Origin of the sequence: Bacteroides rodentium JCM 16496 (assembly GCF_000614125.1) — a bacterium.
Classification (GTDB): Bacteria; Bacteroidota; Bacteroidia; order Bacteroidales; family Bacteroidaceae; genus Bacteroides; species Bacteroides rodentium.
Genome location: NZ_BAKJ01000009.1, coordinates 1 through 57,671, shown reverse-complemented (window position 1 = coordinate 57,671; position 57,671 = coordinate 1). Strand labels below are relative to the sequence as shown.

General features: G+C 47.4%; 30 protein-coding genes, 2 tRNA genes and 10 pseudogenes (1 of these 42 running past the window's edge). 21 read left to right on the top strand and 21 right to left on the bottom strand.

Going from position 1 to position 57,671, the window contains the following annotated elements; genetic code table 11:
• From JCM16496_RS05920 to JCM16496_RS05900, 5 genes and pseudogenes are all read left to right on the top strand, one after another.
• A protein-coding gene (locus JCM16496_RS05920; RefSeq protein WP_128809467.1) for a sensor histidine kinase crosses the window boundary here: on the top strand, nucleotides 1-336 show its end. 732 nt of this gene lie to the left of the window's left edge; 336 of the gene's 1,068 nt are visible here — the last part of the coding sequence; its start codon lies beyond the left edge, outside the window; its stop codon occupies nucleotides 334-336.
• Nucleotides 333-1,034 carry a LytR/AlgR family response regulator transcription factor gene (locus tag JCM16496_RS05915; protein WP_025833006.1) on the top strand — a complete coding sequence of 234 codons (702 nt, stop codon included), beginning with the start codon at nucleotides 333-335 and terminating at the stop codon, nucleotides 1,032-1,034. The genes JCM16496_RS05920 and JCM16496_RS05915 overlap by 4 nt, the downstream gene beginning before the upstream one ends.
• Before the next feature lie 412 nt (nucleotides 1,035-1,446).
• On the top strand, nucleotides 1,447-2,133 hold the full coding sequence (locus JCM16496_RS05910) for an energy transducer TonB (RefSeq protein ID WP_025833004.1): 687 nt from the start codon (nucleotides 1,447-1,449) through the stop codon (nucleotides 2,131-2,133).
• Nucleotides 2,134-2,448: 315 nt separating this feature from the next.
• Nucleotides 2,449-3,092, top strand: a pseudogene (pdxH, locus tag JCM16496_RS05905) (pyridoxamine 5'-phosphate oxidase).
• 99 nt (nucleotides 3,093-3,191) lie between these two features.
• A complete protein-coding gene (locus tag JCM16496_RS05900; protein WP_025832983.1) occupies nucleotides 3,192-4,235 on the top strand; it encodes a DUF2776 family protein in 1,044 nt (347 codons plus the stop codon).
• Here the strand turns inward: JCM16496_RS05900 and pgl are convergent.
• The 3 genes and pseudogenes from pgl to gnd all read right to left on the bottom strand — a co-directional run bounded on the left by pgl (nucleotide 4,139) and on the right by gnd (nucleotide 7,929).
• The gene (gene pgl, locus JCM16496_RS05895) at nucleotides 4,139-4,945 is read right to left on the bottom strand and encodes a 6-phosphogluconolactonase (protein ID WP_025832981.1); all 807 of its coding nucleotides are present in this window, start codon (nucleotides 4,943-4,945) and stop codon (nucleotides 4,139-4,141) included. The two genes, JCM16496_RS05900 and pgl, sit on opposite strands and share 97 nt — an antisense overlap.
• The gene (gene zwf, locus JCM16496_RS05890) at nucleotides 4,942-6,438 is read right to left on the bottom strand and encodes a glucose-6-phosphate dehydrogenase (RefSeq protein WP_025832980.1); all 1,497 of its coding nucleotides are present in this window, start codon (nucleotides 6,436-6,438) and stop codon (nucleotides 4,942-4,944) included. Before zwf ends, pgl begins: the two co-directional genes overlap by 4 nt.
• A gap of 16 nt (nucleotides 6,439-6,454) precedes the next feature.
• Nucleotides 6,455-7,929, bottom strand: a pseudogene (gene gnd, locus JCM16496_RS05885) (decarboxylating NADP(+)-dependent phosphogluconate dehydrogenase).
• Between the two features lie 128 nt (nucleotides 7,930-8,057).
• On the opposite strand from gnd, the gene JCM16496_RS05880 reads away from it, so the two are divergent.
• From JCM16496_RS05880 to JCM16496_RS05850, 7 genes and pseudogenes are all read left to right on the top strand, one after another.
• Nucleotides 8,058-9,218, top strand: coding sequence for a dicarboxylate/amino acid:cation symporter (locus JCM16496_RS05880; RefSeq protein ID WP_025832978.1), 1,161 nt, complete (start codon nucleotides 8,058-8,060; stop codon nucleotides 9,216-9,218).
• A gap of 74 nt (nucleotides 9,219-9,292) precedes the next feature.
• Nucleotides 9,293-10,369 carry a GDP-mannose 4,6-dehydratase gene (gene gmd, locus JCM16496_RS05875; RefSeq protein WP_025832976.1) on the top strand — a complete coding sequence of 359 codons (1,077 nt, stop codon included), beginning with the start codon at nucleotides 9,293-9,295 and terminating at the stop codon, nucleotides 10,367-10,369.
• A 26-nt stretch (nucleotides 10,370-10,395) separates the two neighbouring features.
• Nucleotides 10,396-11,472, top strand: coding sequence for a GDP-L-fucose synthase family protein (locus JCM16496_RS05870; RefSeq protein WP_025832975.1), 1,077 nt, complete (start codon nucleotides 10,396-10,398; stop codon nucleotides 11,470-11,472).
• A gap of 20 nt (nucleotides 11,473-11,492) precedes the next feature.
• A pseudogene (locus JCM16496_RS05865) lies at nucleotides 11,493-13,904 on the top strand (TonB-dependent receptor).
• A 96-nt stretch (nucleotides 13,905-14,000) separates the two neighbouring features.
• Nucleotides 14,001-15,659: a long-chain fatty acid--CoA ligase gene (locus tag JCM16496_RS05860; RefSeq protein WP_025832974.1), complete on the top strand. Its 1,659-nt coding sequence runs from the start codon at nucleotides 14,001-14,003 to the stop codon at nucleotides 15,657-15,659.
• A 57-nt stretch (nucleotides 15,660-15,716) separates the two neighbouring features.
• The gene (locus JCM16496_RS05855; protein ID WP_025832973.1) at nucleotides 15,717-17,264 is read left to right on the top strand and encodes a sulfatase; all 1,548 of its coding nucleotides are present in this window, start codon (nucleotides 15,717-15,719) and stop codon (nucleotides 17,262-17,264) included.
• An 8-nt stretch (nucleotides 17,265-17,272) separates the two neighbouring features.
• On the top strand, nucleotides 17,273-18,559 hold the full coding sequence (locus JCM16496_RS05850; protein ID WP_025832972.1) for an LA_2272 family surface repeat-containing protein: 1,287 nt from the start codon (nucleotides 17,273-17,275) through the stop codon (nucleotides 18,557-18,559).
• Nucleotides 18,560-18,675: 116 nt separating this feature from the next.
• On the opposite strand, the gene JCM16496_RS05845 is transcribed toward JCM16496_RS05850, so the two are convergent.
• Nucleotides 18,676-20,664 (bottom strand): fructose-1,6-bisphosphatase, encoded by a 1,989-nt coding sequence (locus JCM16496_RS05845; protein ID WP_025832970.1) that lies wholly within the window; start codon nucleotides 20,662-20,664, stop codon nucleotides 18,676-18,678.
• Nucleotides 20,665-20,763: 99 nt separating this feature from the next.
• On the bottom strand, nucleotides 20,764-22,434 hold the full coding sequence (locus JCM16496_RS05840) for a putative transporter (RefSeq protein WP_025832968.1): 1,671 nt from the start codon (nucleotides 22,432-22,434) through the stop codon (nucleotides 20,764-20,766).
• Between the two features lie 750 nt (nucleotides 22,435-23,184).
• On the opposite strand from JCM16496_RS05840, the pseudogene mltG reads away from it, so the two are divergent.
• From mltG to JCM16496_RS05810, 5 genes and pseudogenes are all read left to right on the top strand, one after another.
• Nucleotides 23,185-24,220, top strand: a pseudogene (mltG, locus tag JCM16496_RS05830) (endolytic transglycosylase MltG).
• Between the two features lie 76 nt (nucleotides 24,221-24,296).
• Nucleotides 24,297-25,886, top strand: a pseudogene (locus JCM16496_RS05825) (thiamine pyrophosphate-dependent enzyme).
• Between the two features lie 4 nt (nucleotides 25,887-25,890).
• Nucleotides 25,891-26,472 carry an indolepyruvate oxidoreductase subunit beta gene (locus tag JCM16496_RS05820; RefSeq protein WP_025832966.1) on the top strand — a complete coding sequence of 194 codons (582 nt, stop codon included), beginning with the start codon at nucleotides 25,891-25,893 and terminating at the stop codon, nucleotides 26,470-26,472.
• Between the two features lie 30 nt (nucleotides 26,473-26,502).
• Complete coding sequence (locus JCM16496_RS05815) at nucleotides 26,503-27,810, top strand: phenylacetate--CoA ligase (protein WP_025832964.1); 1,308 nt, start codon at nucleotides 26,503-26,505, stop codon at nucleotides 27,808-27,810.
• A 204-nt stretch (nucleotides 27,811-28,014) separates the two neighbouring features.
• Nucleotides 28,015-29,183: pseudogene (locus JCM16496_RS05810) on the top strand (DUF418 domain-containing protein).
• A gap of 605 nt (nucleotides 29,184-29,788) precedes the next feature.
• On the opposite strand, the gene rplT reads toward JCM16496_RS05810, so the two are convergent.
• From rplT to JCM16496_RS05765, 9 genes and pseudogenes are all read right to left on the bottom strand, one after another.
• Nucleotides 29,789-30,139, bottom strand: a complete 351-nt coding sequence (gene rplT, locus JCM16496_RS05805; RefSeq protein ID WP_004289896.1) for a 50S ribosomal protein L20 — start codon at nucleotides 30,137-30,139, stop codon at nucleotides 29,789-29,791.
• Nucleotides 30,140-30,239: 100 nt separating this feature from the next.
• Nucleotides 30,240-30,437, bottom strand: a complete 198-nt coding sequence (rpmI, locus tag JCM16496_RS05800) for a 50S ribosomal protein L35 (RefSeq protein WP_005827880.1) — start codon at nucleotides 30,435-30,437, stop codon at nucleotides 30,240-30,242.
• Between the two features lie 67 nt (nucleotides 30,438-30,504).
• Nucleotides 30,505-31,107 carry a translation initiation factor IF-3 gene (gene infC / locus JCM16496_RS05795; RefSeq protein ID WP_025832957.1) on the bottom strand — a complete coding sequence of 201 codons (603 nt, stop codon included), beginning with the start codon at nucleotides 31,105-31,107 and terminating at the stop codon, nucleotides 30,505-30,507.
• Nucleotides 31,108-31,228: 121 nt separating this feature from the next.
• On the bottom strand, nucleotides 31,229-33,169 hold the full coding sequence (thrS, locus tag JCM16496_RS05790) for a threonine--tRNA ligase (protein WP_025832955.1): 1,941 nt from the start codon (nucleotides 33,167-33,169) through the stop codon (nucleotides 31,229-31,231).
• Between the two features lie 80 nt (nucleotides 33,170-33,249).
• Complete coding sequence (locus JCM16496_RS05785) at nucleotides 33,250-35,310, bottom strand: tetratricopeptide repeat protein (protein ID WP_025832953.1); 2,061 nt, start codon at nucleotides 35,308-35,310, stop codon at nucleotides 33,250-33,252.
• 116 nt (nucleotides 35,311-35,426) lie between these two features.
• Nucleotides 35,427-35,984: a peptide deformylase gene (gene def / locus JCM16496_RS05780; RefSeq protein ID WP_025832952.1), complete on the bottom strand. Its 558-nt coding sequence runs from the start codon at nucleotides 35,982-35,984 to the stop codon at nucleotides 35,427-35,429.
• Between the two features lie 43 nt (nucleotides 35,985-36,027).
• Nucleotides 36,028-36,452, bottom strand: a pseudogene (gene ruvX, locus JCM16496_RS05775) (Holliday junction resolvase RuvX).
• 434 nt (nucleotides 36,453-36,886) lie between these two features.
• On the bottom strand, nucleotides 36,887-39,361 hold the full coding sequence (locus JCM16496_RS05770) for a polysaccharide biosynthesis/export family protein (protein ID WP_025832951.1): 2,475 nt from the start codon (nucleotides 39,359-39,361) through the stop codon (nucleotides 36,887-36,889).
• Between the two features lie 121 nt (nucleotides 39,362-39,482).
• Nucleotides 39,483-41,168 (bottom strand): polysaccharide biosynthesis protein, encoded by a 1,686-nt coding sequence (locus JCM16496_RS05765; RefSeq protein WP_025832950.1) that lies wholly within the window; start codon nucleotides 41,166-41,168, stop codon nucleotides 39,483-39,485.
• A 200-nt stretch (nucleotides 41,169-41,368) separates the two neighbouring features.
• Between JCM16496_RS05765 and JCM16496_RS05760 the strand changes: the two genes are divergently transcribed.
• Nucleotides 41,369-41,441, top strand: a tRNA-Thr gene (locus JCM16496_RS05760).
• A gap of 108 nt (nucleotides 41,442-41,549) precedes the next feature.
• Here the strand turns inward: JCM16496_RS05760 and JCM16496_RS05755 are convergent.
• A complete protein-coding gene (locus JCM16496_RS05755; RefSeq protein ID WP_025832948.1) occupies nucleotides 41,550-43,052 on the bottom strand; it encodes a glutamine synthetase family protein in 1,503 nt (500 codons plus the stop codon).
• Nucleotides 43,053-43,333: 281 nt separating this feature from the next.
• Nucleotides 43,334-43,418, bottom strand: a tRNA-Ser gene (locus JCM16496_RS05750).
• 556 nt (nucleotides 43,419-43,974) lie between these two features.
• On the opposite strand from JCM16496_RS05750, the gene pflB reads away from it, so the two are divergent.
• Both pflB and pflA read left to right on the top strand, forming a co-directional pair.
• On the top strand, nucleotides 43,975-46,203 hold the full coding sequence (pflB, locus tag JCM16496_RS05745; RefSeq protein ID WP_025832946.1) for a formate C-acetyltransferase: 2,229 nt from the start codon (nucleotides 43,975-43,977) through the stop codon (nucleotides 46,201-46,203).
• 1 nt (nucleotide 46,204) lies between these two features.
• Complete coding sequence (gene pflA / locus JCM16496_RS05740) at nucleotides 46,205-46,930, top strand: pyruvate formate-lyase-activating protein (protein ID WP_025832944.1); 726 nt, start codon at nucleotides 46,205-46,207, stop codon at nucleotides 46,928-46,930.
• Nucleotides 46,931-47,099: 169 nt separating this feature from the next.
• On the opposite strand, the pseudogene JCM16496_RS05735 reads toward pflA, so the two are convergent.
• From JCM16496_RS05735 to JCM16496_RS05720, 4 genes and pseudogenes are all read right to left on the bottom strand, one after another.
• A pseudogene (locus JCM16496_RS05735) lies at nucleotides 47,100-49,303 on the bottom strand (glycoside hydrolase family 3 N-terminal domain-containing protein).
• Between the two features lie 30 nt (nucleotides 49,304-49,333).
• A pseudogene (locus tag JCM16496_RS05730) lies at nucleotides 49,334-51,795 on the bottom strand (beta-glucosidase).
• 176 nt (nucleotides 51,796-51,971) lie between these two features.
• Nucleotides 51,972-53,300: a porin family protein gene (locus JCM16496_RS05725; protein WP_025832942.1), complete on the bottom strand. Its 1,329-nt coding sequence runs from the start codon at nucleotides 53,298-53,300 to the stop codon at nucleotides 51,972-51,974.
• Nucleotides 53,301-53,849, bottom strand: a complete 549-nt coding sequence (locus JCM16496_RS05720; RefSeq protein WP_005831669.1) for an RNA polymerase sigma factor — start codon at nucleotides 53,847-53,849, stop codon at nucleotides 53,301-53,303.
• Nucleotides 53,850-54,030: 181 nt separating this feature from the next.
• Between JCM16496_RS05720 and JCM16496_RS05715 the strand changes: the two genes are divergently transcribed.
• On the top strand, nucleotides 54,031-54,735 hold the full coding sequence (locus JCM16496_RS05715) for a NigD1/NigD2 family lipoprotein (RefSeq protein ID WP_025832932.1): 705 nt from the start codon (nucleotides 54,031-54,033) through the stop codon (nucleotides 54,733-54,735).
• An 87-nt stretch (nucleotides 54,736-54,822) separates the two neighbouring features.
• On the opposite strand, the pseudogene JCM16496_RS05710 reads toward JCM16496_RS05715, so the two are convergent.
• Nucleotides 54,823-57,358, bottom strand: a pseudogene (locus JCM16496_RS05710) (beta-mannosidase).
• Nucleotides 57,359-57,671 lie beyond the last annotated feature (313 nt).

Below are 57,671 nucleotides of genomic sequence, written 5' to 3'. Positions count from 1 at the left end.
CGTGTGGAAACAAAGATAGACGTCCGACCGGACAGCCGTACTGAAATAGCTCCGCTCATCTTTATTTCCCTCATAGAGAATGCCTTCAAGCATGGCATCTCCCCCACCGAGCCCAGCTTTATCCGTATCCACTTCAGTGAAAGCCCCGGAGAGATACGTTGCGAAATAACCAACAGCTATCATCCCAAAAGCGTGGCAGACAAGAGTGGAAGCGGCATCGGGCTGGAACAAGTGCGCAAGCGTCTGGAGCTGACCTATCCCGGCCATTACGACTGGCAGCAAGGAGTGAGTGAGGACATGAAAGAGTATAAATCTATTTTAATTATAAAGATATGAATCTGAAGTGCGCCATTGTAGACGACGAGCCCCTCGCCCTGGGGTTGCTGGAAAGCTACGTCAACAAGACCCCGTTTCTGGAGTTGGTCGGTAAATACTCCAGTGCCGTGCAAGCCATCAAGGAGTTGCCCGAGAAGCACATCGACCTGCTTTTCCTAGACATCCAGATGCCCGAACTGAACGGACTGGAATTTTCGAAGATGGTCGATTCCAGCACCCGCATTGTCTTTACCACCGCCTTCGACCAGTATGCCATAGACGGCTACAAAGTCAATGCGCTGGACTACCTGCTGAAACCCATCTCCTACGTCGACTTTCTGCAGGCTGCCAACAAGGCTGTGCAATGGTTCGAATTGCTGCAACAGCCCAAGGAAGAGATTCAGAGCATCTTCGTAAAGAGCGAGTATAAGCTGGTGCAAATCGAACTGAGTAAAATTCTGTACATAGAGGGGCTGAAAGACTATCTCAAAATCTACGAGGAGGATTCTCCCAAGCCTATCTTGTCTCTCATGAGCATGAAGGCAATGGAGGAACTTCTGCCTGCTTCGCGTTTCATGCGCGTCCACCGTTCCTACATTGTTCAGAAGGATAAAATACGTATTATAGACCGTGGCCGCATCGTGTTCGGAAAGAATTACATCCCGATAAGTGACAGCTATAAACAAGCTTTTCAAGAATTTTTAGACCAAAGAAGCTAAAAAAATCGACCAATCCGTCGATAAAATCGGAAAAAACGTCGATTTATTATAGAATCCTTTTGCATATTAAAATATGTTTTTTTATCTTTGCACCGAACAGATAGGAGTTGTGAAACTCCCCCAATAGAATAGTTTAGTTAAGTCTAGTTTAGTTTTTGTGTGAAGCACTTCCTCCGTAAGCGAACGTTGGAAGTGCTTTTTACATATCAACACTATTTAATCCACAAGCAGAAAAATTATCAAAGCAAATTTAAAAAATTATATATAACTACATATCAAACACCAACATAACATTCATTTTCTTATCTTTAATACAGAAACAAGTGGGCACGCATGTTTTATGATTTTACTAATCACATCTGTATAATGTTAGTTTCGCGACAACCATTATACGGTAATAATCTTGTAAATTATGGAAATCAAGAAAACATCCAAAGCAAGCCTGGAAAACAAGAAGTCAAGTTGGCTACTTGTAGGTTATGTAATTGTGCTGGTCTTCATGTTCGTTGCATTTGAATGGTCGAAGCGTGATGTTAGGATTGACATGAGCGGTGCTATTACCGAGAACGTATTTGAGCAGGAAATTGAAATTCCTATCACGGAGCAACCCGAATTAGTAGCTCCACCACCCCCTCAAGCTCCTGCAATTGCCGAAGTATTGACAATTGTGGATGATAATGACAATGTGAAAGAAACAACCATTGCCTCTTCCGAAGAAATCGGTGAAGCTGTAATCATCAAACCCATATCTCCAACCGTAGATGAAGAGATTCCGGTAGAGGATGAGATTTTTGAAGTTGTAGAGAAGAATCCCGAGTTTTCTTATAATGGCATGAGTCTGATACAATATCTGGGTAAGAGTATAAAATACCCGACTATTGCACAAGAGACCGGAACCCAGGGGCGCGTAATAGTACAATTTGTTGTCAACAAAGACGGCAGCATCGTAGATGTAAAAGTAGTAAGAGGCGTAGATCCCTATCTGGACAAAGAAGCTATCCGTGTGATTTCCACCATGCCCAAATGGAAACCCGGTGAGCAACGAGGCAAACCGGTCCGTTGTAAATTCACAGTTCCCGTAATGTTTAAATTACAATAGCAGACATGCCAGTGTCCACTTTCCACTTGTCTTCATAAGGTAATCTCCAATATCCGAGGGTGTGTCGAAACTGGTATTCACCACAGATTACACAGATTTGCACAGATAAGCATCTTTGATTATCTGTCGATTAAGCTCATTCTGTGTTAATCCGTGTAATCTGTGGTGAATTTTGACATACCCCCATTTTTTAAGTATCAACACAGCCATTTCCTTCTTCCATATTTTTCTTTCCGCAGAAAAACAAAAACATTCAGCCCTCTCAGACTGTTACATAGAAAAACAATATATCATTCCTGATAAAACCACACGATAATGAAATCAAAACTCTTTGACATCAGAAGAGAATATAAGAAAGGCAGCTGACGCCGGGTAACCTCAACGACAATCCCTTTGAGCAATTCGACCATTGGCTGAACGATGCTATCCATAGTGATGAGTACGAGCCCACCGCCATGACAGTAGCTACAGTCTCGACAGACGGACATCCCTCTACACGCACAGTGTTGCTGAAAGGGGTGGAAAATGGCCGGTTCATTTTCTTCACCAACTACGAAAGCAGAAAAGGCCGGCAGCTGACTGCAAATCCGTATATATCCTTATCTTTCGTATGGCACAAACTGGAAAGGCAAATACACATTGAAGGAAAAGCTGAAAGATGCGCTCCTGCCGATTCTGACGCCTATTTTGCAAGCAGGCCTTACAAAAGTAAAATCGGGGCGAGGATTTCACCCCAAAGTCACGTCATCGGCAGCCGTATGGAAATAATGCGCGCGTTCGTCCGCGAAGCGGCAACATGGGTAGGGCAAAGTATCAAACGTCCCGACAACTGGGGAGGTTTTGCCGTCACCCCTTTCCGTTTTGAATTCTGGCAAGGACGGGAAAGCAGGCTACACGACCGTTTCCTCTATTCCCAACAAGCGGATGGCAGCTGGAAAAAGGAGAGGCTGGCTCCCTAAATACGGACAGACAAGCACTTCTCATCACAAATAAATCTTAAAAGGAGGAACAAAGCCGCAGAAACGCTGTTTGAAGGGGAAACTCTAAAAACAACAGTTATGAATTACGGTATCAGTATTCTTTTCAGGGCCATACCCTTGTTGATGGCCCTTTTCTGTTTCGGCTACGGAGCCTTTGTGCTCCACGAAGGACTGGACTCGGCAAAATTTGTGGCCGGTCCGGTAGTATTTTCCTTAGGGATGATTTGCATTGCCTTGTTCGCCACAGCGGCAACAATCATTAGACAAATTATTCATACCTACAATCCGGTAGCCCGATATGCACTTCCGGTTATCGGTTACCTGGCAGCCGTACTCACAGTAATCTATGGTTGGAATTATATGCACGAAGCTGCCACGGCAAGCAATTTCGTAGCAGGACACGTGATTTGCGGAGTCGGTTTCATCACAGCTTGTGTAGCTACCACAGCCACAGCCTCCACCCGCTTCACCCTCATTCCCGCCAACTCGGAACGTACCGACCAGCTACAACCTGCCGATGCATTCAATTCTTCCCAGGGATATATCCTGATAGCAGTTGCCACCCTTATGGCAGTAATGGCATGGATATGGGCCTTCTGGCTATTGTCAAAAAGCAGCGAGCACAATGCATATTATGTAGCAGGCCATGTCATGGCAGGACTTGCTTGTATCTGTTCCAGCCTGGTGGCGCTGGTTGCAACCATCGTCCGCCAGATACGCAACAACTATACAAAGGCTGAACGGAAACGGTGGCCGGCCCTTGTTTTGATAATGGGCAGCATCAGCATTCTCTGGGGACTTCTGGTCTTGACCAACAGCAATCCGGCACTCTCCTCCACAGGATATATTATGATAGGCCTGGGACTGGTATGCTACAGCATTTCCAGCAAAGTCATCCTGCTTGCCGCCATCTGGCGGAACACTTTCAAGCTGGCCAACCGCATCCCGCTGATTCCGGTCTTCACGGCCCTAACCTGTCTGTTTCTCTCCGCCTTTCTGTTTGAGATGGCAAGCCTGCACAATGCCTATTTTGTACCTGCACGTGTACTGGCTGGTTTGGGAGGCATCTGCTTTACATTATTCTCCATCGTAAGCATTCTGGAGAGCGGCACATCTAAGTAGACATTTTCCCCGCCATTGGCCTGAGCATCGAGGAACAATTCCACACGCTCGGCATGGTGGGCCACATAAGCTGCCGGACCGGTATCCCCGGAATCAAGAATATCGCGGACCACATCCGCCTTATTCTTGCCGGTAACAAAGAAAATAAGATTCTTCGCAGCAAACAAAAGGCAGCCGGTCATGGCTATGCGTCTCTGCCCATTATAGGGATTGACACTCACCTCATAAGGATGAAAGGAAGAAAGCAGATGTTCCTGCCCCGGAAAGATAGAGGAGGTATGCCCGTCGTCTCCGGCACCGAGCAAAACGACATCGAAGGCCGGGAAGCCCCCAAAAAGCGGAACCGTGCGGCAAACCAGCGTCGAATAGTTCTTGGCTTCAACCTCCGGGCGGTTCACTCCATAAATAGGGTAAACGTATTCATCGGGCATGCCCACTTCATCCAACAGCAAACGGCGCATGGTACCATAATTGCTCTCATAATCCTCTGCCGGCACACACCGCTCATCCACCCAATAAATCCGCATCCGCATCCAAGGAGTCACCTCCTTGTACTCGTTGGCCCAAATGTCAAACATCAGCGAAGGAGTACTTCCCCCGCTGAATGCAAAATAAAAGGTCTTTTCCGGCTCACGCTCCATCATCGCAATCAAATGCTCAATCAACGCATGTGCCGTAGCTGTAGCCGAATGATAAACATAACTTTTCATAACTCGCAATATTCATCTGTATTAGTCAAATTCTTACACGGATTGGTCCACTCAGCACCATGTTCGCGCATCATCGCTTCACTTTCCAAAGGTCCCCACGTACCTACGGGATACCCATACAAAGGAGCATCCGGATGCTCTTTCCAATAGCGCAACACGGGATTGAAAAAGCGCCATGAAGCCTCTACCGCGTCGCTGCGGGTAAAGAGTGTAGGGTCACCTTGTATGCAGTCCTCTATCAGACGGGCATAGGCATCGCCGGTAGGCAACCCGCCCAACTGGTCATAACTGAAGTCCATCATCACCTGCTTCACGTCAAATCCCGGTCCGGGAGTCTTCATGCCGAATTTCAGCACAATGCCTTCATTGGGTTGCAAGCGGAGAATCAGCTTATTCGCACGGGGACAATGTCCACCCTCGCAACGGAACATCTGATGGGGCGTCTCACGGAAATGCACAACAATCTCAGTCACCTTGGTCGGCATCTGCTTGCCGGTACGGATATAGAAAGGAACACCCTTCCACCGCCAGTTGTTGATACCGATTTTCATGGCAATATACGTTTCGGTACGCGAATCAGGTGCCACGTTCTTCTCTTCCCTATACCCGGCTTTCGAGCCCGAAGCCGTATATTGTCCGCGAACAATGTGTTCCTCCAAATCCTCCTCTGTCAAGGGAGCCAATGACTCATAGACCTTCACCACCTCGTTGCGGAAATTATCGGCATTGAAAACGGCAGGCGGTTCCAATGCAGTGAGTGCCACAAGCTGTATGAGGTGGTTCTGTACCATATCGCGCAGGGCCCCGGCACCTTCATAGAATCCGCCACGCCCTTCGATACCCAGATTCTCTACGGCTGTAATCTCCACATAGTCTATATAATTACGGTTCCATAGCGGTTCGAAGATTCCGTTGGCAAAACGGAAGGCGAGAATGTTCTGCGCCGTTTCCTTACCCAGAAAATGGTCGATGCGGTAAATCTGATGCTCCTTGAAAACGGAAGCATAAATGCTATTCAGCTTTCTGGCTGACTCCAAATCGTAACCGAACGGCTTTTCAACGATGATACGCGTATCAGGGCGGTTCAGACCGACCGCCTTCAAGTGCAAGGGAATGACACCGTACAAGGAAGGTGGAGTAGCCAGATAGAACAGCAGGTTGTCCGGTTTCTTCTCACCGGTAAACTCTTGCAAACGTCCGTCCAGCAGATGATAGCCTTCAACTTCGGCGGGATCCAATGTCTGGTAATGCAGATGGCTGCAAAAATCCTTCATTTTATCTTCCACCTGCTCTTTGGAAGCTACGAACTTACCCAGTTCACTCATTATATATTCTTGGTAACGGGCATCCGTATACCCGGTGCGTCCTATCCCCAGAATGGAGAATCCTTCCGGCAACCGCCCGCCACTATATAAGGTGTAGAGCGCCGGCATCAGTTTGCGCTTCGTCAAATCGCCCGAAGCGCCGAATATGACAATCACTAATTTCTTCATCATCTTCTCTCCTTTCTCACACATTGTACGTACCCGATTTTGTATCCCCTCCGTGTCCCGTCCAATTTTCATGGAAAAACTGTCCACGCAACTCGTCTGTCCTTTCAAAGGTATGCGCACCAAAGTAGTCACGTTGCGCCTGAATCATATTGGCAGGCAGCTTGGCAGACACCAGCGAATAGAAATAATTCAAGGCGGACGAGAATGCAGGCACCGGAAGTTCCTCTTTCATGGATTGTGCCACCAGATGTTTCCAGCCGGAAAGCAACAGCTGCATTTCATTTTTGAAATAAGGTGCCAACAGCAGATGTTTGGGCTTGTCTTTAGCCTCGAAAGCCGTAGCTATGTCGTTCAGGAAAATACTACGGATGATGCAGCCGCCCCGCCACATGCGGGCGATGGATGCCAAATCGAGGTTCCAGGCAAAGGCATCGGATGCACGCTGCAACACGGCGAATCCCTGAGCATATGACACTAATTTGGAAGCATAGAGTGCGGAATAGATATCCTTCACCAGCTCCGACTTGTTGTACACCGCCTGCGAGCGTCGGCATACAAATTGCTTGGAAGCCGTTTCGCGCAAGCCTTCTGTGCCGACAAACTACGTTCGAACACCGCCGTAGCAATCAGCCCCAGCGGCATGCCCAGCTCCATCGCATTGATGACAGACCACTTGCCCGTACCTTTCTGTCCGGCAGCATCCAATATCCTGTCTATCAGGTAACCTCCCGATTTGTCCTTATGACGCAGTATGTTGGCGGTAATTTCAATGAGATAGCTACGCAACTTGCCCTCATTCCAATCAGCAAAGATTTCCGCCATCTGTTCATTGTCCAGACCCAACAGATTCTTCATTACCCAATAGGCTTCGGCAATGAGCTGCATATCTCCATATTCGATACCGTTATGTATCATCTTGACGAAATGACCGGAACCGGCAGGACCAATCCACTGGCAGCACGGGGTACCGTCAGATGCTTTTGCCGCAATGCTCTGCAGGATAGGCTTCACCTCAGGCCAGGCGCTTTCAGAGCCTCCGGGCATGATAGACGCGCCGTTCAGCGCTCCTTCCTCTCCACCGGAAACTCCGGCTCCCACAAAACGGAAGCCTTTCTTTTCGGCCAATGCCACACGCCGGTTGGTGTCCTCATAATTGGAGTTGCCACCGTCAATCAGGATATCCCCTTCGGACAAATGGGGAAACAGCTGTTCCATCAGCTCATCCACCGCACTGCCGGCACGAACCATCATCATTATTTTGCGAGGTGTGGCAATGGAAGTTACAAATTCGGCTATGTCTGTATAGCCTTCAATTTTTTTCCCTTTGGCGCGGCCGTTCACAAAACGTTCCACCACCCCTTCTTCCACTCCCGGAACCGTACGATTATACACCGATACGTTCCATCCCTTATCTGCCATATTGAGAGCCAAATTCTCGCCCATCACAGCCAGACCGATAAGTCCAATGTCTGTTTTATTTAAATTCTTCATATTCATGTAAATTTTGTCTTTATATGGAAACAAAATGCTAATAGCATTTGTTCGTATGAATTACGAAAATAAAATAGTACTTTTGTCAGCGAAAACCTATTTTTCAACCAGACAGAAAACCAATGCTCATGAAGAACTTCCACATCGGACTATTGCCACGCATCATCATTGCCATAACCTTAGGTATACTTTTCGGAAATTTCCTACCGGCTTCGCTGATACGGCTGTTCGTAACGTTCAATGCCGTTTTCAGTGAATTCCTGAGCTTCTCCATCCCCCTCATCATTGTGGGACTGGTCACGATTGCCATTGCCGACATCGGCAAAGGAGCCGGACGGATGCTGGTCGTCACGGCGCTCATTGCTTACGGGGCTACCCTATTCTCCGGCTTTCTCTCCTACTTCACCGGTATGTCGGTATTTCCTTCCCTCATAGAAACCGGGGTACCGCTGGAAGAAGTCAGTGAGTCTCAAGGTATTCTTCCCTATTTTTCCGTGAGCATCCCACCATTGATGAACGTAATGACCGCACTCGTACTTGCCTTCACACTGGGGCTGGGCCTGGCTCATCTGAAAAGCGAGGTGCTGAAAAACGCGGCACGCGATTTTCAAGAGGTTATTATCCGCATGATCAGTGCAGTGATATTGCCGCTGCTTCCCATCTATATTTTCGGTATTTTCCTCAACATGACGCACAGTGGACAAGTATTCGGCATCCTGATGGTCTTTATCAAGATTATCGGCGTAATCTTCCTGCTGCACGTCTTCCTCCTGGTATTCCAATACAGCATTGCGGCACTGTTTGTCCGCAAGAACCCCCTCAAACTACTGGGACGGATGATGCCTGCCTACTTCACGGCTCTGGGCACGCAATCCAGTGCCGCCACTATCCCCGTAACGTTGGAGCAGACCCGGAAGAACGGTGTCTCTGCCGACATCGCCGGATTCGTCATCCCGCTTTGCGCCACCATCCATCTGTCGGGCAGCACGCTGAAGATTGTGGCATGCGCCCTGGCACTGATGATAATGCAAGGTATGCCCCATGACTTCCCTCTATTTGCAGGCTTCATCTTCATGCTGGGCATCACGATGGTGGCTGCTCCTGGGGTACCGGGAGGCGCCATCATGGCATCACTGGGCATCCTGCAATCCATGCTGGGCTTCGACGAGGCGGCGCAAGCACTGATGATTGCGCTATACATAGCGATGGACAGCTTCGGCACTGCCTGCAATGTTACGGGCGACGGGGCAATCGCGCTGATTATCGACAAAGTGATGGGAAAGAAATAGTTTATATTTTGCCATCTCGTGGAAAATAACGAATATTGCAGTCTGAAAATACATAATAACAAAAAACATACATTATGAAGAAAGCCCTTATCTCCGGCATTACCGGGCAGGACGGCTCGTTCCTTGCCGAATTCCTCCTGCAGAAAGGATATGAAGTACACGGCATCCTGCGTCGCTCTTCCTCCTTCAACACTGGTCGCATTGAACACCTCTACTTCGATGAATGGGTACGCGACATGAAACAGAAACGTACCATTAACCTGCATTATGGAGACATGACGGACTCAAGTTCGCTTATCCGCATCATCCAAACCGTACAGCCGGACGAAATATACAACCTTGCCGCCCAAAGCCATGTGAAGGTATCCTTCGACGTGCCCGAATATACAGCTGAAACCGATGCCGTAGGCACCCTGCGCATGCTCGAAGCCGTACGCATCCTCGGTATGGAAAAGAAGACACGCATCTACCAGGCCTCCACTTCCGAGCTCTTCGGCAAAGTGCAGGAAGTGCCGCAAAGCGAGACCACCCCGTTCTATCCCCGCAGTCCCTATGGCGTAGCCAAACAGTATGGCTTTTGGATTACAAAGAACTACCGCGAGAGCTACGGCATGTTTGCCGTAAACGGCATACTCTTCAACCACGAAAGCGAACGCCGAGGTGAGACTTTCGTAACAAGAAAAATCACACTGGCGGCTGCCCGCATCGTCCAGGGCTTCCAGGACAAGCTCTATCTGGGCAATCTGGATGCACGGCGCGACTGGGGATATGCCAAAGACTACATCGAGTGCATGTGGCTCATCCTGCAGCACGACACCCCCGAAGACTTCGTCATTGCCACCGGAGAAATGCATACCGTACGCGAATTTGCCACACTGGCATTCCGGGAGGTAGGCATCACCCTGCGCTGGGAGGGCCAGGGAGTGGATGAGAAGGGTATCGACACACAGACCGGAAAAGTCCTCGTGGAAGTCGACCCCAAATATTTCCGGCCAGCCGAAGTGGAACAATTGCTGGGCGACCCCACCAAAGCAAAAACACTGCTGGGATGGAATCCAAGGCAGACTAGTTTTGAAGAGTTGGTACGCATCATGGCAGAGCACGACATGAAATTTGTGAAGAAACTGTATTTAAGAAGCAAAGAGCTTTGAATGAACAATTAAACTTTCAGACAACAATGTTAGACAAAAATGCCAAAATATATGTAGCAGGCCACCGAGGACTGGTAGGTTCTGCCATCTGGAAAAACCTTCAGGAGAAAGGATACACCCATCTCATCGGCAAGACCCACGCAGAACTCGACTTGCTCGACGGAGTTGCCGTACGCCGCTTCTTTGACGAGGAGCAGCCTGAATATGTATTCCTTGCCGCCGCCTTTGTGGGTGGCATTATGGCCAACAGTATCTACCGTGCCGATTTCATCTACAAGAACCTGCAGATACAGCAGAACGTCATCGGCGAAAGCTTCCGCCACGGAGTGAAAAAACTTCTCTTCCTGGGCAGTACCTGCATCTATCCCCGTGATGCCGAACAGCCGATGAAGGAAGACGCACTCCTCACTTCTCCGCTGGAATACACCAACGAGCCATACGCCATCGCCAAAATAGCCGGACTGAAAATGTGCGAAAGCTTCAATCTGCAATACGGTACGAACTACATTGCCGTGATGCCCACCAACCTTTACGGTCCCAACGACAACTTCGACCTGGAACGCAGCCACGTGCTCCCCGCCATGATACGCAAGATATACCTTGCCCACTGCCTGAAACAAGGCGACTGGGATGCCGTGCGCCATGACATGAACCTGCGTCCGGTGGAAGGCATCAACGGAGACAGCAACAAGGAGGACATCCTGGACATCCTCCGGAAATACGGTATCAGCGAAGAAGAAGTGAAATTATGGGGTACCGGCACTCCCCTGCGCGAATTCCTCTGGAGCGAGGAGATGGCAGACGCCAGTGTCTTCGTCATGGAACACGTCGACTTCAAAGATACCTTCAAGCCGGGCGACAAGGACATCCGCAACTGCCACATCAATATCGGTACGGGCAAGGAAATCACTATCCGCCGGTTGGCAGAGCTGATTGTCGACACCGTAGGCTATCAAGGCAGGCTGACCTTCGACACTTCCAAACCCGACGGAACCATGCGCAAACTGACCGATCCCGGCAAGCTGCATGCATTGGGGTGGCATCATAAGATTGACATCGAGGAAGGTGTGCAACGCATGTACCGATGGTACTTGGGAAAGTAATTAGTGACGTCTGATTAGCCATGAATGCCATACGGTACAAGGTGGGAGCTGTATTGTTTATATTGCTGATACTTTTATCAGGCATCAGCAACCGTGAATGCCATGATGGCTCCCGTGACCTATTCCGTTCGCGGCAAAGTCATCGACAGACAGTCCAGACAACCCGTGGCCTACGCCAACGTTTTCGTTGCCGGCATCCCCGGGAAAGGGGCTTCCACCGATTCACTCGGCACATTCAAAATAGAACAGGTGCCTCCGGGCATTTATAGCCTTGAGGCATCCTGCATAGGATACCAGACTGTTTCCACCCCCGAATATATCGTTTCAGCCTCAACTCCGTTCATTGAGATAGAGATGGAAGAGGATGCCAATCTGCTGAACACAGTAGTGGTGGTGCCTTCCCCCTTCCGGCGAAGTATCGAAAGCCCGGTCAGCATGCGTATCATCGGCCTGCAGGAAATAGAGAAAAGTCCCGGAGCCAACCGGGATGCCTCGCGCATCGTACGCTCCTATCCCGGTGTATCTTTCTCTCCCATCGGCTATCGAAACGACTTGATTGTCCGGGGCGGTTCTCCTTCCGAAAACCGTTTTTATATGGATGGCATCGAAATTCCCAACATCAACCACTTTGCCACTCAGGGTGCATCCGGAGGACCGGTAAGCATTGTCAACGCCGACCTGATACGCGAGATTACATTTTATACGGGCGCCTTCCCCGCCAACCGCTCCGGAGCCTTGAGTTCCGTCCTCGACTTCCGCCTCAAGGACGGCAATCCGGACAAGCAGGCGTTCAAAGCCACCATCGGCGCATCGGAAGTCTCGCTCAGCGGAGCAGGACACCTGGGACAACGCACCACTTATCTGTTCTCTGCACGCCAGTCCTACCTGCAACTTTTGTTCAAAGCTTTGGGACTGCCCTTCCTGCCCAACTTCATTGACGGACAATTCAAGACAAGAACCCGTTTCAACGAGCACAGCGAGCTGACCCTGCTTGGTCTCGTAGGCATTGACAAGATGAAACTGAATACCGATGAGAAAGGAGAAGATGCCGAATATCTGCTCAGCTATCTCCCCACTATCCATCAGGAAACATTCACTCTCGGAGCCTCTTACAGACACTACAATGGAAGGCACGTGCAGTCCCTTATACTGAGCCATAACTACCTGAACAACAGCAATCTGAAATACCGCAACAACGATGACTCTTCCGAAGACAACCTGACCCTGCGCCTACGCTCCACAGAACAAAAGACCACCCTGCGTTTTGAAAACCAGACGCGCTTGGGAGCATGGACCCTAAAAGAAGGAGCAGAACTGAACAACTCCATCTATACAAACCATAGCCGGCAAAGACTATACGGCAGTCATTCGGGTATGCTTTCCATCTACGAAACCTCACTCAACATCTTCGGCTGGGGGGCTTTCTTCTCTTCCGACTATACCACCGCCGACAAGCGTCTGGCCCTTTCTGCCGGTATCCGTATGGACGGCAACACTTACAACCGAAAGATGCGGCAGCTATGGAAACAGTTCTCCCCACGCCTCTCTGCATCCTACAAACTCTCGGAACAATGGACCTGAGCGGAAGTACCGGTCTCTACCACCAATTGCCTCCCTACACCGCTTTGGGATATAAAGACAATGAAGGGCAATATCTCAACAAAGGCCTGAAGTACATGCAGGTTTTTGAAAGCAGCCTCGGTCTGGACTGGCACCTGCAAGACCGGTTCATGGTTTCTGCAGAAGGTTTCTTCAAGCGTTACAGCCGTATGCCACTTTCCCTCCAAGACAACATTCCGTTGGCATGCAAAGGAAACGATTACGGTGTCACCGGCAACGAAGCACTCGTCCCTACAGCCAGCGGCAGGGCCTACGGACTGGAAACCATGTTCCGCTGGCAGGCATCCGGCAAGTTCAATCTCGTATCCTCCTTCACCTTATACCGCAGCGAATACCGCAACCGTTCAAATGGAGACTTCATTCCATCCGCCTGGGACAACCGTTTCATACTCAACATGAGCGGTACATACAACCTGCCCCGGCGCTGGAGCATAGGAGGCAAGCTAAGCTATATAGGCGGCAGCCCCTACACTCCCTATGATGAAGACAAATCATCACTCGTAGAAGCATGGGATGCCAAAGGACAGCCCTACTACGACTATGCGTACTACAATACCGGGCGGCTTCCCAACTTTGCCCAGTTAGACTTGCGTGTGGACAAATCCTTCTACTTCCATCACTGCATGATAGGAATCTACCTGGACATACAGAATATCACCGGCAACAAACTGAAGCAACCGGATGTGATAATGAGTACGGGCATCATCGAAAATCCGTCTGCTCCCGTTGCCGAACAGCACTATAAAATGAAACACCTCAAGCAGGAAAGCGGCACTATCCTGCCTACTTTAGGTATAACTATCGAGTTTTAACAAATAGCCGCCATAAAAACTATTTTCCCTATAAAAGTTTGCTTTCTATATATAAACCCTTATATTTGCACAATTTTCAACCAAATGTGCAATATCATGGAACAAAGTTTTATCGCCTATATAGAGAATAGCATAAAGGAAAACTGGGATTTAGACGCTCTGACCGACTACAAGGGAGCAACCCTACAATATAAGGACGTAGCCCGCAAAATAGAAAAGCTGCATATCATTTTTGAGGCAAGCGGCATCAAGAAAGGCGATAAGATTGCCGTCTGTGGCCGCAACAGTTCCCATTGGGGCGTAACGTTCCTCGCAACACTGACCTACGGTGCGGTAATCGTCCCCATCCTTCACGAGTTCAAGGCAGACAACGTACACAACATCGTGAACCATTCCGAAGCCAAACTGCTTTTCGTAGGCGACCAGGTGTGGGAAAACCTCAACGAAAGCGCCATGCCGCTGCTGGAGGGCATCATGATGATGGCAGACTTCTACATTCTTGTCTCCCGCAGCGAAAAGCTGGACTATGCCCGCGAACATCTCAACGAAATGTTCGGTAAGAAATTCCCCAAGAACTTCCGCAAGGAACATGTCAGTTATCACAAGGACCAGCCCGACGAACTGGCGGTCATCAACTATACATCCGGCACCACCAGTTACTCCAAAGGAGTGATGCTGCCCTACCGCAGCCTTTGGTCAAACACCACTTTCGCTTTCGAAGTATTGCCGCTGAAAGCCGGTGACAAGATTGTCTCCATGCTGCCAATGGCACACATGTACGGACTTGCATTCGAGTTTCTGTATGAATTCGCCGTAGGTTGCCACATCTTTTTCCTCACCCGCATGCCCAGCCCCAAAGTCATTTTCCAGGCTTTCACCGAAGTGAAGCCTAACCTGATTGTGGCTGTTCCGCTCATTATCGAGAAGATTATAAAGAAGAGTGTACTGCCTAAGCTGGAAACTACTGCCATGAAGCTGTTGCTGAAAGTACCCATCATCAACGACAAAATAAAAGCGACCGTACGCGAACAAATGATTCAAGCCTTTGGCGGTAACTTTGCAGAAATCATTGTAGGAGGAGCTGCCTTCAACCAGGAAGTGGAGCAGTTCTTAAAGATGATAGATTTCCCCTATACGGTAGGCTATGGAATGACGGAATGCGGCCCCATCATCTGTTACGAGGATTGGACCCGCTTCAAACCCGGTTCTTGCGGAAAGGCCGCACCGCGTATGGAGGTGAAAATCCTGTCATCCGATCCCGAAAACATTCCGGGAGAGATTGTCTGCCGTGGTCCCAATGTCATGCTGGGTTACTACAAGAACGAAGAAGCCACCGTGCAGGTACTCGACAAAGACGGCTGGCTGCGCACCGGAGACCTTGCCTTGATGGATGCCGAAGGCAACGTAAGCATCAAGGGACGCAGCAAGAACATGCTCCTTGGTCCGAGCGGTCAGAATATATACCCGGAAGAGATAGAAGACAAACTGAACAATATGCCGTATGTAGCCGAAAGCATCATCGTGCAGCAGAACGAAAAACTGGTAGGTCTGGTTTACCCCGACTTCGATGACGCCTTTGCCCATGGGTTGAACAATGACGACATCGAACGCGTCATGGAGGAAAACCGTGTGGCTCTGAATGCAGAACTGCCCGCATACAGCCAGATATTCAAGATGAAAATCTATCCTGAAGAATTTGAAAAAACGCCGAAGAAATCCATCAAGCGCTTCTTGTATCAGGAGGCCAAAGGATAATGTAAAAAAAAACAATTAAACTACAACCTATCTAACCCTTTCTAAATTATTATCTAAATGAGAAACGAATTATTATTATCCGCCATGCTTCCGATATGCGGAATGGCGGGAGAAGCGTATGGCATGCCGCCTGGGGATGCCGTACCAGCTCCAAAAGAGCAGCCAAACATCATTCTGTTCTTAGTGGATGACATGGGATGGCAAGACACGTCCCTCCCCTTTTGGACACAGCGTACCAAGTACAACGATACGTACCATACTCCCAATATGGAACGGATGGCCACACAAGGCAAAATGTTTACGCAAGCCTATGCATGCAGCATCAGTTCACCTACACGTGTCAGCCTTTTTACGGGAATGAATGCTGCCAGGCATCGAGTCACCAGTTGGACCCTCCGTAAGAACACTACCCATGAACAACCCGACTCGGTCATGATTTATCCGGAATGGAACGTTAACGGCATTTGTCAAGAGCCTGGCGTGGAACGGACCACACAAGTCACCTCCCTGGCCGAAGTGCTCAAAGACCATGGCTATCACACTATTCATTGCGGAAAAGCCCACTTCGGTGCTGAAGGCACTCCCGGAGCCGACCCGTTGAAAATGGGGTTTGAAGTGAACATAGCCGGACATGCCGCCGGTTCACCTGCCAGCTACTATGGCAAGGAGAATTTCGGCAACCAAACAGACGGTAAAAGCCCGCTGGCTGCCGTACCCGGTCTGGAGAAATATCATGGAACCGATACTTTCCTAAGTGAAGCCCTTACCATAGAGGCTATGAAGGCACTGGACGATGCACAGCAGACTGACAAGCCATTCTTTCTGTATATGGCACACTATGCCATCCATACCCCTATACAACCTGACATGCGTTTTTACCAGAAGTACCTGGACAAAGGCCTTCCTCCGGTAGAAGCCGCCTATGCCACTCTCATTGAGGGTATGGACAAAAGTCTGGGAGACATCATGGACTATCTGGACAAGAACAACCTGACGGAAAACACTATCCTCATCTTCATGTCCGACAATGGCGGTTTGGCAGCCCATACCCGCGCCGGGCAATTGCATATCCAGAACTATCCGCTCAACAGTGGTAAAGGCTCCGCCTACGAAGGAGGCATACGTGAACCGATGATTGTCCGCTGGCCGGGCATCGTAGCACCCCAAACCCAATGCGACCATTACCTGATGATAGAGGACTTCTTCCCCACCATCCTTGAGATGGCAGGCGTAGACAACTATACAACCGTACAGCAACGCGACGGCATCAGTTTTATGCCACTACTCACCGGAAAAGGTGAAATGAAAGACCGTGATATCTACTGGCATTATCCCAATAGCTGGGGTCCTTCCGGTCCGGGCATCGGAGCCACTTGCTCCATCCGTTCGGGCGAGTGGAAGCTGGTGTATTATTTCGGTGACGGTAGACGGGAACTTTTCAATATCCCCGCCGACATCAGTGAAAAACATGATATGGCCCGAGAAAAGCCTGAAGTTGTCAAAGAGTTGTCACGGAAATTAAGTAATTACCTCCGGTCTGTGGATGCGCAGCGCCCTCTATTACGTGCCACCCGCCAACCAGCTCCCTGGCCGGACGAAATATAGAAAAAAATATGAAACGAAACCTTTCACTCCTCCTTGTGTCCCTGCTTTTTGCAGGGACAGCTCTTGCCCAAGAACATAATCCAGGCAGCATACAGCCGGACACGATTCAGAAATCTTCCGAAAATACTTTCCGGAAACAACGCTCTCCACGAACAGACCATGGCCCGGTAGGCATCAATATCTCCTTATGGAAAAACATCTCCACACAGCGGACTGATACCGTAGGAAGCACCTGTTTCAATCTGGGGGTGTTCTCCTCCATGAACCGTCTGAATGGCCTCGGCATGAATATTCTTGGTAGTGCAACCGGCAGGGATGTGAACGGTGTACAGATGGCAGGGCTGTCAAATATGGTGGGGGGAAGCATGCGAGGCATGCAGATAGCAGGAATTACCAACATCAATGGCAACAACCTTACCGGAGTATCCGTTTCGGGACTGGTAGGTATCACCGGAAACCATGCGCAAGGCGTCATCATTTCCGGTCTGGCAAACATCAGTGGCGACTATAACCGTGGCGCCTCCATAGGCGGTTTGTTGAATATCAGCGGAGAAGGAGCTTCCGGCATACACTTTGCCGGACTCGCCAATATTTCCGGTGGAAATTTCAAAGGTTTCTCAGGTGCCGGCTTGCTAAGTGTGGTCGGTGAAGACTTGAATGGCATGCAGATGTCTGCCCTTGCCAACATCACTGCCGGAGATATGACCGGTGTCCAGGTTTCCGGCCTTGGCAATGTGGTGGGCGGCACAGCCCGAGGATTACAAATAGGCGCTGCCAATATGGCTGTATGTGCCAAAGGGCTTCAGATAGGCCTGTTCAACTACTACAAAGAAAAATTAGATGGTTTCCAGTTGGGATTAGTCAATGCCAATCCCCAAACAAAAGTCCAACTGATGTTTTTCGGTGGTAATGCCACCAAGCTGAATGTAGGTGCCCGTTTCAAGAACCGGCTCTTCTATACCATCCTCGGTGGCGGTACCCACTATCTGGATTTTGGCGACAAGTTTTCTGCTGCCCTCTTCTACCGTGCCGGCCTTGAACTTCCGCTCTACAAACAGCTGTTCATCAGCGGAGACTTAGGATACCAACATATAGAAACCTTCAAGAACAAGGACTACGGTATTCCGGCACGCCTCTATGCCCTACAGGCACGTGTCAATCTGGAATACCACTTGACCGACCGCTTCGGCGTATTCCTCACCGGCGGTTATGGCGGCAGCCGCTACTACAACCGGGCGGCGACTTTCGACAAAGGAGTGATTGTGGAAGGAGGGGTGACGATACTGAAATTATAAGGAGAAGGGGAAAGGAGAAAGGATTAAGTATTAGGGGTAAACGATGAACAGCAAGCCCTCATTCCTAATCCTTAATCCTTTATCCCTAATCCTTTATCCCTAATCCTTTCCCTAAATTACTGCTTTTCCTTAATCAGCCCCGTCCTATACGCCACCAGCAGTTTCATCAAATCCTGAATCTGCGTAACGAGTTCACTTCCTTTGTCCGTATCCTTCACCATCATGCGCTGCGAATTGAATTCGACAACCAGTGTGGTAGACTTGATGTCCTGCCCCTCTTCAATAGCTTTCTGGCGACTTTGGAAAGGTTCGTGCTGCACCAGTTGCAAGCCGTGGGAATGATATACCAGCGTATATCCCGCAATTCCCGTTTCCGGCTGATAGGCTTTTGAAAAACCGCCGTCAATCACCAGCAGCTTACCATCCGCTTTGATGGGTTTCTCGCCTTTAATGGTCTTCACCGGCACATGCCCGTTGATGATGTGCGAGTGCGGTCCCGGCTTCACGCCGAACTCTTCAAGAATGCGGTCGCACACTTCCGCCTCATTGCGCAAGGTGTAGTAATGCCCTTTCGTCTCTTTGTGCAAATCCTTGTCGGCCACAAAATATCGTTCAAAGGTAGCCATCTTGTCTTTATCGAAGGAAGGGGCATCCGGTCCGCACCACATGTACCATACATAATCCAGTGCAAACTGCTTCTCTTCCGAACCGTCCTCGTCAAAGTAAGCGGTACGTATCAGTTGGTCGGTCTTTTGCAGCAACTTGTGCCCCCAGTATTCCTTTCGACCGATGCGGACATGTTTGAAACTGCCATCCGCATTCAGAGGCACGGAAGCATGATAAAGCAGGTTACTGTTGCACACCAGATACATGCCGCCATACGTAAACAGGCAGCGCATGTGCTTCTTCATCTTCTCGCTGTTCATGAAAGAAGAATGAATCCGGTGCATCAATTCACGCTCTTCGTCCGACAGACGATACGGGTCCGCCGGGTCTATGGTGGGGAAATTCACATCGCGCAACGGATATTCCTTGCCTTCGTATACAAACACGCCACGCTCGAAATCCACCAGATGCAGCAGTTTCCGGTTCTCCATACCGAACTCGGGACGGCGGCTGATGATTTCCGCTTCCAGCTTCAACTGGATAACCGTAATCGCCTTGTGCATCTGGGTAATCAGCCGCAAGGTCTTCTCATTGTATTCTGCATCGGCAAAGTTCATTTTCGGCGCAAAAATGGTGCAAGGATCATCCGCATAGGTATCCATGGCAAACGTGGCAAGCGGCAACAGATTGATGCCATAACCATCCTCCAGCGTTGCCAGGTTGGCATAGCGCATCGACATACGGATTACGTTGGCTATGCAGGCATCATTGCCCGACGCGGCACCCATCCACAGAATATCGTGGTTGCCCCATTGGATGTCGAAATTATGATAATCGCAGAGGGTGTCCATGATGATATGCGCACCCGGCCCGCGGTCGTATATATCGCCCACGATATGCAGCGAGTCGATGGTCAGACGCTGGATAAGGTTGCACATCGCCACAATAAAGTCGTCCGCACGCTTCGTAGAGATGATGGTACTGATAATGACATTGATATAGGCATGCTTGTTGGGTTCGATGCTCGATTCGTGCAACAGTTCCTGGATGATATACGAAAACTCTGCCGGAAGCGCCTTGCGTACTTTCGAACGGGTATATTTGGACGAAACGTTCTGGCATACTTTTACCAACTGGTTCAGTGTTATCAGATACCAGTCGTCCAGGTCCGTTTCCTGCTCTTTGATAAGTTGCAGCTTCTCTTCCGGATAATAAATCAGCGTACAGATTTCCTTCTTCTCACTTTCGCGCAGTGTATGCCCGAAGATTTCGTTCACCTTACGTTTCACTGCCCCCGACGCATTCTTCAGCACATGCTGAAAAGCCTCATACTCGCCATGAATATCCGTCAGAAAATGCTCCGTCCCTTTCGGCAGATTCAGAATGGCTTCCAGATTGATGATTTCCGTACTGGCATCGGCAATGGTAGGAAAACTGCGTGATAATAATTGCAAATAACGCAAGTCATTGACAATACTTTCCGGAGTTATATTTCCCATAATCTTTTATTAATTGACAATTGGCAATTGATAATTGACAATTGGTAGTTGATAATTTCCTTTACTCTTTATTTTTCATTTTCAATTTTCCATTCTCCATTATCCATTAATGAAGAACATGAGCAGCACCTGGGCTATGATTACCCGCAGGAACATGCACAGCGGATAAACCGTGGCGTATGCCACAGACGGATTGTCTCCCGGGATGGTGTCGTTGGCGTAGTTCAGTGCCATGGGGTTTGCCATGCTTCCGCACAGCATACCCGCCATTGTTCCGAAATCTATCTTCAGCCACTTGAAGGTGACGATGCCCATAATCAACACCGGAACCACAGTCAACGCAAAACCTGTGGCAATCCACAACAGTCCTTCCGGCCGGAATACCGTATCGAAGAAACGGGCACCCGCATCCAGTCCCAGGCAAGCCAGGTAAAGAGACAATCCCAATGCACGGAGCATCAGGTTCGCACTGCGCGTAGTATAAGTCACCATGTGCATTCTCGGGCCGAATGTTCCGATAAGAATACCTACGATGATAGGCCCTCCTGCCAATCCGAGCCGCACGGGAGCGCTGATGCCGGGAATGGAAATAGGAATTGCCCCCAAAGCCAGACCGATGACAATGCCGATAAATACCGCCACCAGGTTCGGTTCCTTCAGGCTTTTCACAGCATTGCCCAGCACCTTCTCCACATTTTGTATGGCAGCGGCTTCGCCCACTACGGTCAGGCGGTCACCCAATTGCAAGGTCAGTCCCGCCGTGGCCAGCAGCTGCACGCCGCTACGATAGACCCGGCTGATATTGATGCCGTAATGATTGCGCAGATGGAGAGAGCCCAGCTTCTTGCCGTTCAGCTCCGGACGCGTCACCACGATACGTTGCGAAATCAACTGGCTGTCTATGGCATTCCAGTCTATATCTTCCTTGTTCCAGTCGGTATGCTCCTGCTCGCCGAAAAGCACGGTCAGGGCCGGCGTATTTTTCTCCGAGGTAATCACCAGCAGGCGGTCACCTTCCTTTATAATCTTTTCCGAGGTGGGGATGCTGACATTCCCATCCCGCCACAAGCGGGAAATCACGAACTTCGGATAACTGTTCAGCCCGCCAATTTCCTTGATACTCTTGTTGAAGATGGCAGGATTGTGCACCTGGAACGCAACGATGTAAGGCTTGTTCAAGTCATCCTTCTCTTTCAGTTCCAGGTCTTCCTTATGTGCCAGCGTCTTGCGGATGAACAATACGGCCAGAATGACCCCTACCACCCCCAACGGATATGCCACCGCACATCCCAAAGCAGGGGTACTGGACTCCAGTCCCATCTGTTTCAATGTCTGCTGTGCCGCACCGAGTGCCGGTGTGTTTGTCGTGGCACCGCAAAGTATGCCCACCATATCCGGCAGGGATATTCCCAATCCATAGCTTCCCAGTACGGTCAGCAGGGTGCCGATGAGCACTACACCCGTGGCGAGCATATTCAGTTGTACCCCTCCCTTACGGAAAGAGCTGAAAAAGCCCGGTCCCACCTGCAGGCCCAAAGCATACACAAATATCACCAGCCCGAAGCTTTCCGCATAATTCAGCATCTGCGGGTCTATGGACAACCCGAAATGCCCGGCAATGATGCCGGCAAAGAATACAAACGTCACTCCCAATGAAATGCCGCATACATGTATCTTCCCCAATCCCAGTCCGATAGCGGAAATCAGTGAGAGTACCACCACCGCCTGCAAGGCGGAGTGTTCAACGAATAAACTATATAGCCAGTCCAATGTACATTCTATTTTTACTGTTTCAAGTTGCAAAGATAGTGCAAACCGAGAGTAGAATAAAATGAACGAGTTCATTTTTTATCCCGAGGCGCAGCCTATCTTAGATTTCAGGGCAAAGATAGTGCAAAAATTCGATTTCAGTAAAGGGGGCACGAAAGAGAAAGGACTTAAAGACAAAAGGCACTGCAAAACCACTGCATCTGTTTTGCAGTGACACTGCACTCCTTTTGCAGTGCTACTGCAACACCTTTGCAGTGACGCTGCAACACCTTTGCAGTAGCGCTGCAATATAGATGCAGCATCTCTGCAGTGGCGCTGCAAAAGGAGTATAATATTATGCAGTTACGCTGCAAAAGGAGTGTAATATTATGCAGTTACGCTGCAAAGGCTGTGGAGTGCCTTTGCGGCGGTTATTTGTAAGACCGGGGAACAATCTGTCGACTCCCGTCCATGGGAGCTATGCAGGTTATAGCAGAACAGAAATGAAAGACCCGTGTGATGGCACATCGTAAATACTTGACTCGACCTGATAGAAATTTAGCCAGTTTTAATACCTTTGCAACCTGAACCCAATTATAATCAAACAGAAATGACTTACGAAGAAAAGTGGTGAAACAGAGAGCAACCTCCCCGGAGGAGGAGAAGTAAGTTACTCCGCATTTTTCGCAAATCATTTCTGTTCTACTATAACAGCAAGTAACGGTATAATAGCCGGACGAGGAAGAAGTACGAAAGTTGCAGCAAAACAAAATGGAAAAGAAAAAGAAGAAAATCATTATCGGAACATTCGTCGCACTGATTCTTATTGGAGCAGCTTGTGCAGGAACGGTATACTACTATCTGTTCGCCCCGCAATTCCATCCGCAAAAGACAGTCTATATCTATATAGACCGCGACGACACCGCCGACTCCATATATAATAAGGTGAAACGACAAGGCCATCCCCGAAGCTTCAACGGCTTCCGCTGGATGGCGAAATATCGGGAATATCCGCAAAACATACACACCGGACGCTACGCCATCCGCCCGGGGGAAAACATATATCACGTATTCAGCCGTCTGTACCGCGGATATCAAGAACCTACGAACCTCACCGTCGGCAGCGTACGCACACTGGACCGGCTGGCACGCAGCGTAGGCAAACAGCTCATGATAGACTCCGCCGAAATAGCCGGACTGATGAACGACTCCGCATTCCAACAAAAACTGGGATACACCAAAGAGACCCTGCCCTGCCTCTTCATCCCCGAAACCTACCAAGTCTATTGGGACATGAGTGCAGAAGAGTTCTTCGAAAGAATGCAGAAAGAGCACCGGAAATTCTGGAACCGGGAACGCCTGGACAAAGCCACCGCCATCGGAATGACCCCGACGGAAGTCTGCACCCTCGCCTCCATCGTCGAAGAAGAGACAAACAACAATCCCGAAAAACCGATGGTAGCAGCTCTACATCAACCGCCTGCACACCGGCATGCCCCTGCAAGCCGACCCTACCATCAAATTTGCCTTGCAGGACTTCGGGCTGCGGAGAATAACCAATGCCCATCTGGCGGTAAAGTCGCCCTACAATACCTATCTCAACACCGGACTACCTCCCGGCCCCATACGCATCCCCTCACCCATCGGGCTGGATGCTGTGCTGAATTATACGAAACACAACTACCTATACATGTGTGCCAAAGAGGACTTCTCAGGCACCCATAACTTTGCATCCAATTATGCCGAGCACATGAAAAATGCAAGAAAATATTGGAATGCATTAAACGAAAGAAAGATTTTTAAGTAATCTGCTGATAAAATAAAAGCAAAACCCTATATTTGCGTCAAATATTAATCCATGACTAACACTTAAACATTCAGATATGAGCAAGCAACTCTTACTTGGCGATGAAGCATTGCACAAGCTGCATTAGATGCCGGACTTTCGGGTGTATATGCCTATCCCGGCACCCCTTCTACGGAAATCACCGAATATATCCAGATGGCACCGATTACTGCCGAAAAGAACATCCATAACCGCTGGTGCTCTAACGAGAAAACTGCGATGGAAGCTGCCCTGGGCATGTCCTTTGCAGGCAAGCGTTCACTGGTGTGCATGAAGCACGTGGGTATGAACGTGGCTGCCGACTGTTTCATCAACTCTGCCATTACCGGCGTAAAGGGCGGTCTGATAGTCGTTGCGGCCGACGACCCCAGCATGCACTCCTCACAGAACGAGCAGGACAGCCGCTTCTACGGCGACTTCTCCCTCATCCCGATGTACGAACCAAGCAACCAGCAGGAAGCATACGACATGGTGTACAACGGATTCAACTTCTCTGAACAGACCGGCGAACCCATCCTGATGCGCATGGTTACGCGCCTGGCACACTCCCGTTCCGGCGTAGAGCGCAAGGAGCAACAACCGCAGAATGAGATTTCCTTCAGCGACGACCCGCGTCAGTTCATCCTCCTGCCGGGTAATGCACGCAAACGCTACAAAGCATTGCTGCAACGCCAGGACGAATTTATCAAAGCCTCTGAAAACTCCGCTTACAACAAATATACCGACGGCCCCAACAAAAAGCTGGGTATCGTGGCATGCGGCATCGGCTACAACTACCTGATGGAGAACTATCCCGAAGGCTGCGAATATCCGGTACTGAAAATCGGACAATACCCGTTGCCCAAGAAACAGCTGATGCAGCTGGTAGAAGCATGTGACGAGATCCTGGTACTGGAAGACGGACAACCGTTCGTAGAAAAACAGCTGAAAGGCTATCTGGCATCGGCATCAAAGTAAAAGGCCGTTTGGACGGCACTCTTTCACAAGACGGAGAGCTGAACCCGGACAGCGTGGCACGTGCCGTAGGCAAGGAGAACAAGGCTGAATTCAGCGTTCCTTCTCTGGTAGAGATGCGCCCGCCCGCTTTGTGCGAGGGTTGCGGCCATCGCGACATGTACACGGTGCTGACCCAAGTATTGAAAGAAGAATATCCCACTTATAAGGTGTTCAGCGACATTGGTTGCTACACGCTGGGAGCCAATGCCCCGTTCAACGCCATTAACTCTTGCGTGGATATGGGTGCCTCCATCACCATGGCGAAGGGTGCTTCGGATGCCGGCCTGCATCCTGCCGTAGCGTCATCGGCGACTCCACCTTCACCCACTCGGGCATGACGGGACTGCTGGATTGCGTCAACGAAAACGCCGACGTCACCATCGTTATCTCCGACAACGAAACCACCGCCATGACCGGAGGACAAGACTCTGCCGGCACCGGACGTCTGGAAGCCATCTGCGCAGGCATCGGTGTAGCTCCCGAACACATCCGCGTCGTAGTGCCCCTGAAGAAGAACTACGAAGAGATGAAGCAAATCATCCGGGAAGAAATCGAATACCACGGCGTATCCGTCATCATCCCCCGCAGAGAATGTATCCAAACATTAGCACGCAAAAAAAGAAACAAGTAAAGCCATGAAAAAAGACATCATACTTTCCGGCGTAGGAGGACAAGGTATCCTCTCCATCGCCACCGTAATAGGCAAAGCAGCCCTCAAGGACGGACTCTACATGAAGCAGGCAGAAGTACACGGCATGAGCCAGCGAGGCGGTGACGTGCAGTCCAACCTGCGCATCAGCGACCAACCCATCGCCTCGGACCTCATCCCCACAGGAAAATGCGACCTCATCATCTCCCTGGAACCGATGGAGGCGCTGCGCTACCTCCCCTACCTCAGCCCCGAAGGTTGGCTGGTGACCAATGAAGCTCCCTTCATCAACATTCCCAACTATCCGGCAGAAGAGGACATCAAGGCTGAAATCAACAAGCTGCCGCACAGAATCATGCTGAACGTGAATGAAGTGGCAAAAGAAGTCGGCTCTCCCCGCGTGGCGAACATCGTACTGCTGGGCGCCACCATCCCCTTCCTCGGCATCGACTATGCAAAGGTGCAAGACAGCATCCGCGAAATCTTCCAACGCAAGGGCGACGCCATTGTAGAGCTGAACCTCAAAGCGTTGGCTGCCGGCAAAGAGATTGCTGAAAAACTGATGTAAACTATAATGGACTCTAAATTTCAACATACCATGGACAACAAATACTGGGAAGAAGAGATTGAAACGATGCCCCGCGAGCAGTTGCGCGAACTGCAACTGCAACGGTTAAAAAAGACCATCAGCATTGCCGCCAACTCTCCTTATTATAAAAAGGTATTCCAAGAGCATGGCATCACCGCCGACAGCATCCGGTCTGTAGAAGACATACGTAAGATACCGTTTACCACCAAGGCCGATATGCGCGCCAATTACCCTTTCGGATTAGTAGCAGGCGATATGCGCGAGGACGGAGTACGCATCCATTCTTCCAGTGGCACTACGGGCACGCCGACGGTCATCGTACACTCCCAACACGATTTGGACTCTTGGGCCAACTTAGTGGCGCGCTGCCTCTATATGGTAGGTATCCGTAAGACGGATGTTTTTCAAAACAGCTCCGGTTACGGCATGTTCACCGGTGGACTGGGCTTTCAGTATGGAGCCGAACGTCTGGGTGCGCTGACCGTTCCTGCCGCTGCCGGAAACAGCAAGCGTCAGATAAAGTTCATCACGGACTTCAAGACCACTGCCCTGCATGCCATTCCCAGCTATGCCATCCGCTTGGCAGAGGTATTCCAGGAAGAAGGGATGGACCCCGCCGGCACAAGTCTGAAAACGCTTGTTATCGGTGCCGAACCCCACACAGACGAGCAACGCAGAAAGATTGAACGCATGCTTGGCGTCAAAGCCTACAACAGCTTTGGCATGACTGAAATGAACGGTCCCGGCGTAGCCTTCGAGTGTACCGAACAAGACGGCATGCACTTCTGGGAAGACTGTTACCTGGTCGAAATCATTAATCCGGAAACCGGCGAACCCGTACCGGAAGGTGAAATCGGCGAGCTGGTACTGACAACGCTGGACAGAGAGATGATGCCACTCATCCGCTACCGTACACGCGACCTTACCCGCATCCTGCCCGGCAAGTGCCCTTGCGGACGTACCCACATCCGTATAGACCGCATCAAAGGCCGTAGCGACGACATGTTCATCATCAAGGGAGTCAACATCTTCCCCATGCAGGTGGAAAAGGTGCTGGTACAATTCCCCGAATTGGGCAGTAATTACCTCATCACACTCGAAACGGTCAACAACCAGGATGAGATGATTGTGGAAGTTGAACTTAGCGACCTCTCTACCGACAACTATATCGAGCTGGAGAAGATTCGTAAGGCAATCACCCGCCAACTGAAAGACGAGATTCTGGTAACTCCGAAGTTACGGTTGGTAAAGAAAGGTTCCTTGCCGCAGAGCGAAGGAAAAGCCGTCAGGGTAAAAGACCTGCGGGACAACAAATAACCCCATTTAGCAATCTCCTGTAGAAATAAGAGGATGTGTCATAATGAATATGTGAACACAAATTACACGAATTACACAAATTTGTAGAATGATAATATGCTGATAATAACTATTCTATAAAAGATATTTGTGTAATTCGTGTAATTTGTGTTCACATATTCATTATGACACATCCTCTATTTTTATCGTTTAGTACATTAAATCATGACACAACAATTCATCAAACAGCCACGTATCGACGTTGCCGATGTGCTTCGTGGGCTTGCCGTTATGGGCATCATCGTGTTGCACGCCATTGAACACTTCAACTTCTACTCCTACCCCGACACATCCACACAAAGCGCCTGGCTCAACTTCTCCGACCGCGCCATCTGGGACGGTCTGTTCTTCATGTTCGGTGGAAAGGCTTATGCCGTGTTTGCCCTGCTCTTTGGATTCAGCTTCTTCATCCAGGACAACAACCAGCGGATGCGTGGCAACGATTTCCGCTTGCGCTTTTGCTGGCGATTGGTGTTACTCTTCATTTTGGGTAATATCAATGCCGTTTTCTTCACTGCCGAAGTATTGGTGCTCTATTCGCTGGTAGGCTTTATCCTGCCGCTCACCTGCCGGATGAAGGACAAAACGGTATTTATCCTTGCCTGCATACTGCTGATACAACCCCTGCCACTCTACTACGTGATACGTGCCTGCATAGATTCCTCCTTCGTAACTCCTTCCCTCCTACGGGTGACTTCTGGAGAGCTACTTTCGAAGCACAAAGCCACGGCACCTTCCTCGAAACGCTGCGGGTGAATTTATGGGAAGGCCAGCTCGCCAGCCTTGCTTGGGCATGGGATAATGCACGCGTATTCCAAACAGCCGCCCTCTTCCTATTCGGAATGCTGATAGGCCGTAGAGGGCTTTTCCTGCAAGAAAACATAAAGTTCTGGAACAAGGTACTTTGCGGTGCCCTCATAGCCTTCTTCCCTCTATATGGCTTAGGCAACATGCTGCCAGACTTCATCACAGACAAGTCCGCACTGACCCCGCTGAAACTCATCATCACTTCCTTGTCCAAATTCTCGTTCATGCTGATACTGGTAGCAGGCGTGATGTTTGCCTTCTACCGGACAGACCTGCACGACCGGCTGATGAAGATTGCCCCTTATGGCAAAATGAGTCTTACGAACTACATCACACAGAGCATTATAGGATCCTTCTTGTTCTACAACTGGGGACTTGGTCTGCACGACCAATTAGGCATCACAGCCAGTTGCCTGGTAGGTATCGGCCTCTTTGCCCTGCAACTTGCCTTCTGCCACTGGTGGATGAACCGCCACACACACGGTCCACTGGAATACCTTTGGAAGCGGGCTACCTGGTTGAAATAACCCTATAAACCTCTTTTCAAAACAGACCATCCGTTCACCCGAAACAGATGGTCTGTTTTGCATAAACACATCATCTGTCTCGCCTGAATACATCATCTGTTTTGCCTCAATGCATCATCTGTTTTGCCTCAATGCATCATCTGTTTCAGCGTCATACCTCATTCATTTCAGCACCGCATATTTCCGTCTCAACGCCCTAAATTCTGCCTAAAAACAAGAAAGAGGAACGGCTATCCAAACAGATTACCGTTCCTCTTTTATAGAAAGCCGCACCGATGATGTGATGAAACTCCGTATGACATGATTTGAGTGCTCCTCCTCTTTGTAATCCACCGACTCAAGAGTTACCCCGAAGGGCGTGGCCCGCCATTGAGAAGCGAAGCTTGTCTCGGTATTTCATAAAAATTGATGAGTTTCCCGATCCAATCAATGCGGCTATTTTTTCTATAACAAAGGTAATGAGTTTCTATGAAAGAAACAAGTAAAAGCAGTAAATTGTTTCAAGTCCTTTTTAAGTTTTGGCTCCTCCCCGGAGTATCAGAAAACAAAAAGTGCTGACTACCAAAAGAGTAATCAGCACCTCGTAATTTGTCTGCTAACTGTTTTTATGCAGCCTTTGCTTTAGCAACGATAGCCTTGAAAGCTTCCGGATGGTTCATCGCTAAATCAGCCAATACTTTGCGGTTGATTTCGATACCTGCTTTGTGCAAAGCGCCCATCAGCTTAGAATAAGACATACCTTCCAGACGAGCGGCAGCGTTGATACGCTGAATCCACAAAGCACGGAAGTTTCTCTTCTTGTTCTTACGGTCACGGAACGCATAGGTCAAACCTTTTTCCCAAGTATTCTTGGCAACGGTCCAAACGTTCTTTCTTGCACCAAAGTAACCTCTGGTCAATTTCAAAATTTTCTTTCTTCTTGCTTTAGAAGCAACATGATTTACTGATCTTGGCATAGTTTTACTTGTTTTTGAATGTTAGCGCCGTTACTTCACGCAGCGGACTTAAAGCTAATGCATTCGGTTAATAACTTTAATACTTTTGTACGCTTTTCAATTACTTCATTGCTAAAAGCTCTTTCACCTGGCTTACATCTGTTGTACTAACAAGTGTAGAGTAGCACAAGTTTCTTTTCTGCTTCTTAGTTTTCTTAGTCAGGATGTGACTATGAAAAGCGTGCTTTCTTTTGATTTTACCTGTTCCGGTAAGAGTGAATCTCTTTTTAGAACCGGAGTTAGTCTTCATCTTTGGCATCTTTTTTAAACTTTTTAATTATTAAATTATATGGTAACGCACTATACCTATGGCGTTACTCACTTCTTTATTCTTCTTCGGTTTCAGCCGACGCAGCCTTTGGCGCATCTTCGGCAGGCTTGGGAGCCGCGCTCTTCTTAGGTGCCGCCACTTTCTTCGGAGAAAGCTGGATTGTCATTCTCTTTCCTTCCAAAATCGGCATCTGGTCTACCTTCGCATAGTCTTCCAAGTCATTGGCAAAACGGAGCAGCAACACTTCTCCTTGCTCTTTGAACAAGATAGAACGGCCTTTAAAGAATACGTAGGCTTTCACCTTATCGCCATCTTCCAAAAAGCCTTTGGCATGCTTCAACTTGAAGTTATAGTCATGGTCATCAGTCTGAGGTCCAAAACGTATTTCCTTCACGTTCACCTTCACCTGCTTTGCCTTTTGTTCTTTCTGACGCTTCTTTAACTGATAAAGAAATTTAGAATAATCAATAATACGACAAACAGGGGGTTGTGCATTTGGAGATATCTCCACGAGATCCGCTTCATGTTCTTCAGCAAGTCTTAAAGCTTGCGCTATCGGATACACTTTTGGTTCTACTTCATCGCCCACTATGCGGACTTCTTTGGCCCGGATTTGTTCGTTAATCCGATGTTGCCCTTTTAAGCTGTCATTCTTCATTAAATAACGTTTACTTCCAGTTTGTTTCTTATTTACTATTCCCAAATTAATGTTTTATGTTAAGTAAAAGCGATCTTTAGAACATCTAATATATGCTATGCTTCTACAATTGGGCGCAAAGTTACCATTTATTTATCATATTCTGAACTTCTTCGTTCATTTTTTTGGCAAATTCTTCAAATTTCATGGTTCCCTTATCACCTTCTCCCTGCTTACGGACAGCAACTTCCTTGTTTTCAGCCTCCTTTTCACCTACAACCAGCATGTACGGAATACGCTTCATCTCATTGTCACGAATCTTACGGCCAATCTTTTCATTGCGTTCATCCACAATGGCACGGATGTCATATCGCTTCAAATATTGTTTCACTTCATGCGCATAGTCGTTGAACTTCTCGCTGATAGGCAGAATGGCAACCTGGTCGGGAGTCAGCCACAACGGGAACTTGCCAGCCGTATGCTCAATAAGCACAGCTACGAAGCGTTCCATGGAGCCGAACGGAGCACGGTGAACCATTACGGGACGGTGCTTCTGATTGTCGGCGCCGGTATATTCCAGCTGGAAACGTTCCGGCAGGTTGTAGTCCACCTGGATGGTACCCAGCTGCCAACGGCGACCGATGGCATCCTTCACCATGAAGTCCAGTTTCGGACCATAGAAAGCGGCTTCGCCGTATTCTACTTTCGCCTTCAGACCTTTTTCTTCGCAAGCTTCGATGATGGCGCGTTCTGCTTTTTCCCAGTTCTCGTCGCTACCGATATATTTTTCGCGGTTCACCTTGTCGCGCAAGGAAATCTGTGCCTCGAAGTTTTCGAAATCCATAGACTCGAACACGATGGAGATAATATCCATGACACGAAGGAACTCATCCTTCACCTGGTCCGGACGGCAGAAGATATGCGCATCATCTTGCGTAAAGCTACGTACACGTGTCAAACCGTGCAACTCGCCACTCTGCTCGTAACGGCAAACCGTACCGAACTCTGCCAAACGCAAAGGCAGATCTTTGTAAGAACGGGGTGAGTTCTTATAAATCATACAGTGGTGAGGGCAGTTCATCGGTTTCAAGAAGTACTCTTCCCCTTCTTCCGGTGTGTGGATGGGCTGGAAGGAGTCCTTACCATATTTTGCATAGTGTCCGGAAGTGATGTAAAGCAATTTGTTGCCGATGGGCGGACACATTACTTCCTGATAATCGTAACGGGCCTGAATGCGGCGCAAGAAGTCCTGCAAGCGGATGCGCAGTGCAGTACCTTTGGGTAGCCACATCGGGAGTCCCTTACCTACGGTGTCGGAGAACATGAACAAGTCCATCTCCTTACCGATTTTGCGGTGGTCGCGCTTCTTGGCTTCTTCCAGCAGGACAAGATACTCATCCAGCATCTTCTTCTTCGGGAAGGTGATACCATAGATACGGGTCATCATCTTACGGTCCTCCTGTCCACGCCAATAAGCACCGGCAACGGAAGTCAGCTTAATAGCCTTGATAGGCGCTGTGGTCATCAAGTGAGGGCCACGGCACAAGTCGGTAAATGCACCCTGCGTATAAGTTGTGATGTGGCCGTCTTCCAATTCGGAAATCAGCTCGCATTTATAAGTTTCTCCACGGTCACCGAACATCTTCAAAGCATCTGCCTTGGCAATATCTTGTCTGACAACCGCTTCTTTCTTAGCTACCAGTTCAGCCATCTTTTTCTCAATGGCCGGAAGGTCAGCTTCCTTGATAGTCGTTTCACCCGGGTCCACATCATAGTAGAAACCGTTTTCGATAGCAGGACCGATACCGAACTGGATACCCGGATAGAGTTCCTGCAAAGCTTCGGCCAGCAAGTGGGCACTGGTATGCCAAAAGGCATGCTTGCCCTGCTCATCCTCCCATTTGTAAAGAACCACTTCAGCGTCTTGCATGATAGGACGCCCCAAATCATAAGTTTCTCCGTTCACGCCACAAGCCAGCACGTCTTGTGCCAATCGCGAACTGATGCTTTCTGCAATCTGCAGTCCCGTTACTCCTTCGTTATATTCACGAACAGAGCCGTCTGGAAATGTTATCTTTATCATAGTTTATATGTATATTTCATTTTTCAGAAACGCAAAAATAGCTAATTCTTTTTGATATTCTATTTTTTAGCAAAAAAATGTTATTCCCGTGTATCTGTAAACCTCTTTATAATATTATAGGCCGAGACAATGCCCAACTCTCCGGCTTTACTCAAATCGGCAATACCTTGTTTGTTATTCCCCAGGAAGATGTGCGTCAACCCACGGTTAAAGTATGCTTCAGCAAAATCGGGACTCAGCTCAATCGCCTTGTCATAATCCGCCAAGGCGGCACGGTAATCCTTCAGCAACGAAGACACATTGCCACGGTTATAATAGCCATAGACAAAATCAGGAGCTAATTGAATAACGTGATCCAGGTCATTCTTCACAACTTCATAATCGATGGCTGTCACTTCAGGCTTCTTCATTTCCGTTGTACCCGAAGTGGCACCTTCACTCATTGTGGCTTCGGCCTTTTTATATTCCAGTTGCTTATAACGCACCAAAGCACGCATAAAGTATGCCGGGAAGAAAGTGTCGTCCAACAAGATACTCTTTGTAAAGTCATCTATGGAACTGGCAAAATCCTGCACCAGATAGAAGTCCAGACCTCTCATGAAACGTTTCTTGGCGTTCTTCTCGTCAGCCACCACATCAGACGTATGAGCGTCTATCAAAGCAAAGTGGAAGCGTACTTGTTCCTCCGTCAACGGAGCTTCCATATTGGTGATGCGCAGTGGCTTCGGGAACAGTTTCGAATGGTTCAGTTCCTCAATATACTTATGATAATGTACGATACGCTTCACATCGCTCAGTTTCTCATAATAAGTCAAAGCATACATCGGCTCGAGCTTGATGGTCACATTCCGGTCTTGTACACGTCCGCGATAATCGCTCTTATAACGCTGGTCAGCTTCCGAATCGTCCGCTATTACAATTTTCCGATAATTTTCCATGTTCTTGTCGGATTTCTTACGGGTCTTCCCGCCATCTCCATTGGAGTTTTCCGAGGAATTATCCGCAACATCCTTACTGTCGTCACCTTCCTTTTTGTCATCAGAAGAAACACCGTTACGCTTGTCTATCTGCATCTTCATGATTTTGAACTCATCCTGCTCGGCTCCCTTATGGTCGCCAATCTTTTTACGGGCTTCGGCACGCTGATAATAGCCGGCCATAAAATTAGGATATTCTGCAATCACTTTGGAATAGTCACTGATAGCTCCCCGGTAATCCCCCGTCTGCGCACGTAACAAACCACGATTGAAGGTGGCCATCATGTTATCCGGTTCCATCTTCAACACAAAATCAAAGTCCTCTATTGCCCGGTTGTCATCGCCCACCTGGGCACGCAGCAAACCGCGGTTGTAATGCCCGAGAAAATTATTCGGATCAATATCCAAAGCCAAATCATAATCACTCATGGCACCTCTCAAATTATTCTGATGGAAACGCGCCAAGGCACGGTTGATATAGTTACCGGCATTCTTTGCACTCAGATGGATAGACTGGTCCAAATCAGCTTCAGCCTCTTTATACTTCCCCTGTTGGAGGCGTACAATGGCTCTTGCCCCCCATCCATCCGGGTCATAACGGTCCATATCGATGGCTTTGTCAAAATCACGCAAAGCTTGTATCGTATCGTTCTGTTTCAGGGAGACTTCCCCGCGCATCAGATAGGCCCGTGTATATCTGGGGGCAATTGTCAGAAGCGTACCCAAATCTTCCTTAGCCGCCTCATAATCTTCTTTCTGAATATGGCAAAGGGAGAGATTATGCCAAAGCACCACATTCTCCGGGTCGTATTTGATGGCAGTTTTATAATCTTCAATCGCCTCGTCAAACTTGTTCTGACGGATACGTGCCAGCCCTCTGATCTGGTAAGCACCTACCACAAAAGGGTTCCGCTGAATCGCAGCATCACAATCACTCTCCGCTCCCTGATAGTCATCCAAATTGATTTTTGCCAGTCCACGGAAGAAATAAGGCTCATATAAATAAGGTTTCGCGTTGATTACCTGATTAAAATATTGGATAGAAAGCACGTAATCCTCAAAATACAATGCATTCCGAGCAATGGTCATTACCCGTTCCGTATTGATTTGTGCATACAACAATGTGGGTAACAGCAAAATAGCCGTCAGTATTTTTTTTATCATCTTGTTTTATAAATGCTTGTAAACGAAACAAAAGTAACGTTTTTCGTTTACTTGTCGGGATTAACGGAACACTTTTTATATTTTTTGAGCCTTTTATACCATATTATATGGTAGACTTATTTCTTTATGGTTTTCACCTTATAAGTGCAGTGTGCCTTACCTTTCAACATGGCATTCAGTTTTCCTTTAATCATCTGCTTGCGCAACGGAGACAAATGGTCGATGAACATCTTTCCTTCCAGATGGTCGAACTCGTGCTGCATCACGCGTGCCAGGTAGCCTTCGACAATCTCATCGTGCGGTTCCAGATTTTCGTCCAGATATTGCACGCGTATTTTGTTGCCACGTTTCACTGATTCATGAATTCCTGGAAGGCTCAAGCAACCCTCGTCCATAGAAACTTCCTCACCGGACACTTCCAGGATATGGGCATTGATATACGCTTTGCGAAAATCCTTGTATTTCGGCATATCTTCGGAAAGTACATCCAAATCGATTACCACCACGCGGATGGGAAGCCCAATCTGCGGTGCTGCAAGTCCTACGCCTTCGGCATGGTCCATCGTTTCAAACATATTCTCAATAAGTTCTTTCAAATTCGGATAGTCCGGGGCAATATCCTCTGCTACCTTTCTCAATACGGGCTGGCCGTACACATAAATGGGTAAAATCATTTCTTTAACTACAAATTACTAATTACAAATTACTTTCTATAGATTATAAAGAGGAGAAACGTTTGTTCTCCAAATAAGTTTGCAGAATAATAGTTGCACTGATTTCATCCACCAGCGCTTTGTTTTGGCGGTCCTTCTTTTTCAATCCAGCTCGAGCATCGTCCGATGAGCCAGAACAGAAGTAAAACGCTCGTCTACATATTCAACCGGCATGTCAGGCAGTTTCTTCTTCAGCGAACGGACAAAAGGTTCGATATTCTTCATGTTTTCCGAAGCCTCATTGTTCATCTGCTTAGGAAGGCCTACCAAGATACGCTCTACCGGCTCCTTAGCCACATAATCAAGAAGAAACTGCAACAATTGGTGTGTAGGCACAGTTGTCAGCCCATTCGCAATCATCTGCAATGTATCGCTCACGGCTATTCCCGTGCGTTTCCGACCGTAGTCTATGGCTATTATTCTACTCATAATGGGCTACAAAATTACGATTAAAATTTGAATTCCTCCGTTAATCTTACACATATAATACAGAAAAAAGAGGTTGTATCCCTGGCAAAGTTCAAGGCACGGAACAGAAAAACGGAAATTCTATGGATATTTTTTCGGGATACATACGTCAAAGGCCGTATTGATGACTGAAAAAAAAACAGAAGCAGACAGGATAACGCTGCATGACACAAAACTATAGTCCAAAATCGAAAAGCCTATGCGTTGTTTCCGAAACGTCACGCCCATATAGAGAAAATTAGAATATACCAAGGAAGAAAAGGATAATGAAAATGGCATGTGAAATGAAGAAATAGTCATTTACACATGCCATTAATTATTGAGGAGGGACATTTTACTGAATATCCCTATAAAACGGTATCCTGCAGTTCTTCCGTTATCATATTCATTCCCAATTACTTAAAGAGATTAACCATCGTTGCAATCATCGTCGCCAAAGAGGCGGTAGAAGTACCCAAACCTATTATTTCAGCTGGACTCATCCGTTTCTTCGGGTCCTTACTTGGAACAATAATCTCACAACCAGGCTCGATAGCTTTTGTATTCCCTAATTTTAAACGAGATACTGTACCATTCATATAAACAACATATGCCTTACGCTTTTTAGCATCATTACCAAAACCACCTGCTTGATTGATATAATAGCGTAAATTCTCACCTTTTTTATATAGAACAGTATTGGGATACATCACGGCGCCATTAATCTTTACCGTACTTACATATTCCGGAACGAACAACATATCACCTTCACGCAACACCATGTCATAATCCGAGCCAGGATTTGACAGAGCTTTTTCCAAACTTATACCCACTGAATAAGTGTCAGACAAATCCAACTTCTTCACAGAAATCGAATCGCTCCCTCCCATTTGTACCATACGCAATGCGTCTTCCTTACGACGGCGTTCCTCTTCTGTCATCTTACGAATCAAACGGGCACCTTTCACATAAGCATCGGGAGTAACACCACCAGCTTTAGCAATCAAATCACTTAAACGTTCGTTCTTTTTCGACAAGGCATAGCTACCGCTAAAAAGCACCTCCCCTCCAATCATGACGTTCTGCTGCTGATGATAAGATGGACTCTTACGAATATACACCTCATCAAAAGGCTCAAGATGAAAATTTTCACTTCCTTCACCCACCAATAAACCCTCTTTCAAATCGAAAGAAAAATTCTGTCCAACCGTAGTACTGAATGTGGTACTTTTGGGCTCTTTCATGCGGCGTGCCACTTCTATCTTTGTTGTAGCAGCCGCTTCCAATAAGCCACCAGCTTGCAAAACTAAATCTTCCACGGTCATCTTATCAGAATAAAGATAAGTACCCGGATTAGCTACTTCACCATGAATAGTGAGTGTAGCCTCTTCCTTTAAATCATGAATACTCGGAATATATAAAATATCATTTTTCTGTAAAGGTATATCTGCTACTGTCCCATTCAATAATCCCTTTACATCCACTTGAATAATCTCGTGTGACAAATCCTCAAGTTCGCGATCGATTATAGCACGATTCAAAAATGCATCCCCACGAAGGCCTTCTGCTTTTTTTATCAACTGCTTCACGGTGTTCATTGTACCATCTAACTGATACAAACCTTCACGATATACAGCACCACGAATTTCCACACGGTTCTCAAAACGTTGCAATACAGAATCTACCGTTATTACATCACCATCATCTACGCGAAAAACCGAATAATCCATTTCATCCACATTGTAGATTTGATGCTCACGCCCACTCTTACGCACAACACGCAATGCTTTTTTATAAGCATCTCCAGTAAAACCTCCTGCATATTTCAATAATATAGCAGCAGTCTCTGTCGGTTTCATTTCATAAAACATCGGGCGTTTAACTTTACCCAAAATCTGCACCAACGACTGATAAGGATCCACAAGAACAACATCACCATCTTGAAGACGAACATCATCCTTCATCTTACCTTTCATAATAAAATCATATATATCCAAATCAGCCACAATATTCCCATTACGCACAACTTTAATACTGCGCAAACTACCAATCTTATTAACTCCACCAGCACGATATAAAGCATGGAAAACAGAAGCAAAAGATGAAAGAGTATAAGTCCCGGGAACCACAACTTCCCCCATCACATTAACTTGAATAGAACGGATTTCACCTAATGTCAATTTAACCTGAGTAGAAGGTATATTTCCGGTTACTCCCGAATATATTTTAGCAAACTCCTGCTTCAAATAATTGTTTGCCTCTTTTACTGTTTTACCACTCAAATAGACCGGTCCCAAGCTATTAACAAGAATGCTACCTTCAGGAGATATGGTTTGACGAATTGTCGTTTCAGAAGCTCCCCAAACATCAATAATCACCTCATCTCCAGGTCCCAAACGATAATTCTCCGGAGTAGCGACGTTTATATTAGGTTCAAAAGTTAAATTTTCATTAGTGAAAATATTATGACCATAAATCTGTTGAGTTGGATCTATTTCCTCTTCAGAAACGCCACGATACAAAGCACGTTCATCAGTCATCTGCAAAGAGTCCTCCATAACATCCATTCGTTTAGCAGATTCCAAAGGGACACGCATTCCTTTTGTTTTCGTTGCGTCATTTTGTTCTACACGCCGCCGCGAACGATTTACCTCTTGAGTTTTATTCTGTAAATCACCAGTTTTAGATTCCTTATACTTTTCTTGTATTCTTTCCACTTGCTCTTTAGTAACTCCACGCCGCATTAACTCAGTAGTAATCTGCTTTTGATTTTTGCCCATTTGTTGAGCATTTTTTACATACTGAACAACTTGTTCATCTGACATTTGTTGAGCAAAAGCCACGCCGGATAAAATAAATACCCAAAAGAATAGTGTTATTAATCTACGCATAAAATATTCTGATTAATCTTGTGAGTCTTTACAAAAATATAAATTCGGGCACAAAGGTAACATATTATTTCATAATATACATTTATTCCACTTCGAAGTTTCAGAAAAAGCATTAAAACATTTACATTTCCACTTTATTTGGAACGGAAGAATTTTCTGTTATTTGAGAGATTACCTTTCTAATTTCACCAATTAAAGCTTTCGTTTTTTCAGCGTAGCTTTGCTTAACTAAAGTAGAAAGCAAATTTCGTACTTGCGCATAATCATAGACGGGCAGCACCTCACACTTTACTTTTCCACAAGCCGTAGGTTTCAAATTACTATTGCCTCCTCCTTCAAGTAGGTACACCCTCCCGCCATCTTCCATTACTCCAACCTCCAATATAAGCGCACAAGCTTCAGACAAAGTCATCAAGCTATGAGCTTTCTTCGGATATACATCACCCAAACGAACGACAAGCAAATTCACATCACCTTCAACTTGTAGTTTGCAAGCGCACGATTGTATATATATTTCTGCCAAACGCTTCGTATATTCCATAGAATTAGACGGAAAACCAGCTTTGTCTATAGATACCATAATCATACGTTCCACGTTGTATTCCAAAGCTAAATCAGCAACATTCATTGTCCCCAATACATTCGTCTGAATGGCTTCTGACACATAATCATCCATCAACTGCGCATTTTTATATGCAGCTGTATGAAAAACCAACTGTGGGCGAGTTTCCCTAAACACAGCTTCCATCCGAGTATAATTGACAACATCCGCAATCAACACCCGAACATCTAAATTCTTCCAATGATCAGACAATTCCAGCTGTACATCATACAAAGGAGACTCGGCTTGGTCTACCAAAATCAGTTGATATGGATTCAATGCAGCCAAGTGACGTATAATGCCTCGTCCTACAGCACCAGCAGCTCCTATAACCATTACCCTATGCCCTTCTACATGAACAGCTATCCTCCTTGTGTCAATTTGTATGGATTCTTTCCTAAGCCAATCCTTTGTCTGAACATTCATTCCCCCATCGTTTATACAATCACTCAATGGCGGAACTGTCATCACATAGATATCGTGCGAAAGCAATTTATCCAACATTCCGGATTTTTCTAACTCTACAATTTTCCCCGGAGAAACAATTATTGTATTCACATTTTTCTTCTTCATGCATTCGTATAATCGTTCGTTATTCGGATAAATCCGGCACCCCATGGTATGCCTGCCTATCATATCGGGCTCATCTGAAATGAATCCGCGCAAACGATAATGATTGCTACGAGCGACTCTTAAAGATTTTGCGACATTAACCCCTGTTCCTCGAAATCCGTAGATAAAGACATTCGTACAATGACGCACATCAAAAGCGATAGCCTCATAAAGCATTTTCACTGCAATACGCACACAAACCATGAGGGAAAATGTGAGTACGTATGCCATAAACAAAATACTATTAGGCAAAGTTTCCCCTAAACCAAGAGCAGACCAACAGAAATTTCCCAAACCCAATATTCCATAAGCCGATGTTAGACTCAAAAAAACACGATATATATCTACAAAAGAAGAAAAACGTATAACCCCCACATATGTGCGAAAAACACAAAAGAAAGAAATATTACACAATAATGCAAATAGCATCATACATATATACAAAGACTTCCTATATATTATAGACAGCAATCCATATTGCAAGACATATGCGAAAAATATAGATATTACAACAATAACAATATCCACAAATAATACCGTCCATTTAGATGCAATGCGAGAGGAAAAGTATTTATAGTATTTTTTCAGATTCATAATTAGTATCAGACTTATTACCCTATAACGCAAATGCAAAGATGCTTCTTTTCATTTTATTATCCAATTTTTATTGAGAAAGATTAAACCATATAATCGACAAATAACACCTAACCCAAACTTTTCTAAAAAAATCGCCGATTTATTTTTCTCTTTCAAATTAAAAACGTATCTTTGCGCCCCGTAAACAGAACACGATTGCCGCTATAGCTCAGTTGGTAGAGCAACGCATTCGTAACGCGTAGGTCGCCAGTTCAAGTCTGGCTAGCGGCTCAAAATTGAGAGTATTGCATCCACTTGACCATCAAAGTAATGCAATACTCTCTTTTTTAATCCCCACCTCACGACCATTAATAGGGAAAGAGGGGGCATTGATTCCATCTATCCACAGTGGAAATACTTCTCGACCAATTTCAGCATCTCCTCCGGATTGTCTTGTATTTCTGCACGCAAGGTTCTATCCTCGTAAGAACGCAGTTTGGAGATAACCCCATCAATCATTGCAGGACTGAACACATGATATTGCTCAAAGACAGCACGCTGTCTTTCCAGGCAATCGGCAGAAGCGGCACAACTGTCAGGAAGCTGTTCCAGTTGTTTCAACTTATCTTCATTCTCTTTCTTGTGGATATTTACATTGACATATGTTTTTTCTGCAATTCCCAAAGCATCGTCTATCTCAAATCCATAACGGCAGGCTACAGCAAGTCCGGCAATCAATTGATACAAATCGGCCGAACCGTCAGGCGAACGCATTTCCACCGTCTGTTTCTGTGTAGTATCATAATGACTTGGAGTCTCCAACGGATTTGCCAACATGCACATATCCGTTTTTGCCGACCAGCCCAACGGAACGCGTACCAATACCGAACGGTTGCGGTCGCCCCAACAAATGTTGGTCGGTGCTTCCTGATGAGGAACCAGGCGAAAATAGGAAGTAGGATTTGTATTACCGAAAGCCGTAATGGAAGAAGCCAGCTTCATCATGCCCGCAATGGCCTTACGGGCTGTTTCAGAGAGTGCCCCATCTTTCAGCATCTGGTTCTGCCCGTCCTTCATGATACGCATATGTATATGCAATCCGGAACCAGCTTTTCCTGCCGTGATTTTCGGTGCAAAAGTAATGTTATATCCATACTGGTTGGCCAGATTACGAATAACCCATTTTGCTATCACCAGTTGGTCAGCAGCCTCCTCGGCACGCACCGGCAGGAATTCTATTTCATTCTGCTCATAAATCTTATCGCCCAGCGTAAAATTACCGACTTCAGAATGCCCATACTTTATCTGTCCGCCTGCCTGCGCAATATATGACATACACTCCGTACGGAAATCATTGAACTTGGCATAAGGGGCCGATTCGTGATAACCACGCTGGTCGGTAGCCGGGAACAATCCGTCATTTTCAGAAATGACATAATATTCCAATTCTCCCATAGCCTGAAATTCCATCCCCGTAACCGTAGTGAATGCCTGACATGCCTTACGCAAGGTATATTCTGGAGAACTTTCCAACGGTTCACCATCCTTATTGAAATAAGAACAGAGCATTGACAGCGTGGGCAATTCGGAAAAAGGGTCTATAAAAGCGGTCCGGAAACGCGGTACTACATACAAATCACTGCTACCTGCCTCTATAAACGGAAACAAGCTGGAACCATCTACGCGTTCACCGCATGTAAGTATGGCATCGAGGTATGCTTCATTATTGATGACAAAGTTCAATGTCTTCAGTCTCCCGTCTGCCGCAGGATACATGAAGTTCACCATACGAATGTCGTTCTCCTTTATATAGGAAACAATGTCTGCTTTCGTAAATTCGGAAGCCGGTTTTTGAAGGGCAGCCACCAATAGATTGGGGCTCATGGATAATTCCTGGTTCATAATACGCTGGTTGTTTTTAGTTTTCTATATGGTTAACAAAACACATGCAATTTTCTGTCACAATAAAAAACTGCTGTTTCGCAAAGATACTAAAAGTTGTATCAGAAAAGAAACAAACAACCTAAATCTTATCAGTGAGCCTCAACCTTTTTCCGTCATATCCCCACTTCACGTAAATAGCTCCGATGAACGAACATAAAAGGCAGGGAGAGTACCAGAAAAAGAAAAGTCCCTGAATTATTGAAATTCAAGGACTTACTAATTTCATTTTTTTACTTTCGCGGAGAGACAGGGATTCGAACCCCGGGTGCCTCGCAGCACAACGGTTTTCAAGACCGCCGCAATCGACCACTCTGCCACCTCTCCAAAACCTCTTCTTCAGAAGTACTTTTCTCTTAAAGCGGTGCAAAGATACAAATCATTTTTTATTCTACAAACTTTTCTGCACAAAAAACAGAGCAATTATACCAAAATTCTTGTTTATACCCGCTGCGGAACGAGCATAACGGCATTTAGGTTATTTGTTAAGATTTATCAAAGACAAGACGACATTTTACAACTTATTGGTTATCAGCACACTTATCGAGAAGCACATTCAGTATACGACTGAGCCCTATTCAGTATACGACTGAATGGCATTCACTATACGACTGAATTAGGTTCAGAATACGACTGTTCCTTAAACCTACATCATTTGTAAATAATGCAGATTATTATCCGATTCTTGTTTCAGTTCATAAACTACATATAAAGATAGTCTTAACATCTCTACTCCCCTCGGGCATTCACTACCTAACAATAGTTATTTTATGCTGTTCAACATAAAAAGAGAAGTATCTCTTATAAAATTACGGAATTTATTCAGTATTTTTGCGCGCTCTAAAGGATAACATTATCTAACCTACTAACAAAAACAAATTTTATGGAATTGAACAAAACCTTCACCAATGGGCTTTGGAGCAAAGAAATCAATGTCAGTGATTTCGTCAGTAAAAACATCGCACCCTATACCGGGGATGCATCTTTCTTGCAGGGACCTACCGAACGTACCAAACGTATCTGGGACATCTGTCTGAAGGCTCTCGAAGAAGAAAGAAACAACAATGGCGTCCGTTCACTGGACAATACCACCGTATCTACCATCACTTCTCATAAAGCCGGGTATATTGATAAGAACAATGAACTTATTGTCGGTTTGCAGACTGATGAACTGCTGAAACGTTCCATCAAACCTTTCGGAGGCATCAACGTGGTAGCAAAGGCATGCCGTGAAAACGGAGTGGAAGTAGACGATAAAGTAAAAGACATCTTCACCCATTACCGCAAAACACATAACGACGGCGTATTCGATGTGTATACCGAAGAAATCCGTTCCTTCCGTTCATTGGGATTCCTGACCGGTCTTCCCGACAACTATGCCCGCGGACGTATCATCGGTGACTACCGTCGTCTGGCACTCTATGGCATCGACCGACTTATCGAAGCCAAGCAAGAAGACTTGCGCAATCTGACAGGTCCCATGACCGAAGCCCGTATCCGTCTGCGTGAAGAAGTAGCAGAGCAAATTAAGGCCCTGAAAGACATCAAAGTGATGGGCGAATACTACGGACTCGACCTCAGCCGCCCCGCAACATCAGCGCAAGAAGCTGTACAATGGGTATATATGGCTTATCTGGCTGCCGTGAAAGAACAAGACGGTGCTGCCATGTCATTGGGCAACGTATCTTCATTCCTCGACATCTTCATCGAATATGATTTGGCTCACGGCAAGATTGACGAAACTTTTGCACAAGAACTGATAGACCAGTTCGTCATCAAGCTGCGCATGGTACGCCATCTGCGTATGCAGTCGTACAATGACATATTTGCCGGAGACCCGACTTGGGTGACCGAAGCCATTGGCGGTCGTTTCAACGACGGACGTGTGAAAGTGACCAAAACCTCTTTCCGTTTTCTGCAAACCCTATACAATCTCGGTCCTTCTCCCGAACCGAACATGACAGTACTGTGGAGCCCGGAACTGCCGGAAGGTTTCAAGGATTTCTGTGCCAAAGTTTCCGTAGATACAAGCTCTATCCAATACGAGAACGATAACCTGATGCGCGAAGTGCGCAACTGTGACGATTACGGTATTGCCTGCTGCGTATCTTACCAAGCCATCGGAAAGCAAATCCAGTTCTTCGGAGCACGTGCCAACCTTGCCAAGGCCCTGCTGCTCGCCATCAACGGCGGACGTTGCGAAAATACCGGAACCGTCATGGTGAAAGGTATTCCCGTATTGACCGGCGAGACACTGAAGTTTGAGGAAGTCATGGCCAACTACAAGAAGGTACTGACTGAAATAGCCCGCGTATACAACGAAGCCATGAACATTATCCACTACATGCACGATAAGTATTATTACGAAAAGGCTCAGATGGCATTCATCGATACCGACCCGCGCATCAATCTGGCTTACGGTGTGGCAGGACTTTCCATCGCCATCGACTCCCTCTCTGCCATCAAATATGCCAAAGTCACTGCCCGCCGCAATGACATTGGCCTGACAGAGGGCTTTGATATGGAAGGTTCTTTCCCTTGCTTTGGTAATAACGATGACCGTGTAGACCACCTCGGTGTGGATTTAGTATACTACTTCAGCGAAGAACTGAAGAAGCTGCCCGTCTACAAGAATGCCCGTCCTACCCTCTCCTTGCTGACTATCACCTCCAACGTGATGTACGGCAAGAAGACCGGCGCCACTCCCGACGGTCGCGCCAAGGGTGTTGCCTTTGCTCCGGGTGCCAACCCGATGCACGGACGTGACAAGAACGGTGCCATCGCTTCCTTGAGTTCCGTAGCCAAATTGCGCTACCGTGACTCGCAGGACGGCATCAGCAATACTTTCTCCATCGTTCCCAAATCATTGGGCCCGACACCGGAAGAACGTGTAGAGAACCTGGTAACCATGATGGACGGCTACTTCACCAAAGGTGCCCACCATTTGAACGTAAACGTACTGAACCGCGAGATGCTGGAAGATGCCATGGAACATCCCGAAAAGTACCCGCAACTCACCATCCGCGTTTCCGGCTATGCCGTGAACTTCGTGAAGTTGAGCCGCGAGCATCAGTTGGAAGTCATCAGCCGTTCATTCCACGAAAGAATGTAATATGATAAACGTACACTCCTACGAAAGTATGGGAACATTCGACGGGCCGGGTCTCCGGCTCGTCGTTTTCCTGCAAGGATGTCCGTTCCGTTGTCTGTATTGTGCCAATCCGGATACGATTGATGTAAAAGGAGGCACTTCCACCACTCCGGAAGAGATTCTGCAAATGGCTATCAGCCAAAAGGCATTCTTCGGAAAGAAAGGAGGTATTACTTTCTCCGGCGGTGAGCCTACCCTGCAAGCAGAAGCGCTGATTCCTCTTTTCAAGGAGCTGAAGGCGAACGGCATCCATATCTGCCTGGACAGTAACGGAGGCATCTGGAATGAAAAGGTGGAAGAGCTTCTTAGCCTGACTGACCTCGTGCTGCTGGACATCAAGCAATTCAATCCCGAACGCCACCGTACGCTGACGGGACGGAGCAACGAACAGACACTCCGCACCGCTGCCTGGCTCGAAGAACATGAACACCCCTTCTGGCTGCGCTATGTACTGGTCCCCGGTTACAGCGATTCGGAAGAAGACACCCGCCTGCTGGGGGAAAGTCTTGGCAAATACCAGCAGATACAACGGGTGGAAATACTTCCTTATCACCGTCTGGGCGTTCACAAATACGAAGCCATGGGATGGGATTACAAATTGAAAGAAGTGAAGGAAAATACTCCGGAACAACTGGAACGGACAGAAAAACTGTTCAAAGAGTATTTCACGAATGTGATAACCAACTAAAACAGAAAAGCAAAGGGATGTGTCAAAATTCACCACAGATTACACGGATTAACACAGAATAAGCTTAATCTACTGATAATCAAAGATGCTTATCTGTGCAAATCCGTGTAATCTGTGGTGAACCCAGTTTCGACACATCCTCTCGCTTTTCATTGATAGGACAAGAATCCTATTTTTTCAAGTTATAGGTAATCTGCTGTACATCATCACTACTGCCACCCACCATAAAGACAAAATCACCAGGTTCTACAGTATGATTCATCTCATTGTCATAGAATCCCAGTGCATCGTCAGTTATCTGAAAAACTACAGTTTTGCTTTCACCCGCATTCAGATGAATTTTCCTGAAGCCCTTCAATTCCTTTATCGGACGCGTAACAGAGGCTACCTTATCCTGCACATATAACTGGACTACTTCCTCTCCTGCACACTTACCGGTATTAGTCACTTTTACCGACACCTCCGTATGGACGCCTGCAGCCTTGCCCGGCAACAAATTCAAATCAGAATATCCAAAATCCGTGTACGAAAGCCCATATCCGAAAGGATAGGCAGGCTCAGTGGAAGCATCGATATAGGATGCCTTATAAGTCTGTTGCAATGCGGTAGGACGGCCGGTACTCTTATTCTGATAATAAATGGGAATCTGTCCTACGTGTGCAGGAAATGTCATGGGCAATTTAGCCGAAGGATTATACTCTCCCCACAACACATTGCATATGGCATTGCCGGCCTCACTTCCCAGCCACCAAGTACACAGCACCGCATCAGCATGTTCCCTTATCTCATTGAAGATTACCGGACGCCCACACATGACAAGAGCAATGACAGGCTTTCCAGTCTTTGCCAGTTCCGATACCAGCTTCTGCTGACCCTCTGGTATGGCTATATTCACTTTGGAAGCCTTCTCGCCACTCTGACCGAATCTCTCGCCTACCGCCACAACAATGACATCCGAAGCCTCAGCAGCCTGCAATGCTTCCTGCAATCCGGTCAACAGATTGCTCTTCATATCATAGCCTTCAGCATAGTTCACCTCCAGTCCTTTCCGGACCAGTGCATCATACAAGGTCACCACTTTGCTCCGGTCCGTAGTGGCGGCCCAAGCGCCTGCCATATCGTACTGGGATTTTGAGAGTCCTCCTATCAAGCTATCTTCCTCGTCTGTGCCGTCAACGGAAGCACAGATTCCCTATTCTCCAGCAATACAACGGAACGCTCGGCCATGCGGAGCGAAGCATTGCGGACTTCGGGCGCATTGAGTATTCTGGCCGCTCTTTCCGGATTACAGTAGCGAAAAGGGTCCTCAAACAATCCCAACTCATATTTCTTCTCCAATATACGCCGTACTGCATCATCAAGCACACTCTCCTTTACTTTCCCTTCTTGAACAAGCTCCTTCAGATAAGTCAAGTAGCAGGTACTTACCATCTCCATGTCCAGACCAGCATTCAACGCTTTGGCTGCGGCATCTTTCTTGTCAGCAGCATAACGGTGGTTCACCAATTCCTCTACCGAATTATAATCGGACACAACAAATCCCTTAAATCCCCACTGCTCTCTCAATAGCCGGTTGAGCAAGAAATCATTGGCAGTACAAGGAATATTATTAAAATCATTGAAAGCACTCATCACGGTAGCTGCTCCCGCCTCTATGGCCGCCTTATAGGGAGGCATATAAAAATTGGCAAAGTGGCCCATTGACATATCCACACTATTATATTCCTTTCCTGCTATCGGTGCACCATATCCGGCAAAATGTTTCATACATGCCATGACAGTCGTCGTGTCCGCCAAATCGTCTCCTTGCAAGCCTCTGACACGCGCCTCCGCTACCCGCGAACCATAATAAGGGTCCTCACCGGCCCCTTCCATGACGCGTCCCCAACGTGCGTCCCACGAAATATCCACCATCGGGGCAAAAACCCAGTTCAAACCATCGGCGGCACTTTCCAAAGCATTGTAGCGTGCAGCTTCCTCAATCATGGCCAAATCGAAACTTGCAGCTTCGGCAAGCGGAAGCGGAAATCCGGTACGATAGCCGTGGATAACATCCAGTCCGAAAATTAAAGGAATACGCAAACGCGATTGCAAAGCAAGCTCTTGATAACGGCGTATATCCTTTACTCCTATCACATTCAGCATAGAGCCTATTCTGCCTTGCCGGACATACTCTTCTTTAGGAATATTTCCACCGTCGGGTCCGGTAAAATTCCCCCGGTAGGTGCATTGTGCAAGCTGGCCTATCTTTTCGTCCAGCGTCATCTGCTTCATCAAGCCTGAGATGAATTTCTCCTTCTCCGTAGTTTGTGCCGAGGTAAAGGTGTTACCAAGTCCCCACAGACAAACCATCAGTATTATTATCTTTTTCATACTGCCATTCTTGTTTTGATATTTATTTTATCATAAAACAACAGTTGCCTTCAATGGTAAATCAGCTGAAGAAGGACCTGCCAGAATCTCAAAAGCCCCCTTTTCCACTACAAACCGATGTGATTCCACATCATAGTAGGCAAAGGCTTCCTCATCCAGCAATATCCGGACGCGCTTGGTTTCACCCCTCTTCAAGTAAACCTTATCGTAGCCTTTCAACTCCTTCAATGGACGCGGAACAGAACATTCCACATCCCGCACATATACCTGAGCCGCTTCCGCAGCATCCATCTTTCCGGTATTCTTGATGTCAAAGCTTACCGTAACCCGGTTTCCACCCGTCTTCTCAACACTCAGATTACTGTATTCAAAACTACTGTATGACAGTCCATACCCGAAAGGATAGAGCGGCTGCTTTCCGTTCCGGTCATATCCCCTATAACCTACGAAAACACCTTCGGCATACTGCACCCGTTTATGAGGTACATTGCGATTGTCATAATAATTACCATATACCGGATTATCTTCCCATTTCTCCTCGATGCAGACTGGTAGTTTGCCACTTGGCGAAAGCTTGCCCGTAATGATTTCGGCAAGGGCCTTTCCACCCTCCTGCCCCGGATACCATGCCATCAAAATAGCTTGTACATTCTGCCCCCAATTGCAGAAATCTATTCCACCTCCGGCATTCACTACTACAGCCACATTATCATGAAATGAAGCCACTTTATTAATGAGATATTCCTGCCCGTATGACAATGCAAACGGACGGTCGAACCCTTCACCTTCCGTACTGCTGTTGAACCCGGCACATACAATAACATTCCTGGCATGCTTCAGTGAAGAGGCCAAACGCTCCTCATCCATCATTCCTGCCTGGAAACTGACAGTCGCCTCACCCACATTATCAAAATATTCAATACGCAGCCGGTATATCTCCCTGCACTGACCTGCATAAATGCACTGCGGGTACTGAATGAATGGTTCCCCCAATCTCCGGTAATCAGCTTATCGTTTACAAACAGACGGTATCCGTCATCGCCAGCCAGCTGGAACTTGACAGTTCCATCCTTGTCAGCCTTGTAAACTCCCGTCCAACGGGCAGAAAACTGATCTATCGGCATGCCGTCGAACGGTGCACCGTATTTCCAGGCATAGTCTATGGCAGGCTCTATGGCAGCTTGAAAGAGTTCTCCGGTAAGATTACGAGTATTATAATATTCGCTCTTAAAACCGTTTTGCGTAAAACTGTCATCCGTATAGATCTGTTGGGACATATCCTTATAAAGAATGCTGTCAGACAACAGCTCTATCTGTCTGCCGCCCTTCAACTGAACCATGCCGTCATAGAGTGACACTACCGAATAAGGGGTGACAAATCCGCTTCCTCCTCCTGTGGGAATAATATCGGCATTAGGCCCGATTACCAATGTTCTACCGTTCCGGTAAGGCAACGTACCGTTATCATTTTTCAATAAGACTACTCCTTCTCTCGCCAAGTCAAGTGCAATTTCCTTAGACTGTGCATTATCTTTATCGATAGATTTATCTTCTCTCGGAGTATCAAGTGCTCCAAAAGCAATCAATGTCTGGAGTATATGCCGGACTTTGGCGTCAATGGTCTCTTCCTTCACGATACCATTCTCTAATGCCGGAATAAGAATTTCCCTGGTCATGAATTTACCGACGGGCATTTCCAAATCCAACCCTCCATTAGCGGCTCCCACACCGGAATATACAGATGTCCAGTCAGACATCAGGATACCTTTAAATCCCCACTGCTTGCGCAGTACATCAATGTTCAGCCAGCTGTTTTCGGTGGCATGTACCCCGTTCAGCGGATTATAGCTATCCATGACCGCCCCTACTCCTGCTTCCTGCACAGCTTTTCGGAACGCGGGAAAATAAATTTCCTGCAACGTGCGTTCATCCACATCTGAACTGGCATGATGCCTGCTCCACTCCTGGTTATTGGCTGCAAAATGCTTCACCGTAGCCATAACTCCCTCTTCCTGCACTCCCAAGATATATTCTTTAGCAGTTTCGCCCGTCAGATAAGGGTCTTCACCAAAATACTCATAGTTTCGCCCGCATAGAGGAGAACGGTAGATATTGACTCCGGGCCCCAACAGAATACTTACCCCACGGGCCTTTGCATCCCGGGCCAAACCATGTCCCAGTTCTCTAGCCAACTTACGGTTCCATGTTGAAGCCGACAAGATGCCACAAGGATACAAGGTACTTTGAGTATTGTTACGTATGCCTTGCGGACCATCGGCCATCCTGATTTCGGGTATGCCAAGCCGGGGTACAGCCCGGATATAAAAAGATTTGGGACCGGAAATGTAATCGATTTTTTCTTCCAGCGTCATTTGAGAAACCAACTCCCTGGCACGCTGCTCTGCCTGGGGAGTAATACACACCTGTGCTTTTGCCGTGATTGCACAACAAAGCAATAGCCCGCTTAAGGCTACTTTCTTTTTAATCTTCATTTTGTCTATTTTACTACGTGTTTGTTATATTGCCGGGCACGTCCCGACCAACTTTCTTTCTTCTCAATCAATAAAAAACCGTGTCCCTTCATCCAACAACGAAGAAACACGGTCGAAAGTTATTAAGAAAATTCTGAATCTACAAGAAAGTGGACAAAAACATGTCTGTCCTGCCATCAATAAGTAAGACGTATGCCGGCCTGCAACGTAAAGTTACACGGGTTCTCCTTGCGTATAGTCTGTATCGACGAACCGTCATCAAAGAAATAAGATACTCCCGGTTCCACATACAGACCCACCCTATTGCTTATGTTATACTGGGCACCGACAGCACCCATGACAGAAAGCTGTACCGGTTTCACAGTCTCACTCTCAGTACCAATCTTGCCATACACACATTTTTCAATGGCACCCCCCGCCGAAACATACATCGTAAAGTTCTTTGTATCCACAAAGTTCCAGTTGGCCCGTACCGGAATGCCAATATAATGCAGCTTCTGGCTTATCTTTTCCGAGCTGCCCTCATACCTTACGTCAGAAGCAAGATAGGTATACGTCAGCCCGCTTTCCACAGAGAAGCCCTTCGCCAAGTTTTTCCGCACCGAAACACCGAAACTGAGCGGTTGTTTGTGGTCTATATCCGCAATTTCCTTTTCGCGTCTTTGCAGATAGGGCATACCATCCTTAAAAACCAGTTCCTGCCCGTCGGGAATAGTAACAATGCCATTGGCCGTAGAGGATAAATCTACGTTACCGCCATAAATAGGACTTCCGGGCATGTAGCCCGACATCACATTCGCTTCCCCTTCATTCGCCAATGAAAAACCTCCAGTATTTCCTACGGACAAGCCAACCGCCCATCCTTTAGCATCCCTGCCAGAACTGTTTTTTTCCGGAAGATGCAGTTTGTCCCGGCCTGACGGACGATAGCGGTTTTCCCTTGTTCTCTCCGGTTCCTCTGTCTGCATTGCAGTTTCATGGTCCGTATCTTCCACTACCGGTTCTTCTGCCTGCTGCCCAATACCGACAGCCTCATCTGCTGTTTCAACCGGCAACATTTCCTCCTGCTGTTCATCGCCAAGCGATATTCTGATATGTTGTGCAACCAAAGGGTGACTTGCCTCCCTATTGGGTGCCGATGCATTTCCATGTGCCCGATAAGCAGGCTCTATGGAATTAGCCCGTACGGCAGGTACCGTCTGTTCCGGCAAGACGTCCGGAGCCACAGCCAAAGCGGGCACTGACGTATGCCGCATTTCATGCCCTACCGGACTCTGCAACAGCCACAGACTGACGGACGATACCGCCACCAGCAACACAGCTGCCGCGGCCACCGCCCAGCGACGGAAAGGTATCATCCTATGCGATCCGGTTATCGGAGCTCCGGAAACGGACAATTCCTTTTCCAACCGCTCCCATCCGGCAACCGGCAGCGGTTCGGAATAGTCTTCCAGCTTGTCCTTTATCTTTTTCAACCACAATTCATCTTCCATACGTTCCTTCATTTAATCATTTCTTTTCATCCACTCACGTACTTTTGCCGCTAAAGTCGCTTTAGCACGCGTCAACTGCGAGGCAGAGGATTTTTCATTAATTCCCAATAGTCGAGCAATCTCCTTATGGGATTTCTCTTCAAAAATATATAAGTTGAATACGGTACGATAGCCGGCAGGCAATTCACTGATAAACTGCATCAGTACCTTTTGAGGAATGACATCTATTGACGAACCTTCCGGTTCCTCATAAGCTTCGGGTGCATTCTCCAAGGCCGATGACTGATTCATCACATCATTTTTCCGCAAATACTGCAATACCGTATTCACCATTACGCGTTCCATCCATGCCCGCAGAGAACCCTCTCCCCGCCAAGTGAACTTATCGAAAGAATCAAAAAGCTTCAGAAAACCGTCATGCATCAGGTCTTGGGCAGTCTCCCGGTCACCTGCATAACGGAGGCATACGCTGAGCATGCGTCCCGCATAGCGCTCATACAGTTCTTTGCGGGCAAGATTGTCTCCTTGCCTACAGCGTTCTGCCAATTCCTGTTCTTCCATTCTCTCTTTTAACACGTGTTTACCTTATAAATGCAACCGGCGCAAAAATACTGCATCAGGCAGAGAAGAAAATCATACTTTCATTTCTTTAACAGTATACTACGCAGTATTTAGCTTTTCACCGCATTTCCTGAATACAAAAATAAGTTTTAAACAGAAAAAGAGCTAAAACCTACCACTTATGAAGAAACTGAGAATGACATTGGCAGCATTCATGCTTTTATTCCTGACTGCCATTGTATTGCAATCATGCCTGGACGATTGGGATGACAAATATGACACTTTGTTCGCCGTAGGTACGGTAAAGGTCATCGAAGGAAAAGACTACTATTTCTCACTGGACGAAGGCAGTAAACTATATCCCAGTGACACAACCTATGTTCACGACTATGCCGTAATAGACGGCCAGAGAGCTTTCATCTACTTCCGCGAACTGGAAGAGAAACTTCCAGGCTACGAATACAATGCCCAAATAAAGCACATCGAAAACATTCTGACCAAAGACATCTACTCCATGCCTGCCGAAAAGGCGGACAGTATCGGAGACGACAACATCAACGCCACGGATTTATGGATTACGGGCGAGTATCTGAACATCAAATATCAATTCTACCACAGCAACAACGAAGATAAGAAGCACATGCTGAACCTGGTCATCAATGAAGCATCCACCGGCGAAAACGACAAACCGGATTACGTCAATCTCGAATTCCGCCACAATGCCTACAATGACAGCCAGCTCACGCTGGGCACCGGACTGGCCTCCTTCAAGCTGGACAATATAGCGGAACAGCTGAAAGAGAAAAAAGGGCTGAACATCCGTGTAAAAAGTCTATATGACGGTGAACGGTTCATGACCATAGACATTAAAAAAGGAAACAACTAAATCTCCTGAAAACACATCTTTCAACATCTCAATGAGAAGCGGAGTGACATTTCAATAGGTTGCTCCGCTTTATTTTTCCATAACTTATCAGAATTCATTGTTCAGGCAAGTCAGCCTCAACGAACCGTTGAACGCTTCGGCAGACAATCGTGTCCTGACCTGCACCTGCACGCTGCTCTTCGGCTGGACATCAAAATAATTGTCGCTATACACACTTTCATTGTCAGCAACGGACAAGCATACGGCACGGGCAAACTTATCTGCCGATACCATCACTTCATATCCGCCTTCAATGGAATGGACTTCGGTCTGCAAATCCACCTTCGGATAATCATATCCTTCTGCTTGCCCAGACAGTAGTTGTTATGGTACACCCTGCCCGATTTGTCCGTATAGTCTACGCGGACATATACCGTTCCTCTGTCCGTCCCCTCCAGCAGCTTGGCAAGCGGTGCGGAAAAACAGACACGGCTGTCATTGCCGGAGATGCCGACAGACTTGTCCCAGTGACGAACCACGGTTCCGTCGAACTGGCAGACCTGGAGCTGCAGCCGGCCGGAAGTATTCTCCAAGCGGTCGGACACTGCATATACTTTCAAATCATCCCCCTCCACTACCGGAGAAATCAGGATGTCATCATAGGCCTTGCGGACATAATAGTGCTGCGCCTTCCAGCGTCCGTAATAGTCACGGCTCGCCCAGGAAGCTACGGGCCAACAGTCGTTGTGCTGCCAGAAAAGTGTCCCCATATTATACGGCATCTGGCGGCGGTGCGACTCGATGGCCGTCTTGATGGCATCTCCCTGCAACACATGATTCATATAAAGGAATGCCCGGAAATCACGCGGCTTTTTATATTCATTCAACAGATAAGTCTCAATCAGCCCGTTGGCATGGTCGCCACCACGCTGATGGGACATCATCACCTCGGAACGTATATCCCAGTCTTCGGGGTAAGGAGCGTAACGCTTGACGGACTCGAACTCTGGAAAAGACTGAAAGCCGTACTCGCTGAAAAAGCGGGATTTCTCGCTGTCATAATCGGAAATGGGTGCTTTACCATGCCAGACACTCCAATAGTGACGGTCCCCGTCAGTAGTACCGGACATCTCTCCCTCGAATGCGAAAGGAGAAGAAGGCCAATAGAAGGTTCCGGGTGCATACTCCCTGACCACCCCGGGTAAGGTGACATGATACTGCTGCCGGTACTGTGCCCAAATCTTGTCGGCATATTCCTTGTTCTGCCGTTCTATCTCGCGCTTCCAGCCCCAGCCCAGCCAGGCATCCTGGCATTCATTGTTTCCACACCACAAAGCAATGCAGGCATGATTGCGCAAACGTTTCACATTGTCCACCGCCTCCTGGCGGATATTATCGAGCAGGGCGCCTTCTGCCGGATACATGCTGCAGGCAAACATGAAGTCCTGCCAAATCATGATTCCATACTCATCACACAAATCATAGAAGACATCGTTCTCATAGATACCTCCACCCCAGACACGCAACATATTCATGTTTACACCGGCGGCATCGAGAATCGTCTTTTTATAATTCGTGGGAGTGACGCGCGGCAGGAAGTTATCCGAAGGGATGTAATTGGCTCCTTTGGCAAAAACCGGACACCCGTTCAGCTCTATATAGAAAGTATGCCCGTCCTTATCCGGCTGATGCACCACCTTCAAAGAGCGTATGCCCACCCTTTCGGTTTTAGAGTCCAGCAATTCCCCGCCTGCAATGATGTCCGTACGGAAACGGTAAAGAAAAGGCTCCCCCAGTCCATTACTCCACCACAGCTTCGGCTTGTGAAGAACGAAATCAACGGTCACCCGATTGGTGCCTCGCTTCAAATCCGCCTGCCGCTCGCCAAGCACTCTTCCGGTAGCCTCGTCCGTTATCGTGACCAGCACTCCGTCCATATCCTTATCGGCATCCAGCTCCACATGTCCGGCAATCACGGCCCTGCCTGCACCGACTTCCTTCTGCTCGATAAACACATCGTTGATTCTTGAATCGCTCCAAGCCCTGATATACACCGGACGCCAGATGCCGGAGGTAACCAGACGCGGCCCCCAGTCCCAGCCATAATGATAACCCGCCTTACGGGCAAAAATGCTTATCTTCTTGTTGAACAAGCCCCCGTTTTCAGACTGGTCATTGGATGCCGGATACTGGTAGGGAAGTGCATCCCATTTGGGGACGTCTATCTTTACCGGCGAATGGAAGTACACCTTCAGTATATTATTCTCCTCTCTGATGTACTGCCTGACGGGGATAGACCAGCGGCGAAACATATTGTCCGCTTTCAGTATACATTCATCATTCAAATAAACGTCAGCGTAAGTATCCAGCCCCTCGAACACAAGCTCCATATTCTCTTTCCGCATCATGTCGGCAGCAAGAGTAAAGCAAGTTTCATAAACCAGTCTTCCTTGTCAATCCATTGCAATCCCCGTTCGTTCAGCCGGAAAAACGGGTCTTCAATAATCTTGTTCTGCAGCAAGTCCGTGTGGACTACTCCCGGAACTGTAGCCGGATACCAATTGGTCAGTCTCGCCTGCCGGAATTTCCAGCCTTCATGAAGGTTCTTCACCGCTGTTTTTAGTTTCATACGAGTGTGTTTCATAGTTTTCTTTGACTACTCTAAATTACAGATAGACAAAAATACGACATTCAAAGGATACTTTATAATATCCTTTTAACGAAACATGATACAATCCCGTACACACCTACCGGGTCAGCACCGCTGCACATCTGCTGCAGTGTGACTGCAAACGTGTTGCAGCGCTACTGCATATATGCTGCAGTGACACTGCATATGTGATGCAGCGCCGCTGCAAAGCTGAATGCAGTAGCACTGCAAAAAGCATGCACTTGCTTTGCAGTGGCAATGCATTATCCCATCGCCCAAAGCGCATCCCCCCCTAAAAAACTTTTTT

What these genes read in the sequence shown, in the direction of transcription:
- JCM16496_RS05915 (WP_025833006.1), top strand. Translation starts at nt 333, where the DNA reads ATGAATCTGAAGTGCGCCATTGTAGACGACGAGCCCCTCGCCCTGGGG.
- JCM16496_RS05910 (WP_025833004.1), top strand. Translation starts at nt 1,447, where the DNA reads ATGGAAATCAAGAAAACATCCAAAGCAAGCCTGGAAAACAAGAAGTCA.
- JCM16496_RS05900 (WP_025832983.1), top strand. Translation starts at nt 3,192, where the DNA reads ATGAATTACGGTATCAGTATTCTTTTCAGGGCCATACCCTTGTTGATG.
- pgl (WP_025832981.1), bottom strand. Translation starts at nt 4,945, where the DNA reads ATGAAAAGTTATGTTTATCATTCGGCTACAGCTACGGCACATGCGTTG.
- zwf (WP_025832980.1), bottom strand. Translation starts at nt 6,438, where the DNA reads ATGAAGAAATTAGTGATTGTCATATTCGGCGCTTCGGGCGATTTGACG.
- JCM16496_RS05880 (WP_025832978.1), top strand. Translation starts at nt 8,058, where the DNA reads ATGAAGAACTTCCACATCGGACTATTGCCACGCATCATCATTGCCATA.
- gmd (WP_025832976.1), top strand. Translation starts at nt 9,293, where the DNA reads ATGAAGAAAGCCCTTATCTCCGGCATTACCGGGCAGGACGGCTCGTTC.
- JCM16496_RS05870 (WP_025832975.1), top strand. Translation starts at nt 10,396, where the DNA reads ATGTTAGACAAAAATGCCAAAATATATGTAGCAGGCCACCGAGGACTG.
- JCM16496_RS05860 (WP_025832974.1), top strand. Translation starts at nt 14,001, where the DNA reads ATGGAACAAAGTTTTATCGCCTATATAGAGAATAGCATAAAGGAAAAC.
- JCM16496_RS05855 (WP_025832973.1), top strand. Translation starts at nt 15,717, where the DNA reads ATGAGAAACGAATTATTATTATCCGCCATGCTTCCGATATGCGGAATG.
- JCM16496_RS05850 (WP_025832972.1), top strand. Translation starts at nt 17,273, where the DNA reads ATGAAACGAAACCTTTCACTCCTCCTTGTGTCCCTGCTTTTTGCAGGG.
- JCM16496_RS05845 (WP_025832970.1), bottom strand. Translation starts at nt 20,664, where the DNA reads ATGGGAAATATAACTCCGGAAAGTATTGTCAATGACTTGCGTTATTTG.
- JCM16496_RS05820 (WP_025832966.1), top strand. Translation starts at nt 25,891, where the DNA reads ATGAAAAAAGACATCATACTTTCCGGCGTAGGAGGACAAGGTATCCTC.
- JCM16496_RS05815 (WP_025832964.1), top strand. Translation starts at nt 26,503, where the DNA reads ATGGACAACAAATACTGGGAAGAAGAGATTGAAACGATGCCCCGCGAG.
- rplT (WP_004289896.1), bottom strand. Translation starts at nt 30,139, where the DNA reads ATGCCAAGATCAGTAAATCATGTTGCTTCTAAAGCAAGAAGAAAGAAA.
- rpmI (WP_005827880.1), bottom strand. Translation starts at nt 30,437, where the DNA reads ATGCCAAAGATGAAGACTAACTCCGGTTCTAAAAAGAGATTCACTCTT.
- infC (WP_025832957.1), bottom strand. Translation starts at nt 31,107, where the DNA reads ATGAAGAATGACAGCTTAAAAGGGCAACATCGGATTAACGAACAAATC.
- thrS (WP_025832955.1), bottom strand. Translation starts at nt 33,169, where the DNA reads ATGATAAAGATAACATTTCCAGACGGCTCTGTTCGTGAATATAACGAA.
- JCM16496_RS05785 (WP_025832953.1), bottom strand. Translation starts at nt 35,310, where the DNA reads ATGATAAAAAAAATACTGACGGCTATTTTGCTGTTACCCACATTGTTG.
- def (WP_025832952.1), bottom strand. Translation starts at nt 35,984, where the DNA reads ATGATTTTACCCATTTATGTGTACGGCCAGCCCGTATTGAGAAAGGTA.
- JCM16496_RS05770 (WP_025832951.1), bottom strand. Translation starts at nt 39,361, where the DNA reads ATGCGTAGATTAATAACACTATTCTTTTGGGTATTTATTTTATCCGGC.
- JCM16496_RS05765 (WP_025832950.1), bottom strand. Translation starts at nt 41,168, where the DNA reads ATGAATCTGAAAAAATACTATAAATACTTTTCCTCTCGCATTGCATCT.
- JCM16496_RS05755 (WP_025832948.1), bottom strand. Translation starts at nt 43,052, where the DNA reads ATGAACCAGGAATTATCCATGAGCCCCAATCTATTGGTGGCTGCCCTT.
- pflB (WP_025832946.1), top strand. Translation starts at nt 43,975, where the DNA reads ATGGAATTGAACAAAACCTTCACCAATGGGCTTTGGAGCAAAGAAATC.
- pflA (WP_025832944.1), top strand. Translation starts at nt 46,205, where the DNA reads ATGATAAACGTACACTCCTACGAAAGTATGGGAACATTCGACGGGCCG.
- JCM16496_RS05725 (WP_025832942.1), bottom strand. Translation starts at nt 53,300, where the DNA reads ATGAAGGAACGTATGGAAGATGAATTGTGGTTGAAAAAGATAAAGGAC.
- JCM16496_RS05720 (WP_005831669.1), bottom strand. Translation starts at nt 53,849, where the DNA reads ATGGAAGAACAGGAATTGGCAGAACGCTGTAGGCAAGGAGACAATCTT.
- JCM16496_RS05715 (WP_025832932.1), top strand. Translation starts at nt 54,031, where the DNA reads ATGAAGAAACTGAGAATGACATTGGCAGCATTCATGCTTTTATTCCTG.